The sequence below is a fragment of the Paenibacillus sp. ALE2 genome, from assembly GCF_054113385.1.
This window is the reverse complement of record NZ_CM134213.1, coordinates 4,770,343-4,828,013: the sequence shown is the minus strand read 5'-3', so window position 1 is coordinate 4,828,013 and position 57,671 is coordinate 4,770,343. Positions and strand designations below refer to the sequence as shown.

Annotated in this window: 7 protein-coding genes (2 of these 7 only partly in view); all 7 read left to right on the top strand. The window is 51.3% G+C overall.

The features are described 5' to 3' along the window. Positions 1-24 carry the end of a pyruvate, water dikinase regulatory protein gene (locus ACXHJ1_RS20600; protein WP_016818475.1) on the top strand. The gene continues 780 nt to the left of window position 1, outside the view, so 24 of the gene's 804 nt are visible here — the last part of the coding sequence; the start codon falls outside the window, past its left edge; the stop codon is at positions 22-24. Positions 25-242: 218 nt separating this feature from the next. Next, complete coding sequence (gene glpX, locus ACXHJ1_RS20595) at positions 243-1,220, top strand: class II fructose-bisphosphatase (RefSeq protein WP_016818476.1); 978 nt, start codon at positions 243-245, stop codon at positions 1,218-1,220. A gap of 813 nt (positions 1,221-2,033) precedes the next feature. Next, the gene (locus ACXHJ1_RS20590; RefSeq protein WP_019687139.1) at positions 2,034-2,858 is read left to right on the top strand and encodes a thioesterase II family protein; all 825 of its coding nucleotides are present in this window, start codon (positions 2,034-2,036) and stop codon (positions 2,856-2,858) included. 211 nt (positions 2,859-3,069) lie between these two features. Then, positions 3,070-4,899, top strand: coding sequence for an ABC transporter ATP-binding protein (locus ACXHJ1_RS20585; RefSeq protein ID WP_457905149.1), 1,830 nt, complete (start codon positions 3,070-3,072; stop codon positions 4,897-4,899). Then, on the top strand, positions 4,874-6,739 hold the full coding sequence (locus ACXHJ1_RS20580) for an ABC transporter ATP-binding protein (RefSeq protein ID WP_025364770.1): 1,866 nt from the start codon (positions 4,874-4,876) through the stop codon (positions 6,737-6,739). The genes ACXHJ1_RS20585 and ACXHJ1_RS20580 overlap by 26 nt, the downstream gene beginning before the upstream one ends. 51 nt (positions 6,740-6,790) lie before the next feature. Further along, the gene (locus ACXHJ1_RS20575) at positions 6,791-49,183 is read left to right on the top strand and encodes a non-ribosomal peptide synthase/polyketide synthase (protein WP_457905148.1); all 42,393 of its coding nucleotides are present in this window, start codon (positions 6,791-6,793) and stop codon (positions 49,181-49,183) included. Between the two features lie 165 nt (positions 49,184-49,348). Further along, positions 49,349-57,671, top strand: the 5' portion of a protein-coding gene (locus ACXHJ1_RS20570) for an amino acid adenylation domain-containing protein (RefSeq protein ID WP_457905147.1). 2,858 nt of this gene lie beyond the right edge of the window; only the first 8,323 of its 11,181 coding nucleotides appear in the window; its start codon is at positions 49,349-49,351; its stop codon lies beyond the right edge, outside the window.

Genomic DNA, 57,671 nt, shown 5'->3' with positions numbered 1-57,671 from the left:
GGCTTGATTATCAGAATGTTATAGAAAGCGAAACAACTTAGAAGCAGCGCTTATAAAGAAAATATAATTACGGGATACAGGAGTGTAAATATAAAAGGCAGCAAAGCTGCTCTAAAGATAAGGATCGGCCGTAGGATATAGGAGATTATATAAAGATATAAATAAAATGGCAGCAAAGCTGCCCTGAAAATATTTATTTGCCTGTAGGTAATATCATTTTTAGGAGAGGTGGAGGGATAGGTATGGAGAGTCAAATGGCATTGGAATTCGTTCGGGTAACAGAGGCAGCGGCACTGCAATCGGCACAATGGACAGGGCGTGGAGATAAGAATAGCGCGGACGAGGCGGCAACAGTAGCCATTCGTACTCATTTTAATGCGGTATCCATGGACGGCACGGTCGTGATTGGCGAAGGCGAAATGGATGAGGCTCCCATGCTGTATATCGGGGAGAGAGTAGGCAATCGCAGAGGGCCAGCCATGGACATTGCTGTTGATCCTCTCGAAGGGACGGAAACGGTGGCGAACGGTTTGAATAACGCACTGTCGGTCATTGCTGCTGCACCTCGTGGTAGTCTACTACACGCTCCGGATATGTACATGCAAAAATTAGCTGTTGGTCCGGCATTGGCTGGAAAGCTGTCACTAGAGGACACGATCCCGACTACATTGTCAAAAGCAGCGCGCATACTGGGGAAATCCTTGTCCGATCTTACGGTGTCCATTCTGGATCGTGCACGGCATGCCGGGATCATTCAGCTTCTGCGGGAAAGCGGCGTTCGGATCAAGCTGCTTGGTCATGGGGATGTGATGGGTGCAATTGAAACCTGCCTGGACAGCGGTGTAGATTTGCATATCGGCTCTGGCGGCGCTCCTGAGGGTGTATTGGCCGCGGCCGCGCTGAAATGCATGGGCGGAGAAATACAGGGCCGCTTGCTGCCTCATGGAGAAGAAGAGATTGCACGTTGCAAACGCATGGGTATTACTGATCCAGGGGCGTTGCTGTCGATGGAGGACATGGTCGGACGCCAAGGCGTGATGTTTGTCGCTACAGGCGTGACGCCTGGTGAGTGGTTGCAGGGGGTTCGTTCTCTGCCTGGTCACAGAGCTGAAACCCATTCAGTTGTAATGCATTCAGATACAAAAACGATTCGTTTCGTGCGAAGTATTCATCATACTGCTGATTCTTCCGGTACGCTCGCGGCAGCGGCATCCTCTTGAAATTTGAAGTCAAGACTTCCCTCGCTGGTGAATTCAATCATAATAAACTTATAAAACAGCAAGTCTCTGACTAAAGGGAGACTTGCTGTTTGCTGTTACTGTTTTTGGGGGATGAAAGAGTAAAATCAAGGATATAAATTTCTAAAAAACAGGTACTTATGAAGTAAAATTGAAAAGTTTCTATTAGGCTTGAAAAGAAAAAAACATAGCTTTGGAAGCGAAAAAATCAATTCGAACTAATTTTTTTAGACGAAGAGTCAAAAAAAATTATGCATAATATAGTTCTTTAGAACTACTTAAAAACCCGGTTTATTAAAAATTTAAAGAGTTATTAATTTTGGTTTGTGTGTGCTTTTTTTAAATTAGTTCCATTATATAGGAGGTTGAAGGTGGGCGCGGAAAAAGGCGGAATTTGTCGGATGATATCAGGTTGAATTTGTTACATTTATGTTAATGGCATGTAAAGATAAAATTGTTATAGGATAAGGGGTTTGGGCGTAATTGTAAATCATAATGATTTTAGTTTTACAATGTTCGTGAAAATGTGAAATTATGTTTTAGGCTAGATTTACAGATCATGATGGGCAGATAATGAGCGAAAAAGTCAAATTGTTGTTTTTGTAGTTTGGAAACAAATAGCATAATATGGATTTTGTTTTATTTTTATGAAGTCTAGTAATTTAGCCCTTTTGTCCCGTGTCAAGCCGTTTTAAAGTTTGTATATTTAAAAAAGCTAGAAAGTGTTGGAAGAAAAAAAGAGATATAAGGATTTACTGTAAAATTATGAACTGCATAGAGGATGGAGGAATTCATATGACGACTCGATCACAATCTTGGTTCGCTAAAACAGAGGCCCAACCGACTGCGAAGCTCCAACTATTCTGCTTTCCCTACGCCGGTGGTGGTGCTTACATATTTAACTCTTGGAAGTCCAGGCTCGCGCCTGATATTACTGTGTTGCCAATACAACTCCCAGGACGTGAGAGCCGCTCCACTGAAGCTCCAATGGAAACCCTTCAAGACATCGTCCAATCGTTGGTTCCCGCTATGGCTCCATACATACATAAGCCATTTGCCTTTTTTGGGCACAGTATGGGGGCACTGATCGCATTTGAAACAGCGCGGCAGTTGTACAGCAAAGCTGGAAAACTACCTGTGCATATCATCGTATCTGGTAAATCCGCTCCTCAACTTCCATACTCCAAGAAACGGCTCCATAATTTAGCAGACGATTCTTTCACCGAAGAGCTTCGTTTGATGCAGGGCACCCCCGAAGAGGTGCTGCAAAATGCAGAATTGATGCAAATTATTATGCCTCGTCTGCGTGCAGATTTTAAGGTATGTGAAACTTATGTTTATCAGCCGGGAGATCCACTGGCATGCCCAATGACGGTTTTAGGGGGAACGAGGGATTTTGAGGTTAGCACAGATTCACTTCGTGCCTGGCAGCAGCATACGATGTCACCTATGGATGTCCGGATGTTCGAAGGCAATCACTTTTTCATCCATGAACAAGAGCAAGAGGTTATGAGCGCAGTCGAGGACATTCTCTCCGCATCCTCGCCGATGGCCCACGCTGCGGCAGCTCATACAACTTACAACACAAGCACTCCACAACCACGATTCAGGCAGAGTTGAATGTCCCACACATCACGATACACTTCGTTATCACCATCTCAGCAATAACCGATAAAACCACCCACCATGATGCATTTTCCAGCGTAGATTAAATTCAATTTTTCTGTACAGGCCCTCATCATTTCAGACACAGAGTTTACTTCAATGACGTCCATCGCCAATCTAAAAAGTTCGCACTGCTAAAGTGTGGCAATGAAAAAGAGGGATGCCTTTGTTTCGATCAAATTCTGCTTTTCGGAGACTCACACGCTATATAAAGCCTTATAATCTTTGGGTTTTTATAGCCGTGATTTCCTCCTTGTGTTTGGCAGCTATTGACATTATTTTGGGTAAGGCCATAGAGCAAATGGCACAGGGAACATTCTCCTCCACCCAGAACATGATCTATCTAGTTGTTGGTATGACGGTAATTGGAATGCCTTGTAAGTTTGTGATGAGGTACGCTTCGGCACGATTTAGTGTTAGTGCCCTGCGCGACTTGAGAGGCGATCTCGTACATAAGTTTTATGATTTACCTGTTTCCAGCGTGGAGAGCAAGTTCACCGGAGATTTGGTATCCCGTCTAACAAACAATACGGCGCTGTTGCAGAACTTTTTTATCCAGCAGTTTGCTAATCTGTTTTATTTGCCACTTGTGTTTACGGCATCCTTAACGTTGCTTTTACTGACAAGCTGGAAACTGGTTTTGGCAAGTCTTGCGCTTATGCCTGTAGGAATGATCATAACCTCACTGATGAGCAAGCCAATTGAGAAATACTCCAAGGAGCTTCAGGAGAAAATTGCTCATTTGAACGCGGTGGGACAGGATGCGATCGGAGGCATTCCTATCGTCAAGGCATTTAATATGCAGGCTGTGCTGTTGAAGAAGTATATGGTGATTACGGAGGAGGTCATCAAGCGCGGATTGCGGCTAGAAAAACGCTATGCGTTCATAACTCCAGTAGGTGTGATGATGCTGGCAACACCGATTATTTTGGTCATTGTGTACGGTGGATATTTGATTCAACAAGGTGAGTTGAATGCTGGTGGCATTGTCCTTTTTTTATATCTTATTTCGTTCATATTGCAGCCTGTTGCCATGCTGCCGACGATTATTTCGCAAATGAAGGAAGCGGGGGGAGCAGCGAAGCATTTGTTTGAGGTGCTGGATTGGCCAGATGAGCGGCAAGACGGGAAAATCACTTCAATAAGCCAAGATCTCGAGGAAGACGATGCAGAAAGCAAGGACGACATTCCTGTAGTCAGCTTTGAGCATTTAACCTTTGGCTACAACGAAGGGAACACGGTGCTGAAGGAGATTAGCTTCCAGGTAGGACAAGGAGAAACGGTAGCGATTGTTGGGGCCAGCGGTGGCGGTAAAAGCACAATCTTCAAGCTGCTTTGCGGATTTAATGAACCTGGAGAGCATACCGGAACCGTTCAATTGTTTGGTAAGAATTTGACAGATTGGAACCTAACAAGCCTGCGTAGCCATATTTCGATGGTATCTCAGGAACCGTCGCTTTTTCCGGCCACTATTGCAGAAAATATCGGATATGGACGTCTGGAGGCGACCCGGAAAGAAATTGTCGAGGCGGCGAAAGCGGCACATGCGCATGACTTTATTGTTCAGCTACCCGAGGGCTATGAAACTCTGTTGAGCGAACGGGGAGGCGGATTGTCTGGAGGACAAAAGCAGCGTATTTCTATAGCAAGAGCATTGCTGAAAAATGCTCCGCTGCTTCTACTGGACGAGCCGACTTCAGCACTCGATAGCCAGTCGGAGGCTCAGGTACAGATTGCAATGAATGCAGCAATGCAAAACCGGACGGTACTGGTCATAGCTCATCGACTGTCAACTGTACGTCAGGCGAACCGCATTATCGTACTTGATCAGGGGAGCATTGTGGAATCGGGTACACATGAGGAATTACTAGGCCGTGAAGGTGTGTACCGAAAGCTGTATTTGCAAAATTTTGAAGGACAGCAAACGGAGGAAAACGGGTATTCACTGCCTGAGGAAAGGAGTGAGCGTCGTGACCTTCAAGCAGGGGTTTTATGAATTTAAGCAATTGATGTCCCTGATGAAGCCGCATCGAAAATGGTATTTTACGGGGTTGGTTGGCAACAGTCTGACCAATGCCAGCATCACAATTTTGCTTTCTTTTGTGGTGCATTATTTGCTGAATTTTGCGGTTAATGGCGATGTACAGGAGCTGTACCGAGCGGTCTATTTGGTCAGCGGCACATTTTTGGCGTTAAGTCTTATTTCCCCAGTGTGCAGCTATATGTATAAACGATGTGTCAAGCTCGCAATTGCCGATGTACGAATGAAACTATTCGGTCATGTTGTCAAGCTATCGTATGAAAAAGCCGAAAAACACCATTCGGGTAATCTTGTTTCCCGCATGACAAACGATGTCCAAACGCTGGAGCAGGCTTACACCGTTCATATTCGCTCGATTATACTGGAAACTTCGCTTTTCTTAGGCTCACTAGTCATTCTGATGGTGCTGGATTGGCGATTTGGGATTATGGCGGTTCTACTAGGACTAGCTTCAGCCTGGATAAATGCTCATTTTGCGAAGAAAATGCGACAGACGAGTGAAGAATTACAGGGACGGATGAGCAGGTTCACGGAACGATTGAGTGATTTGCTTTCCGGTTTACAGACGGTGAAGTTATTTGGGTTAAGGACAAAAGTGGGTGGACTTTGCAACGATGCAAGCGAGGACATAAATCGCATCAGTATCCGACAGGGACGTCATATGGGACTGCAGGATATGTGTAATTTTGTTATTGAATTTATTACGCTGGGCGGTGTGCTTGTTGCTGGATTGATCTTGGTTTCGCAGAAGCAAATGGAGCTCGGAGTTTTGGGACAGATTGTGCAGCTGCAAACGGGTATTTCAACGGTATTTTTGGAGCTGGGGGCAGCTGTATCCCTGTTACAAAACTCTTTGGCAGGCTTGGCACGTATCCGCGAAATCTTGAATGAGTCGAAGGAAGAGGAACAGTTTCCCGCGGCGAAACAGAAGGAATCAGTAACCGGGCTTATCGATCCGGAGGTGTCAGCTTCATCAGCCCGTGAATCTAAGGAATCCTATGACGGTGTCGAGACTGTGGATTCAGACCTCTCTATTGAACAGACTGCTGCTGCGCTGGAGCTGCACAATATCAGCTTTGGCTATCAGCCAGACCGTCCAACGCTGCGAAGATTGAACTTGGTCGTGCCAGAAGGGCAGGTAACCGCGATTGTCGGTCCGAGTGGTGGTGGGAAAAGCACCGTGATGAAGTTGTTGCTGGGATTTTACCCACCGGATGAAGGTGTGCTGCGGGTTCGCGGCCGCTTGGCAGAAGAATTTCGGTTGGATGAGGTTAGGGATTTAATGGCCTATGTACCACAGGAGGCTACACTGTTCCACGGTACAGTAGCAGACAATATCCGCTTCGGCTCACCGGATGCCACGGATGAGGAAGTAGAGGCTGCGGCCAAAACAGCCTATGCCAGCGGCTTCATAGCTGAGCTTCCGGAGGGTTATGACACGATTGTCGGTGAACGCGGAGCCAATTTGTCCGGGGGTCAAAGACAGCGAATCGCGATTGCCCGTGCTCTGCTCAAAAATGCGCCGATTTTGCTGCTGGATGAAGCCACCTCGGCCCTGGATGCAGAGTCGGAATATGAAGTTCAGCAGGGCTTAGATGAGCTGATGAAGGATCGTACGACATTAGTTATTGCCCATCGATTGTCTACGATTGAGAGGGCGGATACGATCTGTGTTCTTGCCGATGGCGAGCTCAAAGAACAGGGAACTCATGACCAGCTCCTTGCTGAGGGTGGTCATTATGCGGAGCTGTATGAGCTTCAGTTTCGAAAACATCCAGAGGAACAAACCGCATAAATATGCGAATTTTCTTTTTACCAAATATCTATTTTGCGAGGAGAGAGACGGATGACACAGCAAGATGTTCAATTGTTTTCCTTAAGCCAGCCACAGCAACGTATTTGGTATACGGAGCTTTTGTATCCTCATCGGAACACTTCAACCATTATCGGTACTGTAAAAATCAGAGGAACTGTTCGTATAGATGCATTGCAGCAAGCAATGAACCGAGTGATTGCCCAAAACGATTCTTTCCGTATCAAAATCACTGCTCAGGATGGAATCCCATATCAATATGTAGAGCCGTTTACAGCGGAAAATATTGAAACGCTTCAAGTAACCCCGGAAGAAGCGAATGAATGGTTAAGGCGCCATAATCCACAACCGTTCTCATTGTTGGATTCGCAGCTGTACCGATTTGTTATTTTACAGCTAGGGGTAGAAGAAACCTGGTTCAATTTTAAAATGCATCATATTATTTCGGACGGCGTGTCCATGAATCAGGCCATTAATGAAATCACTGGACATTATATGGATATTGTGCATGGTACAGGTCAGGATGCACCGACCAAAGGCAATCCTTATCTAGAGTTTATTCAGGTAGAGCAAAGCTATGAGCAATCTGATCGCTATCAAAAGGACAAGACGTATTGGACGGAAAAGTTTGCTGATTTGCCAGAGACCACAGGCTTAAAATCATATAACCCGCTGACATTGAGCACAGCTGCACGCCGGGAGAGTTTTATACTGAAGCATGAATTGTATCGTGGTGTTACGGCTTTTTGCGAGGAACATAAAATCAGTATTTTCACGTTCTTCCTGGCGGCTCTGTATATTTATTTGCATAAAGTGACGGGTGAGCAGGACTTAACCGTAGGGACTCTCTATGCCAACCGTACGTCTAAGAAAGAAAAGGATACCATCGGCATGTTCGTCAGCACCGTGGCTACTCGTCTGTTGGTCGAACCGGAATCCGAACTGCTGGCCTTCTTGCAGGGTGTAGGGAAGGAGCAGGCGTCCATTTTGCGGCATCAGCGTTACCCGTACAACAAAATTATTCAAGATTTACGCGAACAGCAAAGTAGTCTGGACATCCAGCGTCTATTTGGGGCATCTATTCAGTACCGTACCTTGAGTTTCTCCCGTTTTGATGAAGCGATTCAGCAGGTGGATAACGATTTCTGCGGAGATACAGTGAATGACTTCGATATTCATATGGTTGAAATGCTGGATGACGATAGACTCGTATTATACCTGGATTATCGTACCGAGCTGTTTAGTGAGCAGGAAATTGCTCGAATTATTCAACAATTTTTGAGTGTGGCGGAGCATATGGTACAGGGCCCACACAAGCGGATAGAGGAATTGTCGCTGATCAGTGAGGAAGAACGGGCGCAAATCGTTGACGTATTCAATGCCACAGCAGTGGAATACCCACACGAAGCAGGCATTCATGAGCTGTTTGAGGAACAGGCGGCACGTACACCGAATCAGACAGCAGTTGTGTCTGACAACGCCCATTTAACTTATGGCGAATTGAATGTAAAAGCCAATCGGCTGGCTCACACGCTGCGCGGACACGGTGTTACCGCTGAGCGAACTGTAGGTATCGTTGCTGAGCGTTCCGTAGATATGATCGTCGGCATGCTGGCGATTCTCAAAGCGGGCGGCGCATATGTGCCGATTGACCCTGATTATCCGGCTGAACGTGTGCGCTACCTATTGGAAGATTCGGGAGCGGAGTTGCTGCTGGTGCAGCATGCGAAACAGCAACCGGAGGATTACACCGGAATTGTGCTGGATCTGAGCGATGCCGCTGTGTACGGGGCAGAGAATAATCAAGATGCAAATAACATACATGGGGAACAAAACGAAGCTAGTCATGCAGATTTTACCTATTATTCAAATCTGAAAAATGACCTTTTAAAGGAATCTTCTTCGTCTGTCGTAGACAGTACTACTGGAGCACATCCATTTGGTAATCGACTTGCCTATCTTATGTACACTTCGGGTACGACCGGACAGCCTAAAGGGGTTATGGTAGAACACCGCAATGTTGTGCGCTTGGTGAAAAATACAAACTATGCGCAACTGGGTGCTGACACGCGCATTTTGCAAACCGGCGCCGTTGTCTTTGACGCGTCCACCTTCGAAATTTGGGGTGCGTTGCTGAATGGAGGACAGCTTGTACTGGTAAGCCAGGATGTCATTTTGGATGTGCCGAAGCTCAAGGAAGCTGTCCGCAGCCATGGTATTACAACAATGTGGCTGACTGCGCCACTCTTTAACCAGCTATCCCAGCAGGATCTGGAGTTGTTCGAGGGGGTACAAGAACTGTTGGTCGGCGGTGATGTGTTATCCGTACCGCACATTAACCGGGTGCTGGAGGCTCATCCGTCCCTACGGATTATCAATGGCTATGGCCCGACGGAAAATACAACTTTTTCTACAACTCATGCGATTGCTGGCGTGCAATCGGAAGCAGTGCCGATCGGGCGTCCGATCCACAACTCCACGGCGTATGTCGTAGACCGTTCCATGCAACTTCAGCCTGTGGGGGCATGGGGTGAACTGATCGTCGGCGGCGACGGGGTGACACGTGGCTACCGGAATCGTCCTGATTTAACAGCTGAAAAGTTCATAGATAGTCCGTTCCGCAGTGGAGAGCGTTGCTACCGTACAGGCGATTTGGTTCGCTGGAATGAGGACGGGACGCTGGAATACAAAGGACGGATCGACGCGCAAGTGAAAATCCGGGGCTACCGGATTGAATTGGGCGAGGTGGAAGCGCAGCTGTTGAAGCTGGAGGCGGTGCAAGAAGCCGTCGTCATTGCACGTGAGGATGAGCAGGGACAAAAACAGCTTTGCGCATATGTGGTCACCCTTGCGGATATTACGGCAAGTGAGCTACGAAGCGCCTTGAGCCAGGAATTGCCAGGTTACATGGTGCCGTCGTATTTTGTACAGATGGAGCAATTGCCGTTGACACCGAATGGCAAGGTGGATCGGCGGGCGTTGCCACAGCCGGAGGGAAGCGTGGATTCCGGCGAGGATTATGTAGCCGCCCGTAATGAGGTAGAGCGGACATTGGTATCGGTATGGCAATCTGTACTGGGTATCGAACAGATTGGTGTACTGGATAACTTCTTCCATTTGGGAGGCGACTCGATTAAGGCCATCCAGGTGTCTTCGAGATTGCTGCAAAATGGTTACAAGCTGGAAATGAGAGAACTGTTCCAGTATCCAACGATTGCTGAGCTGAACGGACGGGTGCAGCGGGTGACCCGCGTGTCCGATCAAGGAGAAGTCAGAGGAAACGTGGCCTTGACACCGATTCAGCACTGGTTTATTGAACAGCAGCCATCTAATCCTGAGCACTATAACCAGGCTCTGATGCTGCACCGTGAGGATCGTTTGGACGAAACGGCGCTTCATCAAACATTGCAACGCATTGTCGAGCATCATGATGCTTTGCGCATCGTATTCCGCCAAAATGCAGAGGGTGGTTATGAAGCATGGAACCGTGGCGTGCAAGAAGGAGAGCTGTATAACCTCGAAGTGGTGGATTATACCCAGGAGTCTGACTTTGCCCATTTGCTGGAGAGCAAAGCTAGCGAAATTCAAAGTAGCATCCATCTACATGAAGGACCGCTGGTGAAGCTGGGTCTGTTCCGTTGCACCGATGGAGACCATTTGTTGGTAGCGATCCACCATTTGGTGGTCGACGGCGTGTCTTGGCGTATTTTGCTGGAGGATCTGGCATCCGGCTATGAACAGGCTTTACGGGGCGAGTCTGTCCGTTTACCGAATAAGACGGATTCCTTCCGCCTTTGGGCGGATCAGCTGTCAGCTTATGCGAACAGCACCGCTTTGGAGAAGGAACGTGCGTATTGGGAGCAGGTGGAGCGAGCTGGTGCTGTTCAACAGGCATTGCCTAAGGATTACACTCGAAAATCTCAGGCCAAACCACAGCTTCGCGATGATCGGACACTGACCGTAGCGTGGACGGTCGAAGAAACGGAACAATTCTTGAAACAAGCTCATCGGGCCTACAGTACAGAAGCAAACGACCTGCTGCTCACAGCTCTGGGTACAGCCGTTCAGGAGTGGGCAGGCATCGGTCAGGTGCTTGTGAATCTGGAGGGGCATGGACGGGAAGCCATTTTGCCGGATATGGATATTACGCGCACCGTCGGTTGGTTTACCAGCCAATTTCCAGTGGTCCTGGATATGGGCGAGGACCGGAATGTGGGACAGCGTGTCAAGAACGTCAAGGAAGGGCTACGCCGTTTGCCGCATAAAGGGATTGGATACGGAATTTTGAGATATCTTGCTGACAGGGCAGAAGAAGCCACTTTTGTGGCCGAGCCGGAAATCAGCTTTAACTATCTCGGCCAATTCGATCAGGATTTGAAGCAGAATGCATTCCGCATGTCTCCTTATTCCGTCGGAGCTTCCATGAGTGACACGTTGACCAAGCGGTACGCTCTGGATATCAATGGCATGATCACGGACGGTGCCCTGGAACTGACGATCAGCTACAGCAACAAAATGTTCATGAAAAAATCGATTAAAAAACTGGCTGATCTGCTGCAGGAGAGCTTGCGTGAGGTGTTGGCTCACTGTGTGGCCAAAGAGCTGCCGGAGCTGACCCCAAGCGACTTGTCCTTCCAAGGACTGACGGCTGTAGAACTGGATCATATTGTAGAGCAGACGGCTGCTGCGGGAGAACTGGAAAACATTTATTCGTTAACACCTATGCAAAAAGGCATCCTGTTCCATGGCTTCATGGAGCCGCAATCCGGGGCGTACTTTGAGCAGGCGACATTTGATCTGCAAGGCAGCTTCCAAGTGGAGGCTTTTGCCGAAAGCCTCAATCAGCTGGTGGGTCGCCATCAAATATTCAGAACGAATTTTTATAGTGGCTGGAATGAGCAGCCTTTACAGGTAGTGTACCGTCATAAAGCGGCTGGATTCCGGTTTGAAGATATACGTTCAATGGGACAAGAAGAGCAGGACGCATACCTTGCTGATTTTGCCGAGCGCGACAAAGCCGAAGGCTTTCATTTCAGCTCCGGCGAGCTGATGCGGGTGTCCATTTTACGTACAGGTGAGGAGTCGTACCGTTTTGTGTGGAGCTTCCATCATATTTTGATGGACGGCTGGTGCTTGTTCCTGGTTGTCGGGGAAGCGTTTCATACGTACTTTGCCATCCTTGAAGACCGCAAGCCGGAGCTTGCCCCGGTAACGCCATACAGTGAATATATTGAATGGCTGGATCGACAGGACAACGCGGAGGCAGAACGGTTCTGGAGCGATTATTTTGCGGGCTTTGAGCAGCAGACCGTATTGCCGCAGGTCAAACAGCTGGACGGTCACGCTAAAGCATATGAAGCGGACAAGCTTTCATTTACACTGGGCCGTGAAGTGACGGAGCGGATGAACAAGCTGGTTAAGCAGAAGCAAGTGACAGTCAATACATTCCTGCAAGCAGCGTGGGGCGTTGTGTTACAGCGGTATAACAATAGTCGGGATGTGGTATTTGGCAGTGTCGTATCCGGCAGATCAGCAGATATTCCGGGCATCGACAAAATGATTGGGTTGTTCATTAATACGGTTCCTGTACGAGTTCACAGTGAGAAAGAGATGACATTTGCTGGGCTGATGAAGCAGCTTCAGGAGCAGGCACTGGCTTCCCGTGCCTATGAAACCTATCCGTTATATGAAATTCAGGCCCTGACCGAGCAGAAGCAGGACCTGGTGAACCATATTATCGTGTTTGAAAACTACCCCGTGGAACAGCGCATGGAGCAGATGGGTAGCCGCGGGAACAATGGCTTTACGATTGCCAATGCTTCCATGTCAGAGCAAACAAACTATGATTTCAACATCACCGTGGTGCCAGGCGATGAAATCCATGTCCATTTGGAGTACAACGCGCAGGTGTTGGAACGTACAGCTGTAGAGCAAATCCGTGAGCATTTGCTGCATATGATTGAAGAAGCGATTCACCGACCAGATGCACTGGTGGATGAGCTTGAGCTGGTGACTGCTGCGGAAAAAGCGAAAATCATCGATGGTTTTGGATCAGTAGGCGTAGCTGCATGGAGTGATGAAAAGGAATCGGAATTGTTGTTCCACGCCTATGTGGAAGAACAAGCGCAGCTTGTGCCGGATCATGTGGCCGTTGTATACGAGGGGCGGCAGCTTACGTACCGCGAGTTGAACGAGCGCGCGAACCAACTGGCCCGTAGATTGCGAAATGAAGGCATTGGACGCGAGTCCATTGTGGGCATTTTGAGCGAACGCTCGGTGGATATGCTGGTCGGCGTACTAGCGGTATGGAAGGCTGGAGGCGCCTATGTACCGCTGGATGCAGACTATCCATCCGAACGGATCCGCTTTATGCTGGAGGACAGCGGTGCGACGGTGCTGCTCACGCAAACCGGTTTGCAGGAGCGTGCACAAGTATGGCTCGAGGAAAGCCGGCGGGCCTTGGTCGGAGGACCGACGGAGGGCGAACTGGAAACAGCGGCTGGCGTTGAAATGATGGAAAGAGACAACCGGAACGAAAGTTTGAGCTTGAAAGCAGATTCGAAGTCTGACAGCGAAGCAGCATCCGAACCGGTAACAGGGCTGCGTTTGCATACTGTATTGGCACTTGACGATGAGTCGCTGTATACCGGAGATGTCACAGACGTCGATCACATCAACGAGCCGCAAGACTTGGCGTATGTGATCTATACGTCCGGTACAACGGGACGTCCAAAAGGCGTCATGATTGAGCATCGCAGCTTGGTGAACACGGCTGCGGCCTATCGCCGGGATTACCGTCTGAACCAGTTCCCGGTACGTCTGCTGCAACTGGCCAGCTTCTCCTTCGACGTGTTCGTCGGCGATATTGCACGGACGCTCTATAACGGAGGCACGATGGTCATCTGTCCGAAAGACGACCGGATTGATCCAAGCCGTCTATATGGCTGGATTCGCGATTATCAAATCACCGTGTTCGAATCGACTCCAGCTCTGATCGTACCGTTTATGCAGCATGTGCATGAACACGGGCTGGACATGAGCAGTCTGGAACTGCTGATCACGAGCTCAGATAGCTGTAGCGTGACGGACTACCGAGTGCTGCAAGAACGGTTTGGTGCGGACATCCGCATCATCAACAGCTATGGCGTCACGGAAGCGGCGATCGACTCCAGCTTCTACGACGAAGAGCTGTCGAAGCTACCAAGCAGCGGGAATGTGCCGATTGGTCAGGCATGGCTGAACGCACGCTTCTACATCGTGGACAGCCAGCTGAATCCGGTGCCGATCGGCGTACTGGGCGAGCTATGCATCGGCGGCATCGGGGTCGCACGGGGATACCTGAACCGTGCGGACCTGACGGCGGAGAAATTCGTAGCGAACCCGTACGTACCGGGTGAACATTTGTATCGCACCGGCGATTTGGCACGGTGGATGCCAGACGGCAATGTGGACTTTATCGGCCGGATGGACTATCAGGTCAAAATCCGGGGCTACCGGATTGAACTAGGCGAGATTGAAACGGCGATCCAGCGGGTACCGGGTGTGCGTCAAGCCGTAGTCATCGACCGGACGGACGAGCGTGGACACAAGTATTTGTGTGGATACATCACGGGAGAAGCCGAGCTGCGGATCGAGGAAGTACAGGCAGCACTGGAAGCCGGACTGCCAGCGCACATGGTGCCAGCACGGCTCATGCGACTGGAGACGATCCCGCTGACCAGCAACGGCAAAATCGACCGCAAGGCTTTGCCGGAACCGGAAGGCAGCATTCATACCGGAGCAGCCTATGTGGAACCGCGTACTACGGTGGAGCAAGTACTGGCTGCGGTATGGGCCGCAGTGCTTGGCGTGGAGGCCGTAGGCACGCAGGATAACTTCTTCGAGCTGGGCGGCGATTCGATCAAAGCCTTGCAAGTATCCTCCCGCTTGCTACAAGCAGGTTATCGACTGAACATGAAGGATCTCTTCAGCTACCCGACGGTAGCGGCACTCAGTCCGTTGCTTCGTACCGATGGCAAGGTGGCCAGTCAGGAAGAGGCAGTAGGCCAGGTGGAACTAACACCTATTCAGCGCTGGTTCTTCGAGCAGCAGCCGGCTGATCTGCACCACAGCAACCAGGCGATGATGCTGTACCGAGCTGGGGGCTTTGACGTCGATGCATTGCGCCGTACGATGGACCGTATGGTCCAGCATCATGACGCACTGCGCACGGTATTCCGTAAGACGGAGCAGGGCTATGTCGCTTGGAACCGCAGTGTAGAGGAAGGCGAGCTATACACGCTTGATATTGTAGATTTCAGCGGAGTGGAAGACGAATCTGCCGCTGTTGAAGCTAAGGCGAGTGAAATTCAAGCCAGCATTCATTTGAGCGCGGGTCCACTGGTGAAGCTCGGTCTGTTTCATTGTGCTGAGGGCGACCATGTATTAATCGTCATTCATCATTTGGTGGTGGACGGTGTATCGTGGCGTATTTTACTGGAGGATTTGGCATCTGGTTATGAGCAGGCAGTTGCAGGTCAAACCGGCACAGCTATTCGGCTGCCGCATAAAACAGATTCGTTCCAGGTATGGGCCAAACAGCTGTCAGCCTATGCCAACAGTGCGACGATGGAGCAGGAGCTGGCCTACTGGCAGCATATCGAACAAGCAGAAGCAAGCCTCGCGAAGCCTTTGCCGAAGGATTTTGCAAATGATAATGCACGGCTCGGAGACAGTGAGATGGTGACGGTCCGCTGGACGAAGCAGGAGACTGAGCAGCTGCTCAAACAAGCTCATCGTGCGTACAACACGGAAATGAATGACCTGTTGCTGGCGGCGCTTGGAAAAGCGGTGTATGACTGGTCGGGTTCCGAACGGGTACTGGTCAATCTGGAGGGCCATGGACGGGAAGCCATTGTACCGGATGTGGATATTACGCGTACGGTCGGCTGGTTTACAAGCCAGTTCCCGGTTGTCCTGGATGGAAGTCTGGGACAAGGGGGACATACTGCTCGTCTGATCAAGCGGACCAAGGAAGGGCTGCGTCATATTCCGCAAAAAGGCATCGGATATGGCATTTTACGCTACCTGTCGGGTCTAAATGTGCTAGAGAAAGCAGGCGTGCAGTTACAGGCTCAACCTGAAATCAGTTTTAACTATTTGGGCCAATTCGATCAGGATTATAAAGGCAACGATTTACAGCCTTCATCCTATTCCATCGGTGTGCCTGTCAGCACGAACGCGACTATGGATTTTGCGCTGGATATCAACGGATTAATCGAGGATGGCGAGTTGGTGTTCACGATCCGCTACGGTACAACGCAGTTCCGTCATGAAACGATTGCACGGCTGGGAGAACTGCTGGCATCTGGCTTGCGTGAGGTGATTAGCCATTGTGTTGCCCAAGAAAGAACAGTGCTGACCCCAAGTGATGTGCTGTTAAACCATGTAACGCTGGACGAGTTGGAGCAATTGGTGGAAGATACGCGAGATCTGGGCGAGCTGGAAAATGTGTATGCTTTGACGCCGATGCAAAAGGGCATGCTCTTCTTCAGTCTAATGGATGAGAGCTCGGCGGCTTATTTTGAGCAAGCATCCTTTGAGCTGAATGGGCGTTTTGATGTGGTTACTTTCGGCAAGAGCTTGGATCTGCTCGTACAGCGTCATGAGGCCCTGCGGACGAACTTTATCAACTCATGGAAGGATGAGCCTGTACAGGTCGTCTTCCGCCATCGCAGCGGACAATTATATTATGAAGACCTGCGCGGATTAGAAAAAGAGGAACGAGAAGCTCGGGTGGAAGCTTTTGTTATCGAGGATAAAGCAAAAGGTTTCCATCTCGCAGAGGATGCACTCCTTCGTATCTCCATCCTACAAACCGGGGATGAAACGTATCACTTTATTTGGAGCTTCCATCACATTTTGATGGATGGCTGGTGCTTGTCCTTTATGACCCAGGAAGTATTCGGTAGCTATCTGGCCCTGCGTGCGGGTCATGAGCCCGTGCTGGAGCCTGTCACGCCGTTCAGTCGTTTTATCGAATGGCTGGAACGTCAGGACCGTGAGGCAGCCCTGCAATACTGGCGTGGGTATCTGGCGGACTACGAGCAGCAAATTACGCTTCCGCAGCAAAAAGCACAGCCGAAATCGATGCAAGCCGGGGAATATATCGCTGAAGATCTGGATTGCGAATTCCAGCCAGAGCTGGTTGACCAGATCGAACGGGTGGCGAAGCAAAATCAGGTGACGATCAACACGCTGATTCAGACCGTATGGGGCGTTCTGTTGCAGAAGTATAACAACAGTACGGATGTCGTGTTCGGCAGTGTTGTATCCGGCCGTCCAGGGGATATTCCAGGTGTGGAGCACATGATCGGGCTATTTATCAATACAATTCCAGTGCGTGTGCAGTCTGAACCAGGCGAAAGCTTTGTTGAGCTGATGAAACGAACACAGCGGCAGGCGCTGGCTTCCAATGCCTACGATGCGTTCCCGCTGTATGAAATTCAAGCGCTGACCGAGCAGAAGCAGGATTTAATCAACCATATTATGATATTTGAAAATTACCCGGTGGAGCAGCAGGTAGAGCAACTGGGCAGTGATGGACAGGATCCCTTCACAATTTCAAACGTGGTGTCTACAGAGGAAACCAACTACGATCTGAACGTTGTCGTGATGCCAGGTGAAGGCATCAAGATTCGTTTTATGTATAACACGCTCAGCTTTGATCAAGCAGGTATTGAGCGTCTGTATGGACATTTTGTACGCCTGCTGGAGCAAATTTCGCTCAACCCGCATGTTCGGGTGGAAGAGCTGGAACTACTCACAGCAGCGGAAAAACAACAGATTACAGCGGCTTTTAATGATACCGCTTGTACATTTCCGTCTCATCAGACGATCCATCAGCTGTTCGAGGCTCAGGTGGAGTGTACACCAGATCAGGTGGCATTGGTATTTGGACATCAGCGTCTGACGTATCAGGAGCTAAATGAACGGGCGAATTCGCTGGCACGAGTGCTTCAAGCACAGGGAGTAGGACCTGACAAACTGGTCGGTCTGATGGTACAGCGCTCCGTGGAAATGATCGTAGGTCTGCTGGCCGTGCTAAAAGCAGGTGGTGCTTATGTGCCGATTGATCCCGAATTTCCGTCCTCACGCATTGCATACATGCTGGAAGACAGCGAGGCCGCAGTGCTTCTGACCCGTCGTGATTTAGCAGAAGAGCACCATTGCCACGCCAATGCCCTATTTCTTGAGGATGCAGCATTGTATCAGGGAGAAAGCAGTAACCTGGAATCGATCTCCAGCCCAGAGCATTTGGCTTACGTCATCTATACCTCTGGTTCAACCGGAAATCCGAAAGGAGTTATGCTCCAGCATCGCTCCGTCCTCAACTTTATCACAGGGATGCGCGAAGTCATTGACTTTGAAACGAGCCAAACGATGTTGTCACTCACGACCATTTCTTTTGATATTTTCATCTTGGAGACGATCCTGCCACTGCTAGGTGGAATGACGGTGGTGCTTGGCGACCACCAGCATCAGGTGAATCCTCAAGCGCTGGGTGAATTGATTGCTCATCATCATATTGAGATGTTGCAAATGACGCCGTCCCGGTTGCAAATGCTGCTGGGTCATGAAGCAGGTTCCCGGGCGCTGCAAGGCGTGAAGGCCATTATGGTGGGGGGCGAAGCCCTGCCGTCCAAGCTGCTTGCAGCACTGCAAGAAATAAACGGTCCCCGTATTTATAACATGTACGGACCTACAGAAACGACGGTGTGGTCGACCGTGCAGGAACTGACCCATGCTCAACAAATTAACATCGGACGTCCTATCGCGAATACCCAAATATATATCCTGAATGCGAATGGGGAATTGCAGCCCGTCGGTGTGCCGGGTGAGTTATGTATTGCCGGGGAAGGCTTGGCTCGCGGGTACTGGAAACGTGAAGAACTGACGGCCGAGAAATTTGTAAATCATCCGTTCGCTGGTGACAAGGCAGGCCATGAGCGAATGTATCGTACAGGCGATTTGGCGAGATGGATGCTGGACGGTAACATTGAATATTTGGGCCGGATGGATCACCAGATTAAAATCCGGGGCTACCGGATCGAACTGGGCGAGATCGAATCGCAGCTGCTGCAGGTGGAGTCCGTACAAGAAGCAGTCATCATGGCCCGCACGGACGAAACAGGTCAAACCCAGCTCGTGGCGTACTACGTGGCAAGTCAAGAGCTTGGAGCTAATGAGTTGAGACAAAAGCTGGGACAAAAGCTGCCAAGCTATATGGTGCCGTCGTATTTCATCTGGTTGGAGCAGATGCCGCTGACACCGAACGGCAAAATTGACCGCAAGTCCCTGCCAGCACCGGAAGGCAGTCTGCACAGCGGTGCAGAGTATGCAGCGCCACGTACGGTAGCAGAACGAGCACTCGTAGCGATCTGGCAGTCCATCCTGGGCGTGTCAACTGTCGGGATTTTGGACAATTTCTTTGATCTGGGCGGCGATTCGATCAAGGCGATTCAAATCGTATCGCGTGCGTTCCAGGCAGGCTACAAGCTGGACATGAAAGATTTGTTCCGCTACCCAACCGTCGCAACACTGGCACCGCATATGCACGAGGTAAGTCGTAGGGTAGATCAGGGAGAAGTGAGCGGGGAAACAACTTTGTCTCCCATCCAGCATGGGTTCTTTGCCCAAAAGCAAGTAGACGCACATCACTTTAATCAGGCGGTGATGCTGCACCGGAAGCAAGGGTTTGATGAGTCCGCTTTGCGTCAGGCACTTGGCAAACTCACAGCGCACCATGATGCACTGCGGATGGTGTTCAGCAAGACCGAGCAAGGCTATGAAGCCTGGAACCGCGGAGTACAGGAAGGTGAGCTGTATCACCTGGACGTGGTGGACTTTACGAACTTGACGGATGAAGCCATGCTCAGCGCAGCCATGGAGGCGAAAGCTAGTGAAATTCAAAGCAGTATCCAGCTGCATGAAGGACCGCTGTTGAAGGCTGGTTTGTTCCACTGTGCAGATGGGGACCATCTGTTGATGGTAATTCACCATTTGGTCGTGGACGGGGGATCATGGCGCATTTTGTTCGAAGATTTAGCTGTAGCCTATGAACAGGCCATCCGTGAAGAGACGCTCCAGTTACCGGACAAAACAGATTCATTCCGTTCCTGGTCACAAAAACTTTCCGTCTATGCGAATAGTGCAGCCATGGACAGCGAATACGCCTACTGGAAGCAATGGAACGCTGCTGCTTTGGCTGACCAAGTACGTTTGCCTGAGGATCAAGCGGAGGCCGAACCGTTTACCTTGGCTGACACGGATACCGTGGTCTTCCAGCTTACGGAAGAAGAGACAGAAAAACTATTGAAGCAAGCACACCGCGCGTACAACACGGAAGTGAACGATTTGCTGCTGACTGCACTAGGCATGACGCTGTACACGTGGACGGGCCATGAACGCAGTCTGATTCATTTAGAGGGACACGGACGGGAGAACATTTTGCCGGATACAGACATTTCTCGTACGGTAGGCTGGTTTACGAGTCCATATCCGGTGCTGCTGGATATCGGTCGTGGTCATGCTTTGTCGGATCGAATCAAACAGGTCAAAGAGAGCCTGCGTCAGATTCTGAATAAGGGAATGGGCTACGGAATCTGGAGATATTGGAGTGAATCTGGTCAAGCGATTCAGCAAGCAGATGTACTGAACCTTGGTCAACATCAAGCTTTTGCCGAGCCACAAGTAAGCTTTAACTATCTCGGACAGTTGGATCAAGACTTGCCAAACAGCGATATCCGGATGTCTCCTTACTCGATGGGATCGGTCATTAGTGACCGGACGAAGATGAAATATGCGCTCGATGTGAGCGGGATTGTCACGAACGGCATCCTGGAATTCGACATTCGGTATAACGGCAAAGTCTTCCGTAAGGATACGGTCCAAATGTTAGTCAATCTGCTGAAAGCCAATCTGCTTGAAGTGATCGAGCATTGTGTGACACGGGAGCAGGCCGAATTGACTCCAAGTGATGTGCTGTTCAAAGGTCTGACCCTGGAGCAATTCGATACGATTAAGGAACAGACCAAGACGGTTGGGGAATTGGAAAATGTGTACCCATTGACCCCCATGCAAAAGGGGATGCTGTTCCACAGTTTGATGAATGCAGAAACAGGCGTGTATTTTGAGCAGGCAACCTTTGATCTTGAGGGCCACTTTGCACCGTCCATATTCGAGGAAAGCTTGAAGCTGCTGGTTAGTCGCCATGCGATATTACGGACGAATTTCTACAGCGGCTGGCATGGTCAACCCTTGCAAATCGTCTATCGTCATAAAGATTCGAGCTTCCGTTATGAGGATGTCAGAGGGCGTGAACAGGCTGTAGCTGAATTTGTGTCTCAGGACAAAGTCAGAGGCTTTGATTTAACCAAGGATGCGCTCATGCGAGTAGCTGTCTTCCGCACGGGTGATCGCTCGTACCGTTTTGTATGGAGCTTCCATCATATCGTAATGGACGGCTGGTGCCTGTCCCTGATGACGGATGAAGTGTTTGGTGCATATTTTGCCTTGCTGGAGAACAAGCAGCCAGAACTCGCACCTGTCAAGCCGTATAGTGACTATATCGAATGGTTGGAACATCAAGATGCACAGGAAGCAACCCGTTATTGGAGTGACTATTTGGCAGGTTTTGAACAGCAAACCTTGTTGCCTGGTGAGAGCGCGCAAGCTTCTGTAGTAGAACGGGATGAGGATACTAACGGAAGTGGTAACAGTTCAAATTCCGGCTATGTTTTGGAAAAGCTGCCATTTATGTTGGGTAAAGAACGAAGTGCCGCATTAAACCAAATGGCCAAGCAACAACATGTCACGATTAACACATTGCTGCAAAGCGTTTGGGGCGTTATTTTACAGAAATACAATAATCATCAGGATGTTGTGTTTGGTAGTGTGGTATCCGGTCGTCCTGCAGAAATTGCAGGTGTGGAGAGCATGATCGGTTTGTTTATCAACACGATTCCAGTACGCATATGCAGTGCACCGGATGCTACATTTGCTGACGTATTGCAGCGTACGCAGGAACAGGCTTTGGCCTCCAGTGTCTATGACACGTTCCCGCTCTACGACATTCAGGCACGGACTGAACAAAAACAAGACCTGATCAATCACATCATGGTCTTTGAAAACTATCCCATCGGGCAGCAGATGAAGCAGATGGGCGGTTCCGGCGAAGCGGACGCACACACAGGCTTCTCTATTGCCAACGTGGCACTTGCAGAGCAAACCAACTACGATTTTAACCTGATTGTCGTGCCTGATGAAGATATCTCTATTCTGCTTGAGTACAATGCGCTGGTGTATAACCGGTCTGCAATGGAGCGTATCCAAGGTCATATCGACCACGTCATCGGACAAATCGTGGAGAATCCGCATATCCGTGTGGATGAGCTGGCATTGGTAACGCCGGAAGAACAGGCGCAAATCGTACAGGTATGGGGAGATACGGCGGCAGCCTATCCGCAGGATCAGACGCTAAGCAGTCTGTTTGAGCAGCAGGCAGCGAATACACCAGAGCAAGTGGCGGTGTTGTGCGGAGCGGAGTCGTTGACCTACCGTGAGCTAAACGAGCGAGCGAACCGTCTCGCACGCACCTTGCGTTCGGAAGGGGTTAAACCAGATCAGCCTGTGGGTATTCTGGTTCACCGTTCACTGGACATGATCGTGGGCATCTATGCGATCCTCAAGGCGGGCGGGGCTTATGTGCCAATTGATCCGGAATATCCGGCTGACCGCATCCGCTTTATGCTGGAGGATTCGGGAGCGAAGCTGGTGCTGACACAATCACATCTGGCGGAGCAAGCGTCGCTGAGTTTCGACGGCCAGGTGCTGGTGCTGGATCGTCAGGAGCAAGATGGCAAGCACATTTATTACGAAGATGGCTCGAATCTGGAGCCCCTGGCCGGGCCGCATCATGTTGCGTACGTCATCTATACCTCTGGCTCCACGGGAAAACCGAAGGGCGTGATGGTGGAGCACCATTCCGTGCTGAACCGAATTTTGTGGATGCATAATCGGTACGGCTTGAGTGCGGAAGATACGATTCTGCAAAAGACCGCCTTCACCTTCGACGTGTCGGTGTGGGAGCTGTTCTGGTGGTCAATGGTCGGCTCGAAGGTAAGCCTGTTGTCCGTGGGCGGGGAAAAGAACCCAGAAGACATCGTGGACACGATTGCCCGTGATGGTGTGAGCACGATGCACTTTGTGCCCGCCATGCTGCATGCATTCCTGGAGTATGTGGAGCAGCAGCCGCGGGAAGTGATGCAGGCGAAGCTGGGCACGCTGCGCCATGTCTTTGCTAGTGGTGAAGCGTTGCCGCCACAGCATGTGGCCCGGTTCCAGCGGCTCGTGTCGAGCCTGGCCGGAGCGAAGCTAGTCAACCTGTATGGCCCAACGGAAGCAACGGTGGACGTATCGTACTTTGATTGCGAGCCGGATGAGGAATATGCAGTGATTCCGATCGGGAAACCGATTCAAAATATCCGTCTGTACATTGTGAAGGAAGGTACGGAGCAATTGCAGCCGATTGGAGTTGCAGGGGAGCTATGCATCGGCGGTGTCGGCGTAGCCCGCGGTTACCTGAACCGTCCGGAGCTGACGGCCGAGAAATTCGTAGCCGATCCGTTTTCGGGTGGTGAACCAGGATACGAACGGATGTATCGCACCGGCGATTTGGCGAGATGGATGCCGGACGGCAACATTGAGTATCTGGGCCGGATCGACCATCAGGTGAAAATCCGGGGGTACCGGATTGAACTGGGCGAGGTCGAAACGCAGCTGCTCCAAGTGGAATCGGTACGAGAAGCGGTGGTGATGGCTCGTACGGATGAAACGGGCCAAAAACAAATGGTCGCCTACTATGTTGCGGGGCAAGAGCTAGGAGCGAGCGAGCTGAGAAGTGAGCTGGGCCAAGAGCTGCCAAGCTACATGGTGCCATCGTACTTTGTACAGCTGGAGCAAATGCCGCTAAGTCCCAACGGCAAAATCGACCGCAAGGCCTTGCCGGCACCGGAAGGCAGCCTGCAAACCGGAGCCGATTATGCAGAGCCGCGTACGGTGCAAGAACGCGCTTTGGTCGCAGTCTGGCAGTCGGTACTGGGACTACAGACGGTCGGTATTTTGGACAATTTCTTTGATCTGGGCGGCGATTCGATCAAAGCCATCCAAATCGCATCCCGTGCGTTCCAGGCCGGCTATAAGCTGGACATGAAGGATTTGTTCCAATATCCGACAGTTGCAGCCCTGGCACCGCATATGCATGAGGTCCGTCGTATAGCAGATCAAGAAGAAGTGAGCGGGGAAACGGCGCTACTTCCGATCCAGCATTGGTTCTTTGCGCAGGAGCGCGAGCGTCCACAGCACTTTAATCAAGCGGTCCTGCTCTATCGCGCTGAGGGCTTTGAGGAGACGGCGGTTCGGAAGGCTATGGATCACCTCGTGAAGCATCATGATGCGCTGCGTGCGGTCTTCCGTCAGACTTCCGCTGGTTATACGGCTTGGACACGGGCTGTAGAGGAAGGCACGCTGTATACGCTGGAAACAGTGGACTACCGTAAACAGGAAAACTATGCGGAAGCGCTGGAAGCGAAGGCAACGGAAATTCAAAGCAGCATGGACCTGTCCGCAGGACCGTTGGTGAAGCTGGGATGGTTCCGTACAGCCGAAGGCGACCATCTGCTGATCGCCATTCACCACTTGGTGGTGGACGGAGTGTCGTGGCGGATTCTGTTCGAAGATTTCTCGACAGGCTACGAGCAGGCGAGCAAGGGTGAACCTGTACGATTGCCTTATAAAACAGATTCCTTCCAAACTTGGGCACAGGAGTTATCTTCTTACGCCAATCGTCCTGAGGCTGCCTCGGATGCGTCGTATTGGAAGCAGGTAGAGCAAGCCAAAGCTGCGATTGCTCCGCTGCCTAAGGATTTTGCCTACGAGGGCTCCTTAAACGCAGACAGCGAAGTGCTGACGGTAGAGTGGACCGAAGCTGAAACGCAGCAGCTGTTAAAGCAGGCCCATCGCGCCTATAACACCGAGGTCAATGATTTGCTGCTGACCGCGCTGGGACTGGCGGTGCACCACTGGACAGGTGCAGGCCAGGTGCTGGTGAACCTGGAGGGCCATGGCCGGGAAGCGATCCTGCCAGAGGTGAATATTACACGTACCGTAGGCTGGTTTACGAGCTTGTATCCAGTGCTGCTGGAGACCGGCAAGGAAATGACACTGGCTCAGCGGATTAAAGAAACGAAGGAAGGCTTGCGCCGGATTCCGCATAAAGGGCTGACCTATGGAACTTGGCGCTACTTGTCCCCTACGTTCGGATCAGGTGAATCGTGTGCGATTGCAGAACCGGAAATCAGCTTTAACTATTTGGGGCAGGTGGATCAGGATCTGCAAAACAGTGGAATCACGTTGTCGTCCTACCATGCAGGGGAGACAGAGGATGCCCATTCCCGCTTGCCGTACACGCTGGATTTAAACGCGATGATCTCGGAAGGCACGCTGCGTTTGACAATTGCTTACAGCCGTAAGCAGTATCGTAAAGAAACGCTGGAGCGTGTGGCGGGACTGCTGCAATCCGCTTTGCAAGAGATCATTGCGCATTGCACCGCTCAGGAACAACCGGAACTGACGCCAAGTGATGTATCCTTCAAAGGCTTAACGACTGGAGAGCTGGAACAGATTGCGGAACAGGCGGCACATATTGGTGAGCTGGAAAATGTATACGCACTGACGCCGATGCAAAAGGGGATGCTCTTTTACAATCTGATGGATTCGCAATCGGGAGCGTATTTTGAACAGGCCTCCTTTGATCTGCGAGGGCATTTTAATATCGCTGCATTTGCGGCCAGTCTGGATGTCTTGGTGCAGCGGCATACGGTACTGCGCACGAACTTCTACAGCGGCTGGAAGGATGAACCGCTTCAGGTTGTGTACCGGAATAAGCGCAGTGAACTGTATGTTGAGGATTTGCGGGATATGGAGGAAGAGCAGCAAAACGAGTACATGCTCGAATTTACACGTAAAGACAAGCAAAGAGGTTTTGATCTAGCAAAAGACGCCTTGATGCGTGTCGCTGTGTTGCGCACAGGTGAGGATACGTACCGTTTTGTATGGAGCTTCCATCATATCGTGATGGACGGCTGGTGCTTGTCACTGGTGACAAACGAAGTGTTTGCAAGCTATTTTGCGATCCTGGCTCATAAACAACCGAAACTGGCCCCTGTAACCCCGTACAGTCAATATATCGAATGGCTGGAGCAGCAGGATCGTCAGGCCTCATCAAGTTATTGGAGCAAGGTTCTGGATGGATATGAGGAGCAGTCCCGTTTGCCACAGGCAAAAATCCAGGGCAAAACAGGGTATCAGGCGGAGCGTCTGGATTTTGATTTGGGCGTAGAGCTAACAACTGGTATTCAGCGTATAGCCAAGCGTTATCAGGTGACCATCAATACGTTGATGCAGACCGTTTGGGGCCTTTTGCTGCAAAAATATAATGGCACCGATGATGTCGTGTTTGGCAGCGTGGTATCTGGACGTCCGGCAGACATTCCGAACGTGGAGCATATCATTGGTCTGTTTATCAATACGATTCCGGTGCGTATCCGCAGTCAAGTGGACAATCTATTCTCCGACGTGATGAAGCAAACCCAGGAGCAATCGATTGCTTCCCATGTGTATGATACGTATCCGCTGTATGAAATTCAGGGGCTGTCAGAGCTTAAGCAGGATTTGATTAATCATATTCTTATTTTTGAGAATTATCCGGTCGAGGAACAAATCGAGCAATTAGGTAGCGGTGAGGCGTCCAGCTTCACCATCACAGGAGCCGAGTCTGTCGAGCAGACCAACTATGACTTTAACGTGGTAGTGCTGCCGGGGAATACCATTCACATGAGCTTCGGGTATAATGCCCTGGCCTTTGAACGGGAAAGCGTAGAGCAAATTCGAGGTCATCTGGTGCAGCTGCTGGAGCAAGTGACAGCGAATCCAGACATTCGCGTGTGTGAGCTGGATATGGTTACGGTGCAGGAGCGCGAGCAAATCGTTGAGGTCTGGGGCAATACAGCGGCAACCTATCCAAGCGAGCAAACGATTCACGGCTTGTTCGAGGCGCAAACGGCGCAGACACCGGAGCAGACAGCCTTATTCTTTGAAGGAGAGACGCTGACTTATCGTGAGCTGAATGAACGCGCCAATCAATTGGCTCGTACCTTGCGCAGTCAAGGCGTGACGAAGGATCGTCTGGTGGGTCTGATGACTGAGCGCTCGGTGGACATGATCGTGGGCATCTTTGGGATTTTGAAGGCTGGGGGCGCCTATGTTTCTATCGATCCAACCTATCCGGAGGAACGTATCCGCTACATGCTGGACGACTCGGGAGCGAAGCTACTGTTAACACAAAGCCATCTGGTAGACAAAGTCGCGTTTGACGGCCACATGCTGGTGCTAGATGGTGAGCAAACGGTGTATCACGAGGATGGCTCCAACCTGGAGCCGGAGTCCGGCCCGAATGATTTGGCGTATGTGATTTATACGTCAGGGACGACGGGGCAGCCGAAGGGCGTGATGTTGGAGCACCATGGGCTGTGCAATCTGAAAACGTATTTTGATCAGACGCTCAAGATCCGTACGTCGGATCATGCGCTGCTGTTCGCCAGCTACTCGTTTGATGCAGCTTGCTGGGAAATCTTCCAGGCGCTGTTCTGCGGCGCCACGTTATACGTACCAACAACAGAGACGATTTTGAACTACGAGCGGTTTGAGCAATATATGGCCGATCACCGGATTACGGTGGCCGCTTTGCCGCCGACCTATGCGGTGTACCTGGAGCCGGAGCGGATGCCAAACCTGCGTATTTTGTTCACCGCGGGCTCAGCCTCTTCCACAGAATTGGTATACAAGTGGAAGGATCAAGTGGCGTACTACAATGGCTACGGTCCAACCGAAAACTCGGTGGCAACGTCCATCTGGCCGGTATCCGAGGATGAAAGGGCAGGCCAACTCATTTCCATTGGTCGTCCTATGCCGAATCACCGGGTGTACATGCTGGATGTGCATGGACATTTGGCTCCGGTCGGCGTAGCAGGTGAACTGTGCGTGTCTGGTCCGGGTCTGGCGCGTGGTTACCTGGATCGTTCAGAACTGACGGCGGAGAAATTTGTAGCGAACCCGTTTGCAGCCGGTGAAGCCGGCTATGAACGAATGTACCGTACGGGGGACTTGGCAAGATGGATGCCAGACGGCAACATTGAATATTTGGGCCGGATCGACCATCAGGTGAAAATCCGGGGCTACCGGATCGAACTGGGCGAGGTCGAAGCACAAATATTGAAAGTGGAGGACGTGCAAGAGGTCATCGTCCTGGCCCAAGCGGATGAGCAGGGACAAAACCAACTGGTGGCGTACTATGTCGCTGAAAGAGACGTCAGCGCGGGTGAGCTGCGCAGCTTGCTGGGTGAGGAGCTGCCCAACTACATGGTGCCTTCATACTTCATCCAGCTGAAGCAGATGCCGCTGACACCGAACGGCAAAATCGACCGCAAGGCCCTGCCAGCACCGGAGGGTAGCCTGCAAAGCGGAGCGGATTATGTAGAGCCGCGCACAGCACTGGAGCAGACGTTGGTTTCGATTTGGCAGTCTGTCTTAGGAGCGAAGACAATCGGGATTTTGGATAATTTCTTTGACCTCGGCGGCGATTCGATCAAAGCGATCCAGGTATCGTCCCGCTTGCTGCAAGCGGGCTACAAGCTGGACATGAAGGATTTGTTCCAATATCCGTCCATTTCGCTGCTGAGCGGTCGTGTACAAAAAGTGAGCCGTACGACCGATCAGGGCGAGATATCAGGCAGCGTCAAGCTGACCCCGATCCAGCAGTGGTTCTTTGGACAAGCCTCGGCAGAGCCGCATTATTTTAACCAGTCGGTGATGCTGCATCGAGCAGAAGGCTTTGACGAAGCCGCATTGCATCACACGGTGACCAAGTTGACGGAGCATCATGATGCGCTGCGTATGGTCTTCCGTCAGACCGAACAGGGCTATGAAGCGTGGAATCGCGGTATGAATGAAGGCGAGCTGTATCATCTGGACGTTGTGGATTTGACAGGCGTCGAAGATGCGGCAGATGTTGCGATGGCGATGGAAACGAAAGCCAATGCCATCCAAAGCTCGATTCGTCTAGACGAAGGACCGCTGGTGAAGCTGGGACTTTTCCGCTGCATGGATGGAGATCATTTACTGATTGCCATTCACCATTTGGTTGTAGACGGCATTTCATGGCGGATTGTGTTTGAGGATTTTGCGACTGGATATGAGCAGGCCGTTCGGGGAGAAGCGATTCGCTTGCCATATAAAACGGATTCGTTCTCCACTTGGGCAGAGCGTTTGTCTCAATATGCCAACAGTCCGGCCATCGACAATGAACGCGAATATTGGCAGCGTCTTGCCCACGCGGAAGTCGCATCGCTACCTAAAGATCAAGAAAGAGCGGCAGGACAGCATTTTTGGGTCAGAGACAGTGAGACGGTGAGCGTGGCGTGGAGCGAACAGGACACCCGACTGCTACTGCAGGAAGCACATCGTGCATACCACACCGAGGTCAATGATCTGCTGTTAACCGCACTCGGTACCGCATTGTACAACTGGAGCGGGCAGGAGCAAGTGCTGGTCAATCTGGAGGGCCATGGCCGGGAAGCTATTGTTCCCGATATTGATATCACACGTACCGTGGGTTGGTTTACGAGTCAGTATCCAGTACTGCTGGATGTCGATGGAAAGGCAGAAGTAGGGCAGCGCATCAAGCGGGTAAAAGAGGACCTGCGACATGTGCCGCATAAGGGCATTGGCTACGGTATGTTGAAATATTTGCCTCAGGATGATGCTACCTCTTCTTGGAGCCTGCAGCCTGAGATCAGCTTTAACTATTTGGGACAATTTGATCAGGACTTGGAGAATGGTGAGATCACGCTGTCTTCACATCCAGGTGGAGAGCCGTTGAGTGACCGCACCGTACTGGAGCAACCGCTGAATGTGAACGGCATGATTACAGCAGGCGTGCTGACCCTGGAAATTCGTTATGACAGCCATGTATACCAACAGCAAAACGTAGAGAAGTTTGCCCGGCTATTGCAGGAAAGCTTGCAGGAAGTCATCAAGCATTGTGCCTCCCAAGAGCGGAGTGAGCTAACGCCAAGCGATGTCTTGTTCAAAGGCTTGACACTGGAGCAGTTGGAGCAATTGACGGAGCAAACAGCTTCTGTGGGCGAGCTTGAAAATGTGTATGCTCTTTCTCCCATGCAGAAGGGGATGCTGTTCCATAGTCTGATGGAGCCGGACTCAGGCGCATACTTCCAGCAAGCGTCGTTTGATCAAAAGGGCAGCTTTGATGTTGCTATTTTCCGTAAGAGTCTGGATCTGCTGACACAGCGTCATGAAGCGCTGCGGACGAATTTCCATCAATTTGAAACAGGACATGGTCTGGAGCCATTGCAAATCGTGTTCCGTCATAAAAATAGCGATCTTTCCTTCAAGGATATACGCGAAATGCCGAAAGCGGAGCAACAGGCATATATCCAGGCGTTTAAGCAGGAGGACCAAGCGAGAGGTTTTAATCTCGGTACGGATGCGCTGATGCGCGTACAGGTATTGCAGACCGATGAAGAAACGTATCACTTGGTCTGGAGCTTCCATCACATTGTCATGGATGGCTGGTGCTTATCGCTTGTTACGGGTGAAGTGTTTGGTACGTACTTTGCGCTGCTGGAGCAGAAACAGCCAGAGCTTGCTCCGATTACACCGTATGGCCAATATATCGAATGGCTAGAGCGCCAAGATGAACGTGCGGCAAAAGAGTATTGGAGCAGCTATTTGGCGGGCTTTGAACAGCAGACGTTATTACCTGGAGCGGATACTTCATCGAAAGACCAAGTGGCGGATAGCAGCGAAAGTGTTCTGTCCACGATAACAAGCGATACCAGCAAATATGTTTCTGAAAAAATAACGGTAGAGCTGGATCCAACGTGGAGCCAGGCCATGTACCGGATTGCGAAGCAGCAGCAAGTCACGATCAATACGCTGATGCAGAGCGTGTGGGGCCTTATTTTGCAGCAATATAACAACAACGAGGATGTTGTATTCGGCAGTGTCGTATCTGGACGTCCGACGGATATTCCGGGTGTAGAGCATATGATCGGCCTGTTCATTAATACCATCCCAGTGCGGATTCAAAGTGAGCGAAATGCCACGTTTGTGGACATCATGCGCAAAACGCAGGAGCAAGCGCTGGCTTCAGGCGTCTATGACAGCTTCCCGCTGTATGAAATACAGGCGCTGACCGAGCAAAAGCAGCATCTAATTAACCACATTATGGTGTTTGAGAACTATCCGGTCGAGGAGCAAGTCGAGCAGCTGGGTGAAGTTCGTCCATCCGCGTTTGACATTACGAATGTAGAGGTTGTCGAACAAACGAACTATGATCTGGACTTGATTGTGATGCCAGATGAAACCTTCCGGATCATGTTTAGATACAACGCGAATGTGTACGATCGGTCTACGATCGAGCGGATGCAGGGACATGTACTGCATGTCATCGAGCAAATTATTGACAATCCGCATATCCGAGTGAATGAGCTGGCATTGGTGACAGCGGAAGAGCAGGCACAGATCGTTCAGGTGTGGGGAGATACGGCGGCAGCCTATCCGCAGAATCAGACGCTAAGCAGTCTGTTTGAGCAGCAGGCAGCGAATACACCGGAGCAAGTGGCAGTACTGTGTGGTGCAGAGTCGTTGACCTACGCGGAGCTGAACGAACGGGCTAACCGTTTGGCCCGGACCTTGCGTGCGCAAGGGGCTCAGCCGGATCAGCCGGTGGGCATTCTGATTCACCGTTCGCTGGACATGATCGTAGGCATCTACGCGATCCTCAAGGCCGGCGGAGCCTATGTGCCGATTGATCCGGAATATCCGGCCGATCGTATCCGCTTTATGCTGGAGGACTCGGGCGCGAAGCTGGTGCTGACACAAGCGCATCTGGCGGAGCAAGCCTCGCTGAGTTTCGACGGCCAGGTGCTGGTGCTGGATCGTCAGGAGCAGGATGGCAAGAATATTTATCACGAAGACGGATCAAATTTGGAGCTACTGGCCGGGCCGCACCATGTCGCGTACGTCATCTACACCTCCGGTTCGACCGGAAAACCGAAGGGCGTGATGGTGGAGCACCATTCCGTGCTGAACCGGATTTTGTGGATGCATGAACGTTATGGCTTGAGTGCGGCAGATACGATCTTGCAAAAGACGGCCTTCACCTTCGATGTGTCGGTGTGGGAGCTGTTCTGGTGGTCGATGGTCGGCTCGAAGGTGAGCTTGCTGCCCGTGGGCGGGGAAAAGAACCCGGAAGACATCGTCGACACAATTGCCCGCGACGGTGTGAGCACGATGCACTTTGTACCGGCGATGCTGCATGCATTTCTGGAGTATGTGGAGCAGCAGCCACGAGAAGTGATGCAAGCGAAGCTGGGCACGCTGCGCCATGTCTTTGCCAGTGGTGAAGCGTTGCCGCCACAGCATGTGGCCCGGTTCCAGCGGCTCGTGTCGAGCCTGGCCGGGGCGAAGTTGGTCAACCTGTATGGACCAACCGAAGCGACGGTGGACGTATCGTACTTTGATTGCGAGCCGGATGAGGCATATGCGGTGATTCCGATCGGAAAACCGATTCAAAATATCCGTCTGTACATCGTGAAGGAAGGCACGGAGCAATTGCAGCCGATTGGGGTTGCAGGGGAGCTGTGCATCGGCGGTGTCGGCGTAGCCCGCGGTTACCTGAACCGTCCGGAGCTAACGGCCGAGAAATTTGTTGCCGATCCGTTTGCCGGCGGGGAAGCTGGGTATGAACGGATATACCGCACTGGTGACTTGGCGAGATGGATGCCAGACGGCAACATTGAATACTTAGGCCGGATTGACCATCAGGTGAAAATCCGTGGGTACCGGATTGAGCTGGGCGAGGTCGAAACGCAGCTACTCCAAGTGGAATCGGTACGAGAAGCGGTGGTCATGGCTCGTGCGGATGAAACGGGCCAAAAACAAATGGTGGCGTACTATGTCGCGGGGCAAGAAATCCGTGCCAGCGAGCTGAGAAGTGAGCTGGGCCGAGAGCTGCCTAGCTACATGGTGCCATCGTACTTTGTACAGCTGGAGCAAATGCCGCTGAGTCCCAATGGAAAAATTGACCGCAAGGCATTGCCGGCACCGGAAGGCAGCCTGCAAAGCGGAGCCGACTATGTCGCACCGCGGACGTGGGTGGAAGTGAAGCTGGCGCAAATCTGGCAGGATGTACTGGGTCTGGCGCAGGTCGGCGTGAAGGAAAACTTCTTCGAGATTGGCGGACATTCGCTGCGGGCGACGACACTGGCCTCGAAGATTCACCAAGAGCTGAACAAGCCGCTTCCTCTGCGCAGTATTTTTGAAGCCCCAACGATTGAACAACTGGCAGCTGTGCTGGAGGGGCTGGATCAAGTGGCATATGCATCGATTCCGGTAACGGAAACTCGCACATTCTACCCGTTATCCTCGGCGCAAAAACGACTGTATGTGCTGCATCAGTTCGACCCGCAGGATGTGAATTACAACATGCCGTCGGTGCTGCAAGTGAGCGGTCCGCTGGATGTGAAACGAGTGGAACATGTATTCCGTCAACTGATTGCCCGCCATGCAACCTTGCGTACCCGCTTTGAGCTAATCGACAGCGAGCCGATGCAATGGATTGAGGACGCTGTGCCGTTCGAGGTGGAATATACGAAGGTACAAGCAGCGGGTGCGACTGTGGACACAGATCAGGACACAACTACAGATACGTACACAAGAGTCAACATAGAAGCGCAACAGCGGGTACGGAGCTTTGTCCGTCCGTTTGATCTCAAAGCTGCGCCGCTGCTGCGGGTAGGCTTGGTGGATCTGGGCGTTCAAGGAGCGAAGCAGGAATCCCAACATCTGCTTATGCTTGACATGCACCATATCGTCTCAGATGGGGTATCCATGGAGGTCCTGACCGACGAGTTTGTCCGCTTGTATGGCGGTGAAGAGCTAGCGCCATTGCGGATTCAGTACAAGGATTATGCCGTATGGCAGCAAAGCGAAGCCCACCAGGAATGGATGCAGCGTCAGGAAGCGTACTGGCTTGACACCTTCCAAGGTGAACTACCTGTACTGGATCTCTCTACTGACTTTGCCCGCCCAGCGGTGCAGAGTACGGCAGGGGATACGATCGAATTTGTACTAGAGCGTGAGGTTAGTGAACGCCTGAAAGAACTGGCGGCACACACCGGCGCTACTCTGTATATGGTGTTGTTGGCGGCGTACACCACGCTCTTACACAAATACACAGGCCAAGAGGACATCGTCGTTGGCACACCGATTGCCGGACGACCGCATGCCGAACTGGAGAGTCTGGTTGGTGTATTCATCAACACGCTGGCGATGCGCAATTATCCGTCCAGCGACAAGTCGTTCCTGGACTATCTGCAAGAGGTCAAAGAGCATGCGCTCCGTGCGTATGAGCATCAGGACTACCCGTTTGAAGAACTGGTTGAAAAACTGAATGTAACGCGGGATACGAGCCGGAATGCGCTGTTTGACACGATGTTTGAGCTGAAAACAATGGAGCAGCAGGAGTTCGAGCTGAAAGGTCTGACCTTGAGCTCCTATCCACTGGACAATCATACGGCCAAGTTTGATCTGAGCTTGGAGGCCATAGAGCAGCCAGAAGGTATTCTGTGCAGTCTGGAATACAGCACGGCGCTGTACAAGCCGGAGACCATGACGCGATTGGCACAGCATTTTGCGGAAATCGTTCGAGCTATTGCCTATCATCCACAGCAGCCCCTGGCAGCTTTGAATATGGTAACCGCCGAGGAAAAAGAGCAACTCATCGATGGATTTGGAAATGTGGGGGTATTAGGTGCTGATGCTGTTGAAGCGGGAGCCCTGTTCCATACCTATGTGGAAGAACAAGCCCAGCTTGTGCCGGATCACGTGGCGGTGGTGTATGAGGAGCAACAGCTGACGTACCGCAAACTGAATGAACGTGCAAACCAATTGGCGCGTAAATTGCGAAAGGAAGGCATTGGACGTGAGTCGATTGTCGGCATTTTGAGTGAACGCTCGGTGGATATGTTGGTCGGTGTATTGGCGGTGTGGAAAGCCGGAGGCGCCTATGTGCCGCTGGATGCAGACTATCCATCCGAACGGATTCGTTTCATGCTGGAGGACAGTGGTGCGACGGTACTGTTAACTCAGACGGGATTGCATGAGCGCGCACAAGCATGGCTGGAGGAAAGCCAATGGGCTTTGGGCGATGAAAATGCTAAGGGTGAGCTGGAGACGGCAGTTAGCGCTGAAACGATGGAAAGGGACAATCTGAATGAAGGTTTGAGCTTGAAATCAGATTCGAAGTCTGACAGCGAAGCAGCATCTGAATCGGCAACAAAGCTGCGCCTGCAAACCATACTGGCATTGGACGATGAGTTACTCTACACCGGGGATGCCACGAATATCGAGCCGATCAATGAACCGCACGATCTGGCGTATGTGATCTACACGTCTGGGACAACCGGACGTCCAAAAGGTGTCATGATCGAACATCGCAGCTTGGTGAATACCGCTGCGGCCTATCGTCGGGATTACCGCCTGAGCGAATTCCCGGTACGACTGCTACAACTGGCTAGCTTCTCCTTCGACGTGTTCGTCGGTGATATTGCGCGGACACTTTATAATGGTGGAACGATGGTTATCTGTCCGAAAGACGACCGGATTGATTTTAGCCGTCTCCACGGATGGATTCGTGACTACCAAATCACGGTGTTCGAATCGACTCCAGCTTTGATTGTACCGTTTATGCAGCATGTACATGAACACGTACTAGATATGAGTAGTCTAGAGCTGCTCATCACGAGCTCGGATAGCTGCAGTGTGACAGACTACCGAGTGCTGCAGGAGCGGTTTGGTGCGGAGATCCGCATCATCAACAGCTACGGTGTTACGGAAGCGGCGATTGACTCCAGCTTCTACGACGAAGAACTGTTGAAGCTGCCAAGCAGCGGCCATGTGCCGATTGGTCAGGCGTGGCTGAACGCACGCTTCTACATTGTGGACAGCCAGCTGAATCCGGTCCCGATTGGCGTACTGGGCGAGCTGTGCATTGGCGGTGCTGGTGTGGCACGGGGGTACCTGAACCGTGCGGACCTGACGGCGGAGAAATTCGTAGCGAACCCGTACGTGCCGGGTGAACGACTGTATCGTACCGGCGACTTGGCGCGGTGGATGCCAGACGGCCATGTGGACTTTATCGGCCGGATGGATGATCAGGTCAAAATCCGGGGCTTCCGGATCGAGTTGGGCGAGGTGGAAGCGCAGCTGCTGACTGTGGATGGCATTGAGAAAGCCATCGTCACCGCCTGGGAAAACGAAGACGGAGACAAGGATCTGTGTGCGTATGTCGTAGCCTCGGAGGCGCTGAATTTGCCGGAGCTGCGCAGCATACTCCAGCCCAAACTGCCGGGCTATATGATCCCGACCTACGTCGTACCCCTGGATCGTTTCCCGCTGACACCGAATGGGAAAATCGACCGCAAAGCGTTGCCCGCACCGGAAGCGCGCCTCGAAGGAGGCACGGAGTACGTGGCGCCGCGCACAGAACTGGAAGAGCAGCTGGTACGTATTTGGCAAAGCGTTCTGAATCATCACCAAATAGGCATCCAGGATAACTTCTTTGAAGCGGGAGGACATTCGCTGCGCGCTACTACACTGATGGCGAAAATCCATCAGGAGCTGAATCACAAGCTGGCCTTGCGAGATATTTTCCAATATCCGACGATTGAGCAATTGGTACAGGTGATGGGTGAAGATCAGACCCAGCAAACGTATGTATCCATACCTGTTGCAGAGGAGCGCGAATATTACCCCGTTTCCTCGGCACAAAAACGGATGTACGTTCTGAGTCACCTGGAAGGTGGAGAGGTTAGCTACAACATGCCAGGAGCTTTGATTATCGAAGGTTCCTTGGATAAAAAACGACTGGAACAAGCCTTCCGCCAGCTGATTGCCCGTCATGAGGCCCTCCGAACCCGATTCGATATGGTGGATGGTGAGGTGATTCAGTGGATTGAATCCAGCGCCCCATTCAGCGTGGAGTATGTACAGGCAAGCGAAGAAGAGACACCGCAGTACGTACAAGACTTTGTACGTGCATTTGATCTCGCACAAGCCCCATTGCTGCGGGTTCAGTTGATCGAAAACGGACCGGGGCGTCACGTCATGCTCTATGACATGCACCATATTATTTCGGATGGCGTCACGGAAGGCATTATCGTGCAGGAGTTCTCTCAATTGTATGAAGGCCAGGAACTGCCGCCATTGCGGATTCAGTACAAGGACTATGCGGTTTGGCAGCATGCAGATATGCAAAGTGAACGCCTTCGTGCGCAAGAAAGCTATTGGCTGAAAACCATGTCTGGTGAAATCCCGGCGCTGGATATGCCAACGGATTTTACAAGACCTGCTGTACAGCGTCTGGAAGGAACTCGATTTGAGTTTGCGATCCGTATGGAGGACAGCGAGCAGCTGAAGCAGCTGGCCGCGCAAACTGGCTCTACCTTGTACATGGTGTTGCTGGCAGCGTATAGCACGCTTTTGCATAAATACACGGGTCAAGAGGATATCATCGTCGGCACGCCGATTGCCGGAAGACCACATGCGGAACTGGGGAGCCTGGTAGGCGTATTCCTCAACACGCTGGCGATTCGCAATTATCCGTGTGGCGACAAAACGTTCCTAGATTATCTGCAAGAGGTCAAAGAGCATGCGCTCCGTGCGTATGAGCATCAGGAATATCCGTTTGAAGAGTTGGTTGAAAAGCTGAATTTAACGCGGGATACGAGCCGGAATGCGCTGTTTGACACGATGTTTGAGCTGAAAACATTTGAGCAGCAGGAGTTCGAGCTGGAAGGTCTGGCCTTCAAGCCGTATCCGACGGACAATCATACATCCAAATTTGATCTGACCTTGGATGCCGTAGAGCAGCCAGAAGGTATTCTGTGTAGTTTGGAATACAGCACGGCGCTGTACAAGCCGGAGACCATCGCACGCTTGGCACAGCATTTTACTGAACTCGTACGTGCGATTACACTTCATCCACAGCAGCCACTGGCAGCTCTGGATATGGTAACTGTCGAGGAGAAGGCACAAATCCTCTATGGTTTTGGAGATGTAGGCGTATCGGAGGTTGCGGCTGAAGCAGAAGTCTTATTCCATGCCTATGTGGAAGAACAGGCACAGCTTGTGCCAGATCATGTGGCGGTGGTGTACGAGGAGCAGCAGCTTACGTACCGCCAGCTGAACGAGCGTGCGAACCAATTGGCGCGCAGACTGCGAAAAGAAGGCATTGGACGCGAATCCATTGTCGGCATTCTGAGTGAACGCTCGGTAGACATGCTGGTCGGCGTACTAGCGGTATGGAAGGCTGGAGGCGCCTATGTGCCGCTGGATGCAGACTATCCGTCCGAACGGATCCGCTTTATGCTGGAGGACAGCGGTGCGACGGTACTGTTGACCCAAACCAGTTTGCGGGACCGTGCCCAGGTGTGGCTGGAGGAAAGCCAACAGGCCTTGGGCGGAGGGCAGACTGAGGGTGAATTGGAAACAGCGGCTGATGCTGAATTGATGGAAAGAGACCGCCTGAATGAAGGCGTAAGCTTGAAATCAGATTCGAAGTCTGACAGCGAAGCAGCATCTGAACCGGCAACAGAGCTGCGCCTGCGTACTGTATTGGCACTTGACGATGAGTCGCTGTACACCGGGGATACCACGGATATTGAACGTATCAACGAGCCGCAAGACTTGGCGTATGTGATCTATACGTCCGGCACAACGGGACGTCCAAAAGGCGTCATGATCGAGCATCGCAGCTTGGTCAATACGGCTACGGCCTATCGCCGGGATTACCGTCTGAACCAGTTCCCGGTACGTCTGCTGCAACTGGCGAGTTTCTCCTTCGACGTGTTCGTCGGCGATATTGCACGGACGCTCTATAACGGCGGCACGATGGTCATCTGTCCGAAAGAGGATCGCATTGATCCAAGCCGTCTATATGGCTGGATTCGTGATTATCAGATTACCGTGTTCGAATCGACTCCAGCCTTGATCGTACCGTTTATGCAGCATGTGCATGAACACGGGCTGGACATGAGCAGTCTGGAGCTGCTGATTACGAGCTCAGACAGCTGCAGCGTGACGGACTACCGAGTGCTGCAAGAACGGTTTGGCGCAGATATCCGTATCATCAACAGCTATGGCGTCACGGAAGCGGCGATTGACTCCAGCTTCTACGATGAAGAGCTGTCGAAACTGCCAAGCAGCGGGAATGTGCCGATTGGACAGGCGTGGCTGAACGCACGCTTCTACATCGTGGACAGCCAGCTGAATCCGGTACCGATCGGTGTACTGGGCGAGTTGTGCATCGGCGGCATCGGGGTCGCACGGGGGTACCTGAACCGTGCGGACCTGACAGCCGAGAAATTCGTAGCGAACCCGTACGTACCGGGTGAACGTTTGTATCGCACCGGCGACTTGGCGCGGTGGATGCCGGACGGCAATGTGGACTTTATCGGCCGGATGGACTATCAGGTCAAAATCCGGGGCTATCGGATCGAGCTGGGCGAGATTGAAACGGCGATTCAGCGGGTGCCGGGTGTGCGTCAAGCCGTAGTCATCGACCGGACGGACGAGCGTGGACACAAGTATTTGTGCGGATACATCACGGGAGAAACCGAGCTGCGGATCGAGGAAGTACAGGCCGCGCTGGAAGCCGGACTGCCAGCGCACATGGTGCCAGCACGGCTGATGCGACTGGAGACGATCCCGCTGACCAGCAACGGCAAAATTGACCGTAAGGCCTTGCCGGAACCGGAAGGCAGCATCCATACCGGAGTCGCCTATGTGGCCCCACGTACGAAGGTGGAGCAAGTATTGGCTACGGTATGGGCCGGAGTGCTCGGCGTGGAGGCCGTAGGCACGCAGGATAACTTCTTTGAGCTGGGCGGCGATTCGATCAAAGCGCTGCAAGTATCGTCCCGCTTGCTACAAGCAGGTTATCGACTGGAGATGAAAGACCTGTTCAGCCATCCAACGGTGTCTGCATTGGCGCCGAAAGTCCAATCCGTTACCCGATTGGCGGATCAAAGCGAAGTGGTGGGCGCGGTGAAGCTGACACCCGTTCAACACTGGTTCTTGGAGCAAAACCTGGCGGATGCTCATCATCACAACCAGTCCATCATGCTGCATAGCAAGGATGGTTTTGATGAAGCGGCACTGCGCACAGCGATGGATCAAATGGTTAGTCATCACGATGCACTGCGGATCGTTTTCCGTCCTACCGAACACGGGTATGAAGCTTGGAATCGCGCGGTGGGTGAGGGTGAGCTGTATACGCTGGATCAGGCAGACTTCAGGAAGGAGTCGGAAGTGTCTGCGGCGATTGAGGCCAAAGCGAATGAAATTCAGGCGGGGATTCATTTAAGCGAAGGACCGCTGGTGAAGCTGGGGCTGTTCCATTGCCCCGATGGAGATCATTTGCTGATAGCTATTCATCACTTAGTAGTAGATACCGTTTCTTGGCGCATTTTGTTCGAGGATCTTACGACAGCCTACGAACAAGCATTGAACGGACAACCGGCTCGTCTTCCACACAAAACGGATTCGTTCCGTACCTGGGCTGAGGGACAGTCTCACTATGCGAACGGTCCAGAAATGGCAGCAGAGCTTGCCTTCTGGAGAGAAATGGAACAAGGGGTGTATGAGCCGCTTCCAAAAGACGAATCCCCTTCTCATTCCTTGAATAAAGACAGCGAGCTCATGACAGTCACGTGGACAGCTCAAGAAACGGAGCAGCTGTTAAAACAAGCACATCGTGCCTACAACACGGATATGAATGATTTGCTGCTGACCGCACTCGGCCTGGCTATTCATCGCTGGGCGGGGATTGAACGAGTGCTCGTCAACCTGGAAGGCCATGGACGGGAATCCATTCTGCCCGAGCTGGATATTACGCGCACGGTAGGCTGGTTTACGACCCAATTCCCGGTTGTGCTGGATATGAGTGTGAGCCAAGACCTTTCACAGCGCATCAAACAGGTGAAAGAAGGGCTACGCCGGATTCCGCAAAAGGGTATTGGCTACGGTATGCTGAGATACCTGTCCGCGGCATGTGAGCAAGAGCGTTTTGTAACCGAACCTGAAATCAGCTTTAACTATTTGGGACAATTTGATCAGGATATGCAAAATCAATCCATTGGCGTGTCTCCTTACGCTAGCGGTGCCGAGCTGAGCGCACATGCAGCCAGATCGCACACGCTGGATTTGAACGGACTGATTTCAGAAGGTCAATTGCAATTGACGATCAGCTACAGCCATCAGGAATATCGCAAGGAAACGATGGAACAGCTAGCCGAAGCGCTCAGAACCAGCCTGCAGGACATCATCGCACATTGCGCGGACCGCAAACAGCAGGAGCTGACGCCAAGCGATGTGATGCTTAAACCTGTAACCTTGGCCGAGCTGGATCAGTTAGTAGAGCGGACTCGTGACATCGGGGAACTGGAAAATGTATATGCCTTGACACCGATGCAAAAAGGCATGTTGTTCCATAGCCTGATGGATGCAGCGTCAGGGGCTTATTTTGAACAAACGACCTTTGACTTGCGTGGTCGCTTCCAAGCAGATATTTTCCAAGATAGCTTGAATCATTTGGCGCAGCGGCATGAGATCTTTAGAGCTAATTTCATTAGCGGCTGGCAGGATGAGCCCGTGCAGGTGATTTTCCGGCGCAAGGATGTTGGTTTCAGCTATGAAGATTTGCGTCATTTGGATGATCAGGAACGTGACGCGTATGTGCAGGAATTTATTCGCCAGGACAAGGCAGCCGGATTCGATTTGTCCCGGGATGCGTTGATGCGCGTGGCGATTTTACGGACAGGTGATGAGGATTATTACTTTGTGTGGAGCTCTCATCACATCCTAATGGATGGCTGGTGTGTGGCGTTGGTAACGGATGAGGTGTTTGAGGCTTATTTTGCAGCCGTAGAACATAGAGAACCAAAGCTCGCCCCGGTGACTCCATACAGTCAGTATATTGAGTGGCTTGAAGCCCAGGATGTAGAAGCAGCAGCCTCATACTGGAAAGATTATTTGCTGGGCTATGATCAACAAACGTCGATTCCAACCGGAAAAGTCGGCACGAAAGCGGACGGTGCACAATTTGAGCATGTGTTGTGCGATCTAGGTAAGGATTTGACAGGGCGCCTGGAAATGGTAGCCAAGCAGTACCACGTGACCCCGAATACATTACTGCAAACAGCCTGGGGCTTACTGCTTCAAAAGTACAACGGTAGTGATGATGCCGTCTTTGGCGGTGTCGTGTCGGGTCGTCCGGCTGATATTCCGGGGATCGAAAATATGGTGGGCTTGTTCATTAACACCATTCCCGTACGTATCCGCAGTGGAGCTGAGGACACCTTTGCCGATCTGATTAGAACGAATCAGCAGCAGGCGCTGGCTTCTCAAGATTATGAGACGTATCCGCTGTATGAAATTCAAGCCTTGACCGAGCAAAAGCAAGAGCTGATCAACCACATTATCGTGTTTGAAAACTATCCGGTGGAGGAGCAGGTCGAGCAGCTTGGCGAAGGTGCAGCGTCGGATTTTGTAATCAGCAATGCAGGCATGATTGAACAAACGAACTATGATTTCAATCTGGTCGTTATGCCGCAGGAATCGATGAAAATCCGATTCGAATACAATACAAAATTATTTGATCGGGAAGCCGTGGAACGGACTCAGGGACATTTAATACAGCTACTGGAACAAGTGGTAGCGAATCCGGCCATTCGGGTGCAAGAGCTGGATGTGTTAAGCGAGCAGGAACGCGAGCAAATTCTCAGCGTATGGGGAGATACAGCCGCCGAGTATCCAAGCGAGCAAACGATCCATGGTCTGTTTGAGACAAAAACGGCGCACACACCAGAGCAGCCAGCGTTGTACTTCGAAGGAGAACAACTGAGTTATCGCGAACTGAATGAACGTGCGAATCGTTTGGCTCGTACCTTGCGCAGTCAAGGTGTGACGAAAGATCGTTTGGTGGGTCTGATGACCGAACGCTCGATAGACATGATCGTGGGTATGTTAGGCATTTTGAAAGCCGGAGGAGCATATGTACCTATCGATCCAACCTATCCGGAAGAGCGTATCCGCTATATGCTGGATGACTCGGGAGCGAAGCTGTTGTTAACTCAAGGTCATCTGGTGGACAAAGTAGCTTTCGACGGTCACATGCTGGTGCTGAATGGGGCAGAAAGTGTGTATCACGAGGATGGTTCTAATCTGGAGCCGTTGTCCGGTCCGAACGATCTGGCGTATGTGATCTATACATCGGGGACAACGGGGCAGCCGAAGGGTGTTATGCTGGAGCATCACGGGCTATGCAATCTGAAAACGTATTTTGATCAGGAATTCGAGATCAGTACCTCAGATCATATGTTGCTGTTCGCCAGCTACTCGTTTGATGCGGCTTGCTGGGAAATCTTCCAAGCTCTATTCTGCGGAGCCACGTTGTACGTGCCAACGTCAGAGACGATTTTGGACTACGAACGGTTTGAACAATATATGGCGGATCACCACATCACGGTGGCAGCATTGCCGCCTACCTATGCGGTGTATCTGGAGCCGCAGCGGATGCCAAATCTGCGTATTCTGGTCACTGCGGGTTCAGCCGCTTCAACAGAGCTGGTATACAAGTGGAAGGATCAGGTGGCGTACTACAATGGCTATGGTCCAACTGAAAACTCGGTAGCGACATCCATCTGGCCGGTATCCAAGGATGAGAGAGCAGGACAGCTGATTTCCATTGGACGTCCTGTGCCGAATCATCGGGTATACATGGTAGATGTACACGGGCATTTGGCTCCGATAGGCGTAGCGGGTGAGCTGTGCGTGTCTGGTCCGGGTCTGGCACGTGGTTACCTGGATCGTCCAGAGCTGACGGCGGAGAAATTTGTACCGAATCCGTTTGCGGCTGGCGAAGCCGGGTATGAGCGGATGTACCGCACAGGCGACTTGGCAAGATGGATGCCAGACGGAAACATCGAATACTTGGGCCGGATTGACCATCAAGTAAAGATCCGGGGTTACCGGATTGAACTGGGCGAAGTCGAGGCACAAATATTGAAAGTGGAGGACGTACAAGAGGTCATCGTCCTGGCCCAAGCGGACGAGCAGGGACAAAATCAACTGGTGGCGTACTATGTCGCTGAAAGAGAAGTAAGCGCTGGTGAACTGCGCAGTTTACTGGGTGAGGAGCTGCCCAACTACATGGTGCCTTCTTTCTTGGTACAGCTGGAGCAGATGCCGCTGACACCGAATGGTAAAATCGACCGCAAGGCTCTACCAGCACCTGAAGGTAGCCTGCAAACCGTAGCCGATTATGTCGCACCGCGAACGTGGGTGGAAGTGAAACTGGCGCAAATTTGGCAGGATGTGCTAGGCCTGACGCAGGTCGGCGTGAAGGAAAACTTCTTCGAGATTGGTGGACATTCACTGAGGGCGACGACACTGGCCTCGAAGATTCACAAGGAACTGAACAAGCCGCTTCCACTGCGCAGTATTTTTGAAGCACCAACGATTGAGCAACTGGCAGTAGTACTGGAACAGTTGGATCAAGTAACATATGCGTCCATTCCAGTAACGGAAGAGCGCAGCTTCTATCCCTTGTCCTCAGCGCAAAAACGACTGTACGTGCTACATCAGTTCGATCCACATGATGTGAACTACAACATGCCATCGGTGCTGCAAGTGAACGGTCCGCTGGACGTGAAGCGAGTGGAGGACGTATTCCGTCAACTGATTGCCCGTCATGCGACGTTGCGTACCCGCTTTGATCTGGTGGACAGCGAGCCAGTGCAGTCTATTGAGGACACCGTACCGTTCGAGGTCGAATTTACGAAGGTACAAGCAGAGGGTGCGACTACGGACACAGACACGAGGGTCAACAAGGAAGTACAAGAGCTGGTGAGTTGCTTTGTCCGTCCGTTTGATCTCAAAGCTGCACCGCTGCTGCGGGTAGGCTTGGTAGATCTAGGCGTATCAGGAGCAGGGCAGGAACCGCAGCATGTACTCATGCTCGACATGCACCACATCGTTTCGGATGGCGTGTCCATGGGGGTACTGACTGAAGAATTTGTCCGCTTGTATGACGGTGAACAGCTAGCGCCACTGCGGATACAGTACAAAGACTATGCCGTATGGCAACAAAGCGAGGTCCATCAGAAGTGGATGCAGCGCCAGGAAGCCTACTGGCTCGACACCTTCCGGGGGGAACTGCCTGTGCTGGATTTACCGACAGACTTTGCCCGTCCGTCGATACGAAGTACGGCAGGCGATACCGTGGTGTTTGGGCTGGAACGCGAAGTGAGCGAACGCCTGAAGGAACTGGCGGCGCACACAGGCTCTACGCTGTATATGGTGCTGCTGGCGGCATACACCGCACTCTTGCATCAATATAGTGGCCAAGAGGACATCGTTGTCGGCACGCCGATTGCCGGACGACCGCATGCCGATTTGGAGCCAATCCTCGGGATGTTCGTCGGTACGTTGGCATTGCGAAACTATCCGACAGCGGAACATACCTTCCGCAGCTACGTGGAAGAAGTGAAGGTTCGGGCCCTGCAAGCCTACGAACATCAGGACTATCCATTTGAGGAATTGGTGGAAAAGCTGAATGTGAAGCGGGATATGAGTCGCCATCCGCTGTTCGATACGATGTTTACCCTGCAAACGACGGAGGAAGGCGAGCTGCAACTGGCAGACCTGAGCTTCCGTCCATACGGCTTGGAGCAAACACCAGCGAAGTTTGACTTCACGCTGGAAGCCAGAGAGGAAGAGGCAGGCATCCAGTTCGGATTGCAATATGCAACTGCGTTGTATCAACGGGAAACCGTTGAACGGATGACACGTCACTTTATTCGCTTAGCCGAAGCCGTGGCGGCAAACCCGGATGCGAAGCTGGGTGAGCTGGAACTGATTACGGCGGAAGAAACCGAACAGATTCTGAAGGTGTTCAATGATCCGAACGCGCACAGCGTGCGTGGAACACTGCAAGGTCTGTCACTCAGCGAGCGTTTTGAAGAACAAGCGAAGGACTACCCTGAGCGGATAGCCGTTGTGTCTGGCGATATAGCGCTAACCTACGCTGAGCTGAATGAGCAGGCGAACCGGTTGGCCCGTGTGCTACGGGCGAAAGGTGTTGAAGCAGATCAACCGGTAGGCGTACTGCTGGAACGTTCTGCGGATATTCTGGTGAGCATTCTGGGGGTACTGAAGGCCGGAGGTGCGTATGTGCCAATGGATACGATGTATCCACAGGAGCGTATTGACTATATGCTTCAAGACAGTGGGGCCAAGGTCGTGATCACCAGCAGAGTTGCCAACCTGTCACTCGAACTGCCATCGACAGTACAAGCTATCGTTCTTGACGATGAGGGCGTTCAAGCTCAATGGGGAGCACAGGATGCGAGCAACCTGATCTCTGTCGCTGGCCCGCACAACCTGGCCTATATGATTTACACCTCAGGTACAACCGGTCAGCCGAAAGGGGTCATGATTGAGCAAGGCAGTGTCGGCAATCTGGTAGACGCTTTATATGAGCGAGTGTACAGTCGGTATGATCAGCCGCTTCACATCGCATGGCTGTCCGCATTTGTATTTGACGCTTCGGTGAAGCAAATCTTTGCCAGCTTGCTGCTAGGTCATACCCTGCATGTGGTGTCCCGTGACGTCAGCCTGAGCGGAGAGCATTTGATCGCCTACTACCGCACGCACCGGATTGATCTGTCGGACGGCACACCAGCGCATCTGCATATTTTGAACGAAAGCGTCAGCGTGACAGAAGCGCCGGATGTGAAGCATTACCTGATCGGGGGCGAAGCCTTATCCGTGCAGCTGGTACAGGGGTTCCTACACAAATGGTCCGGGTATCGTCCGGTCATTACGAACGTGTATGGTCCGACCGAAGCGACCGTAGATGCAACCGCCTATACGATTGAAGATGTAGAGTCGCTGAATGTACTGCTGGAAAAAGGGGAGCACACGGTATCCATCGGAACGCCGATAGCCAACCAGGCTGTGTACATCTTGAACACTCGACAACAGCTGGTACCGATCGGTATCGCGGGTGAACTTTATATCGGAGGGGCAGGTATCGCACGAGGATACCTCAACCTGCCGGAACTGACGGCTGAGAAGTTTGTCCCGAATCCGTTTGCTGATGCGACGGCCGCTGATCCAGCGGACAGCACTTACGCAAACCGGATGTACCGGACAGGCGACCTGGCACGGTGGCTGCCGGATGGCAGTATCGAGTATTTAGGCCGGATCGACCATCAGGTCAAAATTCGCGGGTATCGGATCGAGCTGGGCGAGGTGGAAGCACAGCTGCTGACTGTGGACGGCATTCAGAAAGCTGTAGTCACAGCATGGGAAAAGGAGGACGGACACAAGGATCTGTGTGCCTATATCGTAGCTTCGGAGTCGCTGAGTCTACCGGAACTGCGGAATGCGCTGCAGCCGAAGCTGCCGGATTACATGATCCCGACGTATGTGGTACAGCTGGATCGTTTCCCGCTGACGCCAAACGGGAAAATCGACCGGAAGGCATTGCCAGCACCGGAAGCACGCCTTGAAGGAGGCCTAGAGTATGTGGCACCGCGGACGCCACTGGAGGCCAAGCTAGCCCAAATCTGGCAGGATGTCTTGAAGCTGTCCAGCGTAGGAGTCACCGACTCATTCTTCGATGTGGGTGGACACTCCCTGCGGGCCACGACGCTGGTGGCCAAAATCCATCAGGAACTGGGCAGCCGAATTACACTGCGTGAGGTGTTCCAGCACTTTACGATTGAGCAGCAAGCCCAGCTGATCACCGCGCAGGGCACAGACACCTATACGGTGATCCCTGCAGCTGCCAAACAGTCTTACTATCCTGCTTCCTCGGCTCAAAAACGACTGTATATTTTGAGCCATCTGGACGGTGGGGAGGTCAGCTACAATATGCCGGGTGTATTAGTCGTGGAGGGGCCGCTTCAGGCAGATCGACTGGAGGATGCGTTCCGTCAGTTAATAGCCCGCCATGAAACGCTGCGAACTTCCTTCGAAATGGTGGACGGCGAGGTTGTTCAGCGGGTTTACGATCAGGTAGCGTTTGCAGTAGAGCGCCTGCAGGCCCATGAGTCCGAAGCCGAAGCCTATATCGAGTCTTTTGTACGCAGCTTCGATCTTCAGCAGGCACCTCTGCTGCGTGTCCGTCTCATTCAAACCGGACCCGAACGTCACCTCCTGATGTACGACATGCACCATATTATTTCAGACGGTGTGTCGTCTAACAATATCGTGCAGGAGCTGGGACAATTGTACGAGGGACAGGCTTTGGCGCCGCTGCCCATTCAGTACAAGGACTATGCGGTGTGGCAGCAGCAGGAAATGCAGCGTGAATCATACCAACGCCGGGAACAGTTCTGGCTGGAGCATTTAGCCGGAGAGTTGCCTGTACTGGAGCTGCCGATTGCTTACCCTAGACCTGCTGTTCGCAGCTTCGAGGGAGCAATGTATGATTTTACTGTTGACTCGAATGTATCCGAGCAACTGCGCCGAATCGCGGCACAGACCGGAAGTACGCTGTACATGGTGCTACTGAGTGCCTATACCGTCCTGCTGTCCAAATACAGCGGTCAGGACGATTTGATCATCGGTACGCCGGTAGCAGGCCGCTTGTTGCCAGAACTGGAGCCACTGATCGGCATGTTCGTCAATACACTAGCCATCCGGCACCAGCCGCAGGGCGACCAAACGTTCCACAGCTACCTGCTGGAAGCCCGAGAACGTACGCTACAAGCCTTCGAGCATCAGGATTATCCGCTTGAGGAGTTGGTGGAAAAGCTGGATGTAGCGCGGGATGCAAGCCGTAATCCGTTATTTGACACCATGTTTGTACTGCAAAATACGGAGTCACAGGAAGCGAAGCTTGAAACACTGTCCTTTAGTCCGTATGTTCAGGAGCATCGTATTTCCAAATTCGATTTGACCTTGTCCATGAGTGATGAAGACGGGCAGATCAAGGGTTCCTTCGAATATTGCACAAAGCTGTTTGGCGCAGATGCTATTGAACGATTAACCGGAGATTTGATAGCGATCCTGTCCCAGGTTGGAGCTAATCCAGATTTGCTATTAAGCGATATTCAGGTGAACTCGAGCGAGCAGCCGGAAGACTTCTCGCCAGATTCCATCGACTTTATTTTCTAAATCAGTTTTCTAAAAAGAAATGATTTCACTTTGCATGCGCAGAGGGCGGCGGCTTGTCCGACTGCCCTTGCCTGCAAAGTATTATTTTTCCGACACATTGCTCAATTACGTAACAACGCACCATTCCAACAGGGGTACGGACCCCATGAAGCAGGAGGGATGTCATTGAAAGCCTTATTTGAGAAGGAAAAAAACTACTGGAGTCATAAGCTGGAATCTGAGGATCATATCACCTGCTTGCCATACACCAATCATGTGTCCAAGGATACAGCTGCAACGAGTTCTAATTTTCTTACGTACACGCTCACATTTCCATCTGAAATTTCCCAAAGAATATCATCTATAACAGGTGGAGCTCCATGGGCCGTGTTTATGGTTTTGCTGGCTGGAGTTGAGAGCTTATTGCATAAATACACAGGTGAGGAAAGTGTGCTGCTGGGCATTCCAGTAGCCAAGTCTGGCAACAGTACTGCAAAGCCGATTAACCATCTGATTTTACTGAAAAACACGCTGGATTCCTCGACAACCTTCAAAACCTTGCTGTCTCAAATCAAAACTTCTGTCAGCGAAGCAATTGAACACCAAAATATTCCCTTTTGGAACTATACCGAGGGGCTTGAAATTCCACGTAACGAGAACGATAAGCCTCTTATTCACACCACTGCATCCCTGCAAAATATCCACACTTCTTATTTTATGAATCATGTGCAATCTGAACTGGATTTTCAATTTCAATGGGAAAATGCAGTGGTTTCCCTGAATGTGACATACAGTAGCGACCGTTATGACCAGATGACGATTGAACGCTTTGTTGAGCAACTAATACGGCTGTACACCGTTGTTTTGCATCAGCCTGAGCTGGAGATTTACACAGCACAAGTGCTGTCAGAGCAAGAAGTGGAGCAACTGGTTCATACCTTCAACGATAGAGTTGTGGATTATCCAAGTCATGCGTCCATTCATGAATTGTTCGAGATGCAGGCGAAGCAGGTACCACACCAGGTGGCAGTAGTATCCGGACAAGATAGCCTGACCTATGGAGAATTAAATGAAAAGGCTAACCGACTGGCTCATTCTTTACGTAAGCAGGGAATTCACACCGAGCAGACAGTCGGCATTATAGCTGAACGATCGATAGAGATGATCGTAGGTATGCTCGCGATTCTTAAAGCGGGCGGGGTGTATGTTCCGATTGACTCCGAATACCCGGACGAGCGCGTGCGCTATTTGCTGGAGGATTCCGGTGCCGAAATACTACTTGTGCAGAAAATAGAACATCGGCCCACTGATTTTAAGGGAATGGTGCTTGACCTGAGTGATGCCGCGATTTATGGAACGGATGATGCAGATCGTTACGATCCAATCTTGCCGAATGATCATGGAACAAATACGGATATGGCTGATATGGCATACGTGGACTGCCTAAATCCGTTTTACTCTATTTCCGCCAGTTCCGAACTTGCTTCTATTACAACCATCCCAACAGAAGCTACGCAATCAGAACATGCTAAACTAATACATCCGGTTTACGCAGCTGATCGTTTAGCTTACATTATGTACACTTCTGGTACAACAGGCCAGCCCAAAGGCGTTATGGTGGAGCATCGCAATGTCGTGCGTTTGGTGAAAAATACAAACTATGCACACTTGGATGCGGACACGCGCATTTTGCAGACCGGGTCTGTTGTCTTTGACGCGTCTACCTTCGAAATTTGGGGGGCGCTATTGAACGGTGGACAGCTGGTACTGGTGAGCCAGGATGTCATTTTGGACGCACCTAGACTTAAGGCAGCTGTCCGTAATCATGGCATTACCACGATGTGGCTGACCGCGCCGCTCTTTAATCAGCTTTCCCAGCAGGATTTGGAACTGTTCGAGGGAATACAGGAGTTGCTGGTCGGTGGCGATGTGCTGTCCGTACCGCATATTAACCGGGTACTGAAGGCTCATCCGAACCTGCGCATCATTAACGGCTATGGTCCTACAGAAAATACGACCTTTTCTACTACGCATGCCATTACCGGCGTCCAATCAGAAGCCGTGCCCATTGGCAGCCCGATCCATAACTCAACGGCATATGTCGTGGACCGTTCGATGCAGCTTCAGCCGATTGGAGCGTGGGGAGAACTGCTCGTTGGCGGTGACGGGGTGGCTCGTGGATACTGCAACCGCCCGGACCTGACAAGCGAAAAGTTCATCAACAGTCCGTTTCGTAACGGCGAACGCTGCTATCGAACAGGGGACCTGGTGCGGTGGAATGCGGACGGGACGCTGGAATACAAAGGGCGGATCGACGCACAAGTGAAAATCCGGGGCTATCGGATTGAATTGGGCGAGGTGGAAGCGCAGCTGTTGAAGCTGGAGGCAGTCCGAGAAGCAGTTGTGATTGCACGGGAGGATGAGCAGGGGCAAAAGCAGCTCTGCGCTTATGTGGTAACCCATGCGGATGTACAGTTAAGTGAGCTTCGCAGTGCTTTGAACCGAGAGCTACCAAGTTATATGGTGCCGTCGTATTTTGTACAGCTGGAACAATTACCCTTGACACCTAATGGCAAGGTGGATCGCCGGGCGTTGCCGCGACCCGAGGGAGGCATAAGCTCAGGCGCAGAATATGTACCTCCTCAAAATCAATTACAAGCACAACTGGTCAGCATCTGGAAAGAAGTGCTTGAAATTGAACGTATTGGCATTAAGGATAACTTTTTTGAAGCAGGAGGACATTCCCTGCGGGCGACACATGTCATATCACTCATCCATAAGCAATTGCATAAAAATGTGCAGCTAAAGGATCTATTCCAGCACCCAACCATCGAACAGTTTGCGCAGGTTATTGAAGCACTGGAGCAAACCACCTATGAATCCATCCCTGTTTCGGAGAATAAGCCATTTTATGCGGTATCTTCGGCCCAAAAACGGATGTATATTCTCAATCAGCTTGATGGAGCGGGAATTAGCTATAACATACCCGGAGCCCTGACACTGATCGGTTCACTTGATCATAAGGCACTGGATAATGCGTTCCGTCAGCTTATTGACCGCCATGAAACATTGCGAACGAGCTTTGAGACCATGAATGGTGAACCTGTCCAGCGAGTACATAACGAGGTTCCTATTCGCGTGGAGTTGATTCATGCCCCCGGAGCTGACCAGAGGGAGACAGATGAGCTGGTGCATGGCTTTGTCCAGCCATTCAATCTTGAGCAGGCTCCGCTGTTCCGGGCTGGTCTGATTGAAATTAGTCCAGAGCATCATATTTTGCTGTTGGATATGCATCACATCATTTCTGACGGCACCTCTATAAATGTATTGATTCAGGACTTCATCCACTTATATGCAGGGGATACGCTTCCGTCGCTGCGTATTCAGTATAAGGACTACGCTGCTTGGCAGCGGGAGCAGCAACAAAGTGAACGCTATCAAGAACAGGAAGACTACTGGCTCAATACCTTCGCAGGAGAGCTGCCTGTGCTGGATATTCCGACTGATTATCCACGTCCGGCGGTGAGAAGCTTTGAAGGGGATGTACTGGAATTTACGCTCGATCAACGGCAAAGCGAAGGATTAAAAAGCATTGCGATGCAGACCGAATCGACTTTATATATGGTGCTGTTGGCTGCCTATACGACTTTGCTTAGCCAATACAGCGGGCAGGAGGATATCATTGTCGGTTCACCAATCGCGGGACGGCCTCATGCTGATCTTGGCAATCTGATCGGTATGTTCGTCAATACACTGGCAATCCGTAATTATCCGGAAGGCGGGAAAACATTCCGCGATTATGTGCTGGAGGTCAAGGATAACGCGTTAAAGGCTTTTGAACATCAGGATTATCCGTTCGAAGAGCTAGTAGAAAAGCTGGGTGTGGATCGAGATTTAAGCCGCAATCCGTTATTTGATACCATGTTTGCTCTACAAAACCTGGAACAAACAGAGCAGCAGCTGGCAGAGCTGCAATTAGCACCTTATCCAAGTGAACAAACGACGGCTAAATTTGATCTAAGTCTGTTCGCGCAGGAGGATGGGGAACAAATTGCCTGCGGTTTTCAATACGGAACCCGTTTGTACAAACGCGAAACCATCGAACGACTGGCTGTACATTTACAGCAGCTAATCAATGTGGTTATAGAACAGCCGGAGATCGCTCTTGCGGCTATAGAAATGGTTTCGACCCAAGAAAAAGAGCAGCTGGTGAAGCAATTCAGCACTACAGCAGCAGACTCTCCGTATCCACGGGATCAATTAATGCATGTGCTGTTCGAGGAACAGGTTGCACAGTCGCCAGATCGACTAGCGATCACCTTTGCGGACACACAACTCACTTATCACGAGCTGAATGAGCGTTCCGATCGTTTGGCATGCATCCTTACTTCCCATGGGATACGGCACGGGTCCGGGACTCAGATACAGCGAGTAGGGATAGTGGCTGAGCGTTCCATTGAAATGGTCGTGAGCATGCTGGCTATTTTGAAGGCAGGGGGGGCTTACGTTCCTATTGATCCCGAGTATCCGGAAGAACGCATCCGTTATTTACTAGAGGATTCCGGTGCCGAGCTGTTACTGTCACAGCGACGTGAGCAGGTTTTTTTTGAACCAGGTATTCCAGTCATGGATTTGAGCGATGCGCAACTATGGAGCAGTGAATTTGAAGGCTACACTCATACCCATGGATCAGATGCTATTTCAAATGGGGGATCTGCCTTAGATCTTTCGCATGTCATATACACCTCTGGTACGACAGGCAAGCCGAAAGGCGTTATGGTCAATCACCGTAATGTCGTACGATTGGTGAAGAGCACTAGCTACGCCACGCTTGACGAAAATACGCGTATGCTGCAAATGGGTGCAGTTGTATTCGATGCCTCCACATTTGAAATCTGGGGAACGCTGCTGAACGGTGGCCAATTATATGTAGTAAATCATGACACTATTTTGGATGCTGCCAAGTTCAAACAGGCGATGAATAAGTATCGGATTAACACCATGTTCATGACCACGGCTTTATTTAATCAGCATTCACAGCAAGACATTGAAGTGTTTGCATCCCTGAAGGAATTGCTCGTGGGTGGTGATGTGATGTCCGTACCACACGCTAACCGCGTGCTGAAGGAGTACCCGCACCTTCGATTGAGTAATGTTTATGGGCCGACGGAGAACACAACCTTTTCCACCACCTATGAAATTATGGAACCGCAAACTCAAGGTGTTCCCATTGGGCGTCCGATTGATCATTCCACCGTTTATGTGGTCAATCGTTCGTTAAAATTGCAGCCTGTGGGGGCATGGGGCGAACTACTTCTCGGTGGCGATGGCGTGGCACTCGGGTATCTGAATCGGCCTGAGCTTACGGCAGAAAAGTTTATTGAAAGTCCATTCCGGCCTGGAGAATATTGCTATCGTACAGGGGATTTGGTGCGTTGGCGTGCTGATGGCGTACTGGAGTACAAGGGAAGAATGGATGAGCAGGTCAAAATTCGCGGCTACCGCATCGAACTGGGTGAAGTTGAAACCCGTTTGTCCACGATTGCAGGTGTGAAGGAATCGGTTGTGATAGTACGGCAGGACGATCACGGGCAAAAACAGCTGTGTGCCTATTTTGTAACAGACAGCGAACTAAGCGCTAGCGACTTACGTAACGCTCTATCACAGGATCTGCCGAGCTATATGGTGCCGTCCTACTTTGTACAGCTCTCCAGACTGCCTTTGACACTGAATGGCAAAGTAGACCGCAGGGCACTGCCTGCACCTGAGCCTAATGTCGATACAGGCATGGATTATGTGGCACCTGATACGGATGTTCAACAGGCTTTGGCTGCGGCATGGGGAGCCATCTTGGGCATTCAGAAGGTTGGGATACAGGATAACTTTTTCCATTTGGGTGGTGACTCCATCAAGGCCATTCAAGTATCGTCTCGCTTGTTTCAGGCTGGATACAAGCTGGAAATGAAGGACTTGTTTAAATACCCGACAATTGCGGATCTAAGTACTTATATTCAGCCAGTTAACCGAGTAGCCGAGCAGGGCGAGGTTACCGGAAATGTTGTGCTTACACCGATTCAGCGCTGGTTCTTTGAACAGCCAACAGGTGAACCACACTATTTCAACCAATCGGTCATGCTCTATCGGCAGGAAGGCTATGACGAACAGGCACTTCGGCAGGCGCTCCATCAGATTACAACGCATCATGATGCATTGCGTATGATTTTTCGGTCGTCGGAGAACGGACATACAGCATGGAACCGAGGTGTAGATGAAGGCGAATCGTATCATCTGGAGTGCTTTGACTATAGGAACAGTGATGCTATTGAAGGGAATTTGGCGAAGAAAATTGAAGCCAAATGCAATGAAATTCAATCAGGTATTTCTCTGAGCGAAGGGCCATTGATGAGACTGGGGCTGTTCCGTTGCCCGGATGGAGATCATCTGCTGGTCGCGATTCATCATTTGGTGGTAGATGGAGTGTCCTGGCGCATCTTATTTGAGGATTTGGCGACAGCTTATGAGCAAGCCTCCAAGGGTGAGCAGGTGATTCAGTTACCTCACAAGACGGATTCGTTCCAAACGTGGGCCGAAAAGCTGCACGCCTATGCCAACAGTCCGGCCATGGAACGTGAGCGGGCGTATTGGGAGGAGCTTGCACAAGCGGAACTGGCTCCTTTGCCGCAGGATTACGGACATAACGAGCATGATAAACCATTGATTGGCGATAGTGAGTCGGTTACTGCTTTATGGACAAATGTAGAGACAGAGCAACTGCTCAAGCAGGCCAATCGTGCCTACCGTACAGAAATTAATGACCTGTTGCTGACTGCGGTAGGAATGGCCTTACAAGCATGGAGCGGAAATGATCGTTTCCTGATTAATTTAGAGGGACATGGGCGTGAACCCATTTTACCAGAGGTGGATATTACCCGGACGATAGGGTGGTTTACAAGCCAATATCCTGTTTTACTCGATATGCCAGAAGAAACTGTTCTTTCGCAGCGAATCAAACATGTGAAGGAAGGACTGCGCAGTATCCCGCAAAAAGGAATCGGCTACGGCGCACTGAAATATTTATTCGACAGTCAGACACAGGCATCGGAGGGACCTTCAGCCATATTTACGACAGCTCCTGAAATTAGTTTTAACTATTTGGGACAGTTCGATCAGGATATGAAAGGAAACGACTTGCAGTCATCCCCATATGAGGGGGGGATGCCACTTAGCCCGACTATGGCTCGGACATATACACTGGATTTTGGCGGCATCATTTCGGGAGGTCAGCTGGGGCTGACAATTAGCTATAGCCGTACCAGCTACCGACCAGAGACGATTGAGCGATTGGCGAGATTACTGGAATCGAGCTTGCGCGAAATTTTGACACATTGCACCCATAAAGAACACCCAGAGCTGACCCCAAGTGATATTTCCTATAAAGGAATGAGTGTGGAGGGCTTGGACAGCCTGTTATCTGAAATGGGCGCTGCGGGTGAGATCGACAATGTATATGCACTAACCCCGATGCAGAAAGGGATGTTGTTTCACAGCCAGCTTGATAGTCAAGCAGCCGCGAATGACGCGTATTTTGAGCAGGTTTCTTATGATATGCGGGGTCGGATGGACATCGGGAATTTTGCAGAAAGTCTGAATATGCTGGTTCGGCGACATGAGGCGCTACGTACACATTTTTATTTCGGCCGGGATACGGAGCCGTTACAGGTGGTCTACCGAAATCGGGATTGTGGCTTCTATTACGAAGATTTACGCGAGTTGGATAGCGATACAAGGGGCATTTGGCTGAAGAACTTCAAGTTGGAAGATAAAGCAAGGGGATTTGATCTGCGTCGGGATGTCCTGATGCGTATAGCGATTTTGCGCACCGGGGAAGACAGTTACCATATTGTGTGGAGCTTCCATCATATCGTCATGGACGGCTGGTGTCTGTCCCTAATAAATAAAGAAGTGTTTGAGAGCTATGCAGCACTTCAGGAGGGCAGAGTGCCAGAGCTGGCACCGGCAGTGCCGTACAGCCGCTTTATTGAATGGCTGGAAGCACAGGATCGCAAGGCGGCAACTGATTACTGGAGCAGCTATTTATCCGGGTATGAGCAGCAAACAGCACTACCAGCTGTAAAATCCGGCCGCAAGAGTGGAGGCTATACAGCTAGTGATTGGGTGACGGTTTTGGAGCGTGAGCTTACCCTCCGGGTGGAGGGGACGGCTAAGCGATATCAGGTAACCATGAATACGTTATTACAAACCGTATGGGGAATTGTGCTGCAAAAATATAACAACCACCGTGATGTCGTATTTGGTAGTGTCGTCTCAGGCCGCCCATCGGATATTATCGGAGTCGAGGGTATTATCGGCTTGTTCATTAATACCATTCCCGTTCGCATCCTTAGTGAGGCAGGGGAATCTTTTGCAGAAGTTATGAAGAAAACGCAGGAACAGGCGCTGGCTTCTCATGCGTATGATACGTACCCACTGTTTGAAATTCAGGCATTGA

What these genes read in the sequence shown, in the direction of transcription:
- glpX (WP_016818476.1), top strand. Translation starts at nt 243, where the DNA reads ATGGAGAGTCAAATGGCATTGGAATTCGTTCGGGTAACAGAGGCAGCG.
- ACXHJ1_RS20590 (WP_019687139.1), top strand. Translation starts at nt 2,034, where the DNA reads ATGACGACTCGATCACAATCTTGGTTCGCTAAAACAGAGGCCCAACCG.
- ACXHJ1_RS20575 (WP_457905148.1), top strand. Translation starts at nt 6,791, where the DNA reads ATGACACAGCAAGATGTTCAATTGTTTTCCTTAAGCCAGCCACAGCAA.